The organism is Peribacillus deserti (assembly GCF_002863585.1).
Taxonomy (GTDB): domain Bacteria; phylum Bacillota; class Bacilli; order Bacillales; family DSM-1321; genus Paraperibacillus; species Paraperibacillus deserti_A.
Map to the genome: position 1 here is coordinate 1 of NZ_PGUY01000011.1, position 53,611 is coordinate 53,611.

The 53,611-nt window shown below is 41.9% G+C and carries 48 protein-coding genes and 3 other annotated features; of the genes, 40 read left to right on the plus strand and 8 right to left on the minus strand.

The annotated features are described in order from the left end of the window. Positions 1-218: 218 nt before the first annotated feature. Positions 219-1,316 carry a M24 family metallopeptidase gene (locus CUU66_RS03710; protein WP_101640333.1) on the minus strand — a complete coding sequence of 366 codons (1,098 nt, stop codon included), beginning with the start codon at positions 1,314-1,316 and terminating at the stop codon, positions 219-221. Between the two features lie 188 nt (positions 1,317-1,504). On the opposite strand from CUU66_RS03710, the gene CUU66_RS03715 reads away from it, so the two are divergent. The 3 genes from CUU66_RS03715 (at position 1,505) to CUU66_RS03730 (ending at position 4,515) form a co-directional block, all read left to right on the plus strand. Further along, the gene (locus tag CUU66_RS03715; RefSeq protein WP_101640334.1) at positions 1,505-2,185 is read left to right on the plus strand and encodes a metal-dependent hydrolase; all 681 of its coding nucleotides are present in this window, start codon (positions 1,505-1,507) and stop codon (positions 2,183-2,185) included. 705 nt (positions 2,186-2,890) lie between these two features. Beyond that, positions 2,891-3,124, plus strand: coding sequence for a hypothetical protein (locus tag CUU66_RS03725; protein WP_101640336.1), 234 nt, complete (start codon positions 2,891-2,893; stop codon positions 3,122-3,124). 71 nt (positions 3,125-3,195) lie between these two features. Further along, positions 3,196-4,515: a CBS domain-containing protein gene (locus tag CUU66_RS03730; RefSeq protein ID WP_101640337.1), complete on the plus strand. Its 1,320-nt coding sequence runs from the start codon at positions 3,196-3,198 to the stop codon at positions 4,513-4,515. Between the two features lie 90 nt (positions 4,516-4,605). Here CUU66_RS03730 and CUU66_RS03735 read toward each other — a convergent pair whose 3' ends face one another. Continuing rightward, positions 4,606-4,911: a YtpI family protein gene (locus CUU66_RS03735; RefSeq protein ID WP_101640338.1), complete on the minus strand. Its 306-nt coding sequence runs from the start codon at positions 4,909-4,911 to the stop codon at positions 4,606-4,608. A 119-nt stretch (positions 4,912-5,030) separates the two neighbouring features. On the opposite strand from CUU66_RS03735, the gene CUU66_RS03740 reads away from it, so the two are divergent. After that, on the plus strand, positions 5,031-5,975 hold the full coding sequence (locus tag CUU66_RS03740; protein WP_101640339.1) for a DHH family phosphoesterase: 945 nt from the start codon (positions 5,031-5,033) through the stop codon (positions 5,973-5,975). A gap of 95 nt (positions 5,976-6,070) precedes the next feature. On the opposite strand, the gene ytrI is transcribed toward CUU66_RS03740, so the two are convergent. Together ytrI and CUU66_RS03750 are read right to left on the minus strand one after the other, a co-directional pair. After that, entirely contained in the window at positions 6,071-6,577 is a 507-nt protein-coding gene (ytrI, locus tag CUU66_RS03745; protein WP_101640340.1) for a sporulation membrane protein YtrI, read from the minus strand. Further along, on the minus strand, positions 6,574-6,909 hold the full coding sequence (locus CUU66_RS03750) for a YtrH family sporulation protein (protein WP_101640341.1): 336 nt from the start codon (positions 6,907-6,909) through the stop codon (positions 6,574-6,576). The genes ytrI and CUU66_RS03750 overlap by 4 nt, the downstream gene beginning before the upstream one ends. Before the next feature lie 173 nt (positions 6,910-7,082). Here CUU66_RS03750 and dnaE point away from each other — a divergent pair, with 173 nt between their 5' ends. The 8 genes from dnaE (at position 7,083) to CUU66_RS03790 (ending at position 18,152) form a co-directional block, all read left to right on the plus strand. Further along, the gene (dnaE, locus tag CUU66_RS03755; RefSeq protein ID WP_101640342.1) at positions 7,083-10,445 is read left to right on the plus strand and encodes a DNA polymerase III subunit alpha; all 3,363 of its coding nucleotides are present in this window, start codon (positions 7,083-7,085) and stop codon (positions 10,443-10,445) included. A gap of 112 nt (positions 10,446-10,557) precedes the next feature. Continuing rightward, positions 10,558-11,796: an NAD(P)-dependent malic enzyme gene (locus CUU66_RS03760; RefSeq protein WP_101640343.1), complete on the plus strand. Its 1,239-nt coding sequence runs from the start codon at positions 10,558-10,560 to the stop codon at positions 11,794-11,796. Next, positions 11,789-12,433, plus strand: a complete 645-nt coding sequence (locus tag CUU66_RS03765; protein ID WP_101640344.1) for a FadR/GntR family transcriptional regulator — start codon at positions 11,789-11,791, stop codon at positions 12,431-12,433. The genes CUU66_RS03760 and CUU66_RS03765 overlap by 8 nt, the downstream gene beginning before the upstream one ends. A gap of 119 nt (positions 12,434-12,552) precedes the next feature. Then, complete coding sequence (gene accD / locus CUU66_RS03770; RefSeq protein ID WP_101640345.1) at positions 12,553-13,416, plus strand: acetyl-CoA carboxylase, carboxyltransferase subunit beta; 864 nt, start codon at positions 12,553-12,555, stop codon at positions 13,414-13,416. Then, a complete protein-coding gene (gene accA, locus CUU66_RS03775; RefSeq protein ID WP_101640346.1) occupies positions 13,417-14,394 on the plus strand; it encodes an acetyl-CoA carboxylase carboxyl transferase subunit alpha in 978 nt (325 codons plus the stop codon). A 479-nt stretch (positions 14,395-14,873) separates the two neighbouring features. Further along, entirely contained in the window at positions 14,874-15,836 is a 963-nt protein-coding gene (gene pfkA, locus CUU66_RS03780) for a 6-phosphofructokinase (RefSeq protein WP_101640347.1), read from the plus strand. 40 nt (positions 15,837-15,876) lie between these two features. Continuing rightward, the gene (pyk, locus tag CUU66_RS03785; RefSeq protein WP_101640348.1) at positions 15,877-17,637 is read left to right on the plus strand and encodes a pyruvate kinase; all 1,761 of its coding nucleotides are present in this window, start codon (positions 15,877-15,879) and stop codon (positions 17,635-17,637) included. Positions 17,638-17,765: 128 nt separating this feature from the next. After that, complete coding sequence (locus CUU66_RS03790; protein WP_101640349.1) at positions 17,766-18,152, plus strand: FxsA family protein; 387 nt, start codon at positions 17,766-17,768, stop codon at positions 18,150-18,152. A gap of 1,233 nt (positions 18,153-19,385) precedes the next feature. Here CUU66_RS03790 and ytvI read toward each other — a convergent pair. Continuing rightward, positions 19,386-20,507 carry a sporulation integral membrane protein YtvI gene (ytvI, locus tag CUU66_RS03800; protein ID WP_101640351.1) on the minus strand — a complete coding sequence of 374 codons (1,122 nt, stop codon included), beginning with the start codon at positions 20,505-20,507 and terminating at the stop codon, positions 19,386-19,388. 207 nt (positions 20,508-20,714) lie between these two features. Between ytvI and CUU66_RS03805 the strand changes: the two genes are divergently transcribed. The 25 genes from CUU66_RS03805 to CUU66_RS03930 all read left to right on the plus strand — a co-directional run bounded on the left by CUU66_RS03805 (position 20,715) and on the right by CUU66_RS03930 (position 47,607). Then, positions 20,715-21,176, plus strand: coding sequence for a DUF441 domain-containing protein (locus tag CUU66_RS03805; RefSeq protein ID WP_101640352.1), 462 nt, complete (start codon positions 20,715-20,717; stop codon positions 21,174-21,176). Positions 21,177-21,558: 382 nt separating this feature from the next. Then, positions 21,559-22,674, plus strand: coding sequence for a citrate synthase (gene citZ / locus CUU66_RS03810; RefSeq protein ID WP_101640353.1), 1,116 nt, complete (start codon positions 21,559-21,561; stop codon positions 22,672-22,674). Positions 22,675-22,801: 127 nt separating this feature from the next. Continuing rightward, entirely contained in the window at positions 22,802-24,073 is a 1,272-nt protein-coding gene (icd, locus tag CUU66_RS03815; protein ID WP_101640354.1) for an NADP-dependent isocitrate dehydrogenase, read from the plus strand. Positions 24,074-24,145: 72 nt separating this feature from the next. Continuing rightward, entirely contained in the window at positions 24,146-25,084 is a 939-nt protein-coding gene (gene mdh / locus CUU66_RS03820; RefSeq protein ID WP_101640355.1) for a malate dehydrogenase, read from the plus strand. Between the two features lie 161 nt (positions 25,085-25,245). Further along, positions 25,246-25,722, plus strand: a complete 477-nt coding sequence (locus CUU66_RS03825) for a MaoC/PaaZ C-terminal domain-containing protein (RefSeq protein WP_101640356.1) — start codon at positions 25,246-25,248, stop codon at positions 25,720-25,722. A gap of 184 nt (positions 25,723-25,906) precedes the next feature. After that, a complete protein-coding gene (locus tag CUU66_RS03830; protein WP_101640357.1) occupies positions 25,907-26,632 on the plus strand; it encodes a response regulator transcription factor in 726 nt (241 codons plus the stop codon). Then, positions 26,629-28,407 (plus strand): two-component system histidine kinase PnpS, encoded by a 1,779-nt coding sequence (pnpS, locus tag CUU66_RS03835; RefSeq protein ID WP_101640358.1) that lies wholly within the window; start codon positions 26,629-26,631, stop codon positions 28,405-28,407. Before CUU66_RS03830 ends, pnpS begins: the two co-directional genes overlap by 4 nt. 301 nt (positions 28,408-28,708) lie before the next feature. Beyond that, a complete protein-coding gene (polA, locus tag CUU66_RS03845) occupies positions 28,709-31,339 on the plus strand; it encodes a DNA polymerase I (RefSeq protein ID WP_101640360.1) in 2,631 nt (876 codons plus the stop codon). Positions 31,340-31,357: 18 nt separating this feature from the next. After that, positions 31,358-32,188 carry a DNA-formamidopyrimidine glycosylase gene (gene mutM / locus CUU66_RS03850; protein WP_101640361.1) on the plus strand — a complete coding sequence of 277 codons (831 nt, stop codon included), beginning with the start codon at positions 31,358-31,360 and terminating at the stop codon, positions 32,186-32,188. 54 nt (positions 32,189-32,242) lie between these two features. Next, on the plus strand, positions 32,243-32,866 hold the full coding sequence (gene coaE / locus CUU66_RS03855; protein ID WP_101640362.1) for a dephospho-CoA kinase: 624 nt from the start codon (positions 32,243-32,245) through the stop codon (positions 32,864-32,866). A 269-nt stretch (positions 32,867-33,135) separates the two neighbouring features. After that, entirely contained in the window at positions 33,136-34,167 is a 1,032-nt protein-coding gene (locus tag CUU66_RS03860) for a glyceraldehyde-3-phosphate dehydrogenase (RefSeq protein WP_101640363.1), read from the plus strand. Between the two features lie 458 nt (positions 34,168-34,625). After that, on the plus strand, positions 34,626-35,006 hold the full coding sequence (gene speD / locus CUU66_RS03865; protein ID WP_101640383.1) for an adenosylmethionine decarboxylase: 381 nt from the start codon (positions 34,626-34,628) through the stop codon (positions 35,004-35,006). Between the two features lie 188 nt (positions 35,007-35,194). After that, positions 35,195-35,575, plus strand: coding sequence for a hypothetical protein (locus CUU66_RS03870; RefSeq protein ID WP_101640364.1), 381 nt, complete (start codon positions 35,195-35,197; stop codon positions 35,573-35,575). Positions 35,576-35,821: 246 nt separating this feature from the next. Then, the gene (nrdR, locus tag CUU66_RS03875) at positions 35,822-36,280 is read left to right on the plus strand and encodes a transcriptional regulator NrdR (RefSeq protein WP_101640365.1); all 459 of its coding nucleotides are present in this window, start codon (positions 35,822-35,824) and stop codon (positions 36,278-36,280) included. A 290-nt stretch (positions 36,281-36,570) separates the two neighbouring features. Further along, entirely contained in the window at positions 36,571-37,974 is a 1,404-nt protein-coding gene (locus tag CUU66_RS03880) for a replication initiation and membrane attachment family protein (protein WP_101640366.1), read from the plus strand. A gap of 8 nt (positions 37,975-37,982) precedes the next feature. Next, positions 37,983-38,915 (plus strand): primosomal protein DnaI, encoded by a 933-nt coding sequence (gene dnaI, locus CUU66_RS03885; protein WP_101640367.1) that lies wholly within the window; start codon positions 37,983-37,985, stop codon positions 38,913-38,915. A 223-nt stretch (positions 38,916-39,138) separates the two neighbouring features. Beyond that, on the plus strand, positions 39,139-40,014 hold the full coding sequence (locus tag CUU66_RS03890) for a putative sporulation protein YtxC (RefSeq protein ID WP_101640368.1): 876 nt from the start codon (positions 39,139-39,141) through the stop codon (positions 40,012-40,014). Positions 40,015-40,084: 70 nt separating this feature from the next. Continuing rightward, positions 40,085-40,325: a binding site (T-box leader), on the plus strand. Between the two features lie 88 nt (positions 40,326-40,413). Beyond that, a complete protein-coding gene (gene thrS, locus CUU66_RS03895; RefSeq protein ID WP_101640369.1) occupies positions 40,414-42,345 on the plus strand; it encodes a threonine--tRNA ligase in 1,932 nt (643 codons plus the stop codon). A 398-nt stretch (positions 42,346-42,743) separates the two neighbouring features. Beyond that, on the plus strand, positions 42,744-43,949 hold the full coding sequence (gene thrS, locus CUU66_RS03900) for a threonine--tRNA ligase (RefSeq protein WP_374702963.1): 1,206 nt from the start codon (positions 42,744-42,746) through the stop codon (positions 43,947-43,949). Between the two features lie 147 nt (positions 43,950-44,096). Continuing rightward, positions 44,097-44,229, plus strand: a sequence feature (ribosomal protein L20 leader region). 112 nt (positions 44,230-44,341) lie between these two features. Continuing rightward, on the plus strand, positions 44,342-44,845 hold the full coding sequence (gene infC, locus CUU66_RS03905) for a translation initiation factor IF-3 (RefSeq protein ID WP_101640371.1): 504 nt from the start codon (positions 44,342-44,344) through the stop codon (positions 44,843-44,845). A 21-nt stretch (positions 44,846-44,866) separates the two neighbouring features. Then, positions 44,867-45,067: a 50S ribosomal protein L35 gene (rpmI, locus tag CUU66_RS03910; RefSeq protein ID WP_101640372.1), complete on the plus strand. Its 201-nt coding sequence runs from the start codon at positions 44,867-44,869 to the stop codon at positions 45,065-45,067. 33 nt (positions 45,068-45,100) lie between these two features. Continuing rightward, positions 45,101-45,460: a 50S ribosomal protein L20 gene (rplT, locus tag CUU66_RS03915; protein WP_101640373.1), complete on the plus strand. Its 360-nt coding sequence runs from the start codon at positions 45,101-45,103 to the stop codon at positions 45,458-45,460. Positions 45,461-46,125: 665 nt separating this feature from the next. Next, on the plus strand, positions 46,126-46,395 hold the full coding sequence (locus CUU66_RS03920; protein WP_101640374.1) for a DUF1294 domain-containing protein: 270 nt from the start codon (positions 46,126-46,128) through the stop codon (positions 46,393-46,395). A gap of 15 nt (positions 46,396-46,410) precedes the next feature. After that, positions 46,411-46,905 (plus strand): dUTP diphosphatase, encoded by a 495-nt coding sequence (locus CUU66_RS03925; RefSeq protein WP_101640375.1) that lies wholly within the window; start codon positions 46,411-46,413, stop codon positions 46,903-46,905. Between the two features lie 60 nt (positions 46,906-46,965). Then, complete coding sequence (locus CUU66_RS03930) at positions 46,966-47,607, plus strand: M50 family metallopeptidase (protein WP_101640376.1); 642 nt, start codon at positions 46,966-46,968, stop codon at positions 47,605-47,607. A 62-nt stretch (positions 47,608-47,669) separates the two neighbouring features. Here the strand turns inward: CUU66_RS03930 and sspI are convergent, their stop codons facing one another. After that, positions 47,670-47,879 (minus strand): small acid-soluble spore protein SspI, encoded by a 210-nt coding sequence (gene sspI / locus CUU66_RS03935; RefSeq protein ID WP_101640377.1) that lies wholly within the window; start codon positions 47,877-47,879, stop codon positions 47,670-47,672. 119 nt (positions 47,880-47,998) lie between these two features. Here sspI and CUU66_RS03940 point away from each other — a divergent pair, with 119 nt between their 5' ends. The 3 genes from CUU66_RS03940 to pheT all read left to right on the plus strand — a co-directional run bounded on the left by CUU66_RS03940 (position 47,999) and on the right by pheT (position 52,616). Then, the gene (locus CUU66_RS03940) at positions 47,999-48,754 is read left to right on the plus strand and encodes a TrmH family RNA methyltransferase (protein WP_101640378.1); all 756 of its coding nucleotides are present in this window, start codon (positions 47,999-48,001) and stop codon (positions 48,752-48,754) included. A 91-nt stretch (positions 48,755-48,845) separates the two neighbouring features. After that, positions 48,846-49,077 (plus strand) — a binding site (T-box leader). Positions 49,078-49,144: 67 nt separating this feature from the next. After that, positions 49,145-50,185 (plus strand): phenylalanine--tRNA ligase subunit alpha, encoded by a 1,041-nt coding sequence (gene pheS / locus CUU66_RS03945; protein ID WP_101640379.1) that lies wholly within the window; start codon positions 49,145-49,147, stop codon positions 50,183-50,185. Between the two features lie 16 nt (positions 50,186-50,201). Beyond that, positions 50,202-52,616 (plus strand): phenylalanine--tRNA ligase subunit beta, encoded by a 2,415-nt coding sequence (gene pheT / locus CUU66_RS03950; protein ID WP_101640380.1) that lies wholly within the window; start codon positions 50,202-50,204, stop codon positions 52,614-52,616. A gap of 17 nt (positions 52,617-52,633) precedes the next feature. Here pheT and CUU66_RS23975 read toward each other — a convergent pair whose 3' ends face one another. Further along, positions 52,634-52,807 (minus strand): hypothetical protein, encoded by a 174-nt coding sequence (locus CUU66_RS23975; protein WP_180955145.1) that lies wholly within the window; start codon positions 52,805-52,807, stop codon positions 52,634-52,636. Positions 52,808-53,073: 266 nt separating this feature from the next. After that, entirely contained in the window at positions 53,074-53,265 is a 192-nt protein-coding gene (locus CUU66_RS03955; RefSeq protein ID WP_101640381.1) for a hypothetical protein, read from the minus strand. Positions 53,266-53,611 lie beyond the last annotated feature (346 nt).

Genomic DNA, 53,611 nt, shown 5'->3' on the forward strand with positions numbered 1-53,611 from the left:
ACCGTTCTCCGCTTTTCTTGTTGTCTAGCTGCGAACTGACACCTTCGGTCATAAGCCAATCGGCATCAAAAGGCAAGAGAGGCCTTTCGCTGCCGCTTGATCTTATGCCTTTCAGGTGTCTGCTTTTCTAAAAAGTTTAGGTTTTCTTAAAGTGTAAGCTTCATCATTTTTGGTTTATATATGTTTTTTTAGAAAAGCACCGTTCTCCGCTTTTCTTGTTACTTTATATATTGCAGACTTTTCGGAAAGCTGGTTAATACTTCAAAGCCGTTTTCTGTAACCAGGATGTCATCTTCAATCCTGACGCCTGCTACACCGGGGACATAAATACCCGGTTCAATGGTGAAGACCATGCCCGGCTTTAGTACAAGGTCATTCGTTTCTGTCAAGGAAGGATATTCATGAACACTAATGCCCAGTCCGTGTCCGAGACGGTGGGGGAAGTAGTCTCCGTATCCAAGATCCCGGATTATATTTCTGGCTGTTAAGTCGAGCTCGGCGCAGGTTACGCCAGGTCTGCATGCTTCTACTGCAGCGAGCTCTGCCTTACGTACCGTTTCGTAAATTTCTATTTGTTTTTCCGTCAGATCCCCAAAGGCTACGGTCCGGGTAATGTCTGAACAATATCCTTGGTAGACAACGCCCAGGTCAAATAATACTAAATCGCCTTTTTGGATTTTAGTTTTTCCCGGAGTGCCATGCGGTGATGCCCCATTTGCACCTGTCAATACCATTGTGGAAAACGCCATTTCGTTAATGCCGGCTTTTTTGAGTTCGAATTCAATGGCCGCGAGCACATCCAGCTCGGTTTTACCTTCAGCAATTTCATTTACTCCCGTTTCAACAGCAAAGTCAGCAAGCCTTGCCGCTTCCCGGATTAAGGCCAATTCACTTTCATCCTTAACCATACGCAGTTCACGCAGGCATCCTTCAGCTGAGATAAGCTGCGGACGTGAGAAGAGAGCCTGAGTCTGTTCATAGCGTTCCACATTCATGTGTTCCTTTTCAACCGCCATTGCAGTCACTTCAACATTTCTCTTTTCAACAGCTTTCCGGATCATATCCCATGGGTTTTCAATGTCTGTATAGCCGATGATTTCAAAGTTCCAGCCAGAATTCTTTGCATCTTCCTTCTCCATCAAAGGGCAGACTAAAAAGGGTTCAGCATCTGGAAATATACCTAGTGCCAGAAGTCGTTCATGAGGGTTGCTGCGGAAACCGCTTAGATAAAATACATTATCAGAGGAAGTTATAAAACCAAAGGGGATATCCTTTGATTTGAGCCAATCCTGAAAGTTAACAATACGTTTGTTCATTTGTATGTACCTCCTTTGAAAAATTTACTTATCGCTGATATGTAAAATACTGTGGGTAAAGCCTGCTTTCCTTTATGAGATTAACAGTCTTAAATTAGAATGTAAACTGTTAGACAATGGTAGAATGAGGGTATACGTAAATGAATTACTGCGTATTCTGGTTTTTATTAGAAAGGGGTTGTAATGATATGAAAGTATCTTTTCATGGGCACTCAGTAGTTAAAGTTGAAACACAGGGGAAAACCATTTTATTTGATCCATTTATTACCGGTAATGGGCTTACCGATCTATCTGTAGAGGACATTAAGCCGGATGTTATAATCTTAACACACGGTCATGGGGATCATCTTGGTGATACAGTCCAGCTTGCAAAAGAGAATGATTCATTAGTCATTGCAAACGCTGAATTGAGTACATATTTAAGCTGGCAGGGAGTCAGGACGCATGGCATGTCAATCGGCGGGGCTTATAAATTTGACTTTGGAAAGGTAAAACTCACTCAGGCCTTTCATGGTACAGGGTTTACAACAGAAAATAAAGAAATCATTTATTTAGGGATGCCTGCAGGAGTTTTATTGATGGCGGAAGGAAAAACAGTATTCCATGCAGGTGATACTGGATTATTCGGAGATATGAAACTAATTGGAGAACGCCATCCTATCGATCTTGCATTTCTGCCGATTGGGGATAATTATACAATGGGGCCAGAAGATGCAGCACTTGCTGCGAAGTTTCTTGGGGCAAAGCAGGTGGTTCCGATGCATTATAATACCTTCCCGCAGATTAAACAAGATCCGCAAAGCTTTATCGATATGCTGGAAGGGAAAAATGGCAAAGTGCTGCAGCCGGGAGAAAGTATTGAGTTGTGATGTGACAGGAAGTCCTTATTATGGACACTCTAAGGCTGCCGAGATAATCTCGGCGGCCTTGTTTATTTCTTTAAGCGAAAATAATAGAATCCCGCTCGGCAATCAGCATATTCATTGGAAGAAAAGCATAAAGGCAGCAGGATAAGCATTGAATGAAGAGAGACAAGCATAAACGTTGAAATCATAAGCATAAAACCTAAAAACATAAGCATAAATCGTCTGAACATAAGCATATTTCCCTGAAAGTTAAGCATAAGCCATTCTGCAGCATTTTACTTCGTTTCCAAAACGTTTGCATTCAGGAGCTGGCACCTGCCGTTTATATAAAAACGAACTGAAGGTTACGGTTAAGCCACTAAAAATAGCTGTTTTCCGATAAAAAACGCTCTTGCAGCCGCAGGTGAGTATTCAAAAATGACAAAAAATCAGCGGAAATCGAATAAGTTCAACGCTGGGCAGAATCGTATAAGCAATATTACATTTACATAAACCTCGAAAATACCTGCAAAATATCAAACAGTTTATATCCTTGCGTACTATCGACCAATAAACCATTGCACAATGAAAAGACCAGCTTTCTTCAGAAGCCGGGAGTGCCTTTTTAAGCGGCACCCTTTTTGCTTGGGCTGCCTTAGTCAATTTTTATGGGTGAGCTGCATATAATATCTAAAGCTTGTCATTATTTTTTAGGGAAGAGGGCTATAGATGAAACAAAGATATCTGCTTTGTTTATTGCTGTGCGGGGTTATGCTTTATTATCAAGTACCGCGGCTTGATTTAAATGGAGATGGTTTGGCCGGGATTTACAGCGGGATGTGGCTTTTGCTGGCTTTGTTTGTTGCAGCTGGGAATTTATCAGGAATCCTTTATTCACCTAAGAAACGAATGAGAGCTTCAGGAAGTAAGAGACGCGTCATGAAAAGAGTACGTAATTATTAATAGGTTCATTGAATAGAAATACTTTTCATTCTATAATGGGTGTTAATAAGTACCTAAAAAGGGTGAAAAGGTTGGCAACAAAACACGAACAGATTTTAAAATATATCGATGATCTCCCGGTTGGGGATAAAATATCGGTTAGACAGATTGCCAAAGCACTGGGAGTAAGTGAAGGGACCGCTTACCGTGCTATAAAAGATGCAGAAAACAAGGGCTACGTAAGTACGATAGAACGTGTGGGCACAATCCGGATTGAACGAAAAAAGAAAGAAAACATAGAAAAGCTGACATTTGCGGAAGTTGTTAACATTGTAGACGGACAGGTGCTCGGAGGAAAAGACGGCCTCCATAAAACTCTTAATAAATTTGTCATTGGCGCCATGAAGATAGATGCCATGATGAAATATACCGGAGCAGGAAACCTGCTGATTGTCGGAAATCGGGTTAACGCTCAGGAACTTGCTTTAAAAGCCGGGGCGGCCGTTTTGATTACAGGCGGTTTCGATACAGAAGAGCATGTGAAAAAACTGGCAGACGAGCTGGAGCTGCCTATCATTCTAAGCAGCTATGATTCCTTTACCGTTGCGACCATGATCAACAGGGCTATTTATGATCAGCTCATTAAAAAGGAAATCCTTCTTGTCGAGGATATATTAACACCGATAAGCGAGACTGCTTTTCTATCTTTAGATGATTCGGTAAGTAAATGGCATGAATTGAATAAAAGTACGAACCATAGCCGTTTTCCAGTGGTTGATTCTGCTTTCAAGGTTCAAGGAATGGTCACTTCCAAGGATATTATCGGAGTGGAGCTGCATGTTTCGATTGAGAAGGTTATGACCAAGAATCCCATGGCGGTAGGGGGAAAGACCAGTGTGGCTTCGAGTGCCCATATGATGGTGTGGGAGGGGATCGAATTGATCCCGGTAGTGGACGAAAGCCAGGTGCTGCAAGGGATTATCAGCAGGCAGGATGTTTTAAAGGCTCTGCAAATGATCCAAAGGCAGCCGCAGGTCGGCGAAACGATTGACGATGTGATTACAAGCCAGCTGGTAAGTGCAGGGATTCGGGTAAAGGGAGAAGATATTTACCGGTGTGAAGTGACTCCTCAGATGACCAACTATCTTGGCACCATATCCTACGGAGTATTTACAGCTCTCGTTACCGATGCGGCAAACAGGACGATGCGTGCATTCAAAAGAGGAGATCTTGTCATTGAGAATATCACCATCTACTTTATTAAGCCTGTACAAATGGACAGCATGATTGAAATTCACCCGAGGGTACTCGAAATTGGAAGAAAATTTGGAAAGATTGATATTGAAGTATATAATGAAGGAAGATTGGTTGGCAAAGCGATGATGATGTGCCAATTGTTTGACCGGACATAAATGCAAAAAGGCCGCAGGTGGAGGCGGCCTTTTCTTGTATCTTATGGTTTTAACTTCTGTATCCGGTCAATATTTTCTGTAAGGCAGCGGTTATTTTTTATAGCCATCCTCTGCCTCTTGAACCACAAATGGAAGATAATGCTTATATGATTTATAGCCGGCCCAAATGTTTATTCCCCCAAGCAGAATAAACACGCCTGCAACTATGTAGGTCACAGTCCCTGAATATAAAAAGAGCTGGTTTATGCCAAAGAGAACAACGAAAAGTCCAAGAGCCATCGAAGACTTGGTAGCGGTCCATTTTTTCTCAGCAGGCTTTTGGGTGCGTACATATTTAATTTTGAAATAAAGATAGAAAGAAAACGTAATAACAATCAGAACAACTAAAACAGGCAATGTGCACTCCTCCGATGTGAAAGTAGTCCCATTCATTTTACCTGTTATAAGTGTCAAATTCTAGCGTTTATCGTGCTTGTTGCTTAAATTGACATATTTGAAAATAAAGGAGTTTCCAAATGAAAGCAGAAATATTAGAAACCATAAAAGCTTACGAAACCATTATCCTTCATAGACATGTCCGGCCTGATCCAGATGCTTATGGATCACAATGCGGGCTGGCAGAGATTTTAAGAACCTCATTTCCTGAGAAGAAGATCTATACAGTTGGCAGAGAGGAAGAATCCCTTCAGTATTTGGCGGGACTGGACCAAATTTCCGATGATACATATACAGATGCCCTTGTAATTGTGTGCGATACAGCCAATCAGGCAAGAATCTGTGATACTCGTTACACTCTAGGAGCGAAGCTGATTAAAATTGATCATCATCCCAATGAAGACCGTTACGGTGACATGCTGTGGGTGGATACAAATGCAAGCTCCTGCAGTGAAATGATCTATGAATTCTATTTATTCGGCAAAGACAAGGGCTTAAAGCTCTCGGACAAAGCGGCACGGCTCCTCTTTGCTGGGATAGTCGGAGATACGGGGAGATTCCTATATCCAAGCACATCGAATAAAACTTTCAGCTACGTGGGTGAACTGATCACGTATAACTTTAACAGGACCGAATTATTTAACGATATGTATGATGTGCCAGAAAGTGTAGTACGCCTGCAAGGATATGTACTCCAGCATTTTGAATTGAAGCCGGAAGGTGTAGGCAAGCTGGTCATCAAGAAGGACATTCTGGAAAAATTCCAGGTGAAAGTATCCGAAGCATCACAGCTGGTAAGCTCTCTGGGCAGCGTCCAGAACCTGAAGGCATGGGCTTTCTTCATCGAGGAAGAGGACAACATCCGAGTAAGACTGCGTTCAAAAGGACCGGTCATCAACGGAATTGCGAGAAAGTACAATGGCGGCGGCCATCCGCTGGCCTCGGGTGCATCCATCCATTCGTGGGATGAAGTGGATTCCGTTGTTAATGATTTAATTGAAGTCTGTAAAGAATACACGAAATAAAAATCCAGGCACCTGAAGAACGGGTGCCTGATTTTTGTGAAATAATTAAGCCGGCAACGGGGACAAGCCTTCCCTTGTACCCTCTTAGATCGCACTCACCTTACCTGCTTCAATTTAACCTCTAGTTTCAGAGTCGTGTAATAGAGGACTTCTGAGACTTCCAGCATGTATTTCTTTTTGTTTATTTCAAGAACCTTATTTTCTATTGATTTTTTCAATAGAGATCTTGCTTCGTAGACGGTTTCTAAGTCCTTTGATAATAGGGTAGAGTTTAGATCATCCTGGATTTTTTCTACCGCTTCGGCGACACTGAGGCGGTCGATTTTGTAGAGATGAAAATTGGTAACGGTGACTTTGACTTCTTGGATGGTGAGCCTCTCCAGGTTTTTATCATTGAGTTTGTTATAGTCTTCTTCCCACAGGGCATTTTCTTCTTCTAGATCTTTGATGTATTCACCCTGTTTGTGCAGTTTCTGGATGAGCTTTTCCTGCATGATGCTATGCATATAAAAGAACATAAGCCAGCTGATGATACCGCCTGCGGCTGCTCCGGCAAAAAAACGCTGCCAGAGAGGGGATTTGAAATAGAGGGGGATTCTCATTGTGATATATTCTGCTGTGTCAGCCAGTTTATGACAGTTGCTCCTGTCTGTGCACCGGCAAGAGCTGAAAGGATCAGCAGGATTTGTTTGACAATATCTTTTGTTTCTCCATGAAAAATACCCCGCTCAAAGGAATAGACGGTATCAAAGGTTCCCCCGATTGCAGCTATAATGGCCCAAATCCTTAGAGAGTCAGCCAGCCTGTAGACCACAGTAAGGGGGGGCTGTTCCGTAAAAAAGGCTCCAAGCGCACCGATTAATGCTCCACCAAGCAAAACACCAAGGGATATAAAGTAACTGTTAACAAACGCCGGAAAAAATGCTTCTTTCATCAGTGATCAGCCCTTAAAATTGAATTATGGTTACTACTTATATATGGACAATCCCGTAAAGATATGTTCAAAAGAGTTAAACAGCTTGGCGGTAATATGAGAACATATTTTCTTTTTTTTCGTTAAACCTCTATAATTAAAGGGTCAAAGCCTTATTAAGGGTGGGAAAATAGATGGCTTTTATTCATCTTCATGTACAAAGCGCATACAGCCTGTTATCAGGCACTGCAAGCGTCAAGGATCTGGTTGCAGGCGCGAAGGCTAAGAACTATGAGGCGCTTGCCCTTACAGATAGAAACGCTATGTATGGAGTAATAGATTTTTATAAAGAATGCCTAAAGCAGAAAATTAAACCGATTATTGGACTGACTGCTGATATATTGCATGATGACACGGGTGCTTTCCCTCTTGTACTGCTCGCAAAGAACAATAAGGGGTACCAAAATCTCCTTAAAATCAGCAGTGCCATCAAAACAAAATCTCCTGAAGGACTTCCTCTAAAATGGCTGAAGGCTTATTCAGAAGGATTAACTGCAATCACTCCAGGCAGAGAAGGCATAATCGAAACCTTGCTGCTCAGGGACGAAAAAGAAAATGCCCTGAGTCACTTATTCAAGTTTAAATCGATCTTTGAGGAGCAGTCGTTTTATATGGCTGTTCACCGGACTGGGCGGAATGAAGAAGAGAGACTGAACAAAATGCTTGTGGCCCTGTCACACGAAACAGACACCGATCTTGCAGCCGGGAACCCCGTATATTACCTCGAAAGGTCAGATTCTCTTGCTTTAGAGGTGCTCCTGGCTATTAGAAATGGCGAAAAGCTCAGCGATGAAAATCGGCATAAATTAGATACAGATGAAAACTATTTAAAAGGCAAAGCTGAAATGGCTGAATTATTCCATGACCTGCCTGAAGCCTTGGAAAATACAATCCGGATTGGTGAGAGCTGCAATGTCCTCATAGAATTTAACCGAAAGCTGCTTCCTAAATATACGGTGGACAGAGACAGAACCGCAGATGAGATGCTTGAGGCCTGTTGTGAGGAAGGATTCAGGGAAAGATACCCCGACTCAGCCCCTGGACACCGGCAAAGGCTGAGATATGAACTTGAAATCATCAAGAAAATGAATTTCAGTGATTATTTCCTGATTGTTTGGGATTTTATGAGATTTGCAAGAACACAGAACATCTTAACGGGTCCTGGCCGTGGGTCTGCGGCAGGGAGCATGGTGGCTTATGTATTAAGGATTACAGATGTTGACCCGTTGGAACATGGGCTGTTATTTGAGAGGTTTTTAAATCCAGAGCGTATCTCCATGCCGGATATTGACATTGATTTCCCGGACACAAGAAGGGATGAAGTGATCTCCTATGTGGCTAAAAAGTACGGAGAACTTCATGTTGCACAGATTATAACTTTTGGGACGATGGCTGCTAAAGCTGCTCTCAGGGATGTAGGACGAGTTTTCGGATTGAACCAGAAAGAGCTGGAGGGATTGTCCCGCATGATTCCTAGCCGCCTCGGCATCACTTTGGAAGCAGCGTTGAAGGAATCCAAACATTTACAAAATTTTGTAAACGAAAATGAGTTTAACCGGAATCTATTCCAGACTGCATTGAAGCTGGAAGGGCTGCCGAGACATACGTCTACACATGCAGCCGGCATTGTTATCTCAGATAAGCCCCTGACTGAGCTCATACCTATTCAGGAAGGGCAGGAAGCGATCCATCTTACTCAGTTCCCGATGGAAAATCTGGAAGAACTGGGAATGCTGAAAATGGACTTTCTTGGGTTGAGAAATTTAACACTTATAGAAAATACTCTCGAGATGATTCAAAAGGGGACGGGGAAGCGGCCGCGGCTTGATGAAATTCCATTACAGGATTCTGATACATTTGCACTCCTTGGAAAAGGGGAAACTACAGGGGTGTTCCAGCTGGAATCGGAGGGAATGCGAAATGTGCTTACAAAGCTTAAGCCGACCCGATTCGAGGACATTGTTGCGGTGAATGCTTTATACCGTCCGGGACCGATGGAGAATATCCCCCTGTTCATTGATCGAAAACATGGAATTCAACCTCTTGAATATCCTCATATCGATTTAGAGCCCATTCTCAAGCCCACATACGGGGTAATCGTGTATCAGGAACAAATTATGCAGATTGCTGCAAAGATGGCAGGTTTTTCGCTGGGGGAAGCGGATTTATTAAGAAGGGCTGTATCCAAGAAGAAAAAAGATGTATTAGACAGGGAGCGGGCCCACTTCGTTGAAGGGGCAGGAAGGCAAGGATATGAAGAAAACGCAGCAAATGAGATCTATGATCTAATTGTCCGGTTTGCCAATTATGGATTTAATAGAAGCCATGCGGTTGCGTATAGTATCATTGCTTACCAGCTCGCGTATTTAAAGGCACATCATTTCCATTATTTTATGGCTGCTCTTTTGACTTCTGTGGTTGGGAACGAAGACAAAATTGCCCAGTATATAAGAGAAATGAAATCGAAAGGAATTGAAGTGCTGCCTCCCTCAATTAATAGGAGCCATTTCGCTTTTAAGCCTGAAGCACAGGGGATCCGGTACAGTATAGCAGCCATTAAGGGAATAGGAGCTGCTGCTATACGGGAAATTTTTCAAGCTCGAAGGAAAAAGCCCTTTGAAGATCTTTTTGACTTTTGTCTGCGTGTCTCTTCCAAGGCAGTTAACCGGAAATCATTAGAAGCACTGGTCCATTCAGGTGCCTTTGATGAGTTTGGTGAAGACAGAGCTACTCTTCTTGCGAGCCTCGATGTTGCATTGGAGCATAACGAGCTGGTGAATCCAGATGACGATCAGTTCGACCTCTTTGCTAACAGTGAATTTACATTAAAGCCAAAATATCTTCGAGTGGAACCGATCCGCACTCTGGATAAGCTTGAGCTCGAAAAGCAGGCTCTAGGCCTCTACTTATCGGATCATCCCGTTACTCCATTTAAAAAGCTATTTCACTATTTCGGTTCCATTTCCATACATGAGGCAGTGGAGAGGGAAGTGAAAAAAGGGTATGTCCCCGCATATATAACAGAGGTGAAAACAATCCGCACAAAGAAAGGTGAAACGATGGCATTCCTATCGGTAAGCGATGAAACAGGAGACCTGGAATGTGTTGTATTCCCGAACGTTTACCGGAAGAAATCGCTTCAGTACAAAAAGGGAAATGTGTTCATGCTGCATGGTTCGGTTGAAACTAAGGACGGAAAAAAACAGCTTATTGTTGAAGATTCTTATTCAATTGAAGATTTAGAGAGACATACAAATGAAGAGGCGTACCGCTTGTTTATCAAAGTAGAAAAAGATAAGCATACGAAACAACTGTTGACTAGGATTAAAAAGCTTCTGCAGAATCACAAAGGCCTGACCAAGGTTGTTCTTTATTATGAGAAAGAAGACCGTTATGTTCAGCTGCCAATGGATCAATGGATTAGCGCGGGCGAAGGATGTCTAAGACAGCTTGGACAATTAGTAGGTCCTGATAATGTAGTTTTAAAAAAACGCTAAACCTTTACAAGCATTTAAGATATGTTATAGTAAACAAGAGAAAATGTGGTCAGACCACTTTACTGCAGAAGATCAGTTACGACTTCTTTATTATCTGAGGAGTGAATCCAAGTTGACATTGAGAGAAGAAGCATTGCACATGCACCGAATAAATCAGGGCAAGTTAGAGACAGTTTCCAAAGTCCCTGTAAGAAACGCTGATGACCTGAGCCTGGCATATTCACCAGGTGTAGCAGAGCCCTGCAAAGCTATATATGATAAGCCTGAAACAGTATATGAATATACCATGAAGGGAAATACTGTAGCTGTTGTTACAGACGGGACTGCTGTACTTGGTCTCGGGAACATTGGCCCTGAGGCTGCAATGCCAGTTATGGAGGGAAAAGCGGTTCTTTTTAAAAGCTTTGCCGGAGTGGATGCATTTCCTATTTGTTTAAATACAAATGATGTCGATAAAATCGTTGAAACAGTTAAGCTGCTAGAGCCGACCTTTGGCGGAGTTAATTTAGAAGATATTGCAGCACCTAATTGCTTTGTGATTGAAGAGCGCCTAAAAAAAGAAACGAATATTCCCATCTTTCATGATGACCAGCACGGGACCGCAATTGTTACCGCAGCAGGCCTGGTAAATGCCCTAAAGATTACTGGCAGGACCATGTCTGAAATCAAGGTGGTTGCCAACGGCGCTGGTGCTGCGGGGATTGCCATAATCAAGCTTTTGTATTCATATGGAGTGAGGGATATCATTATGTGCGACTCCAGAGGCGCCATTTATGAAGGCCGGCCATTCGGTATGAATGCTGTCAAGGAATCCGTAGCCAAATTTACGAACCGGGAAAAGCAGGGCGGTACCCTAAAAGAGGTTATTAGCGGTTCTGATGTATTTGTAGGTGTTTCTGTCGCAGGTGCATTGACGAAAGAAATGGTTGAGAGCATGAATCCGGATCCCATTATCTTTGCCATGGCCAATCCTGTACCTGAGATTATGCCCGAAGAAGCGAAACTCGCCGGGGCGAAAATTGTGGGAACGGGCCGTTCTGATTTTCCAAACCAGGTCAACAATGTTTTAGCATTTCCAGGTATATTCAGAGGAGCCCTGGATGTACGGGCTACACATATCAATGAAAAAATGAAAGTGGCGGCAGTAGAGGCGATTGCAGGTCTGATCAGCGACGATGAGCTGCAGGCTGATTATGTGATTCCGGCTCCTTTTGATCCAAGAGTGGCTCCAGAAGTAGCCGCTGCTGTAGCAAGGGCAGCAATGGAAACAGGAGTGGCGCGTATAAAAGTGGATCCTGAAGAAATCAAAGAAAAAACACGCCAGCTTTCATCTATTGACAAAGATGAATGATAACCGTGCGGATTCAGTTAAAAATAAACAGTCAAAGATCTACCTGGATATTGTAGAAGAATTGAGGCTGATGATCCAGGCCGACGGATTGCTGCCAGGTGATAAAATACCTTCTGAAAGGGAACTTTCTGAGCGCCTTCAAGTAGGGCGCTCTTCCGTAAGGGAAGCTCTACGCTCTCTGGAGCTCCTTGGCCTGATCGAGACAAGGCGCGGAGAAGGAACCTTCATTAAAGTCTTTCAGGAACATCGATTGGTGGAATTACTTGGAGCCTTTTTTCTGCTCGATGAAAATTCCAGGAACAATTTAAGCGAAACTAAAATATTATTAGAACAGGCATGTCTTCAAGGTGTTGTGAATAAAGCAGCGCAGGCTGACATAGAGGATATGATTCAGTGGGCGAAAACCCAAGACTTTGATGATGAAGCTTTCTTTCAAAGGGTTTTTCAGATAAACCCTAATCATTTATTGGAAAGAATATGGATTGTTGTCAATAGCTATGAAAAATCAGCCGGCGGGCCAAACCGGAAGGCTCCAAAACAGCTTTATGTGGAGTTGCTGCACGCTCTTATGCACAAGGACTCGGATGAGATAGACAGAATTTATTCAAAAGGGATAAGATTGTCGGACAAAAGTTGACAGTTCAAGTAGTTGATATCTTCGCCAAATAATCCGCGGACGAGCACTATAATATCTTGTTGTAGTAATAATAAGGAGACGCTTTTAATGCGGCTGAAAGTTTAGGGGAGGTTACATCATTGATAAAGGATTTATTTTCAAAATCTAAAAAGAAAAAGTATGCTACCATCCCTTCAGAGCAAAGCAGACATGAAGTACCAGAAGGGATTATGACAAAGTGTCCTAAATGTAAGAAAATCATGTACACCAAGGAGCTGCTTAAAAATCTTAAGGTTTGTATGCATTGCGGATTCCATCATCCTATGAAATCATCAGAACGAATAGAGATCCTGTTTGATCCGGAAAGCTTTACAGAGCTTGATAAAGATATGGTTACTGTCAATCCTCTGGACTTTCCCGGATATGAGGAAAAAATTAAGTCAGATGCCGAGAAATCCGGTATTAATGAGGCAGTTGTTACAGGGACCGGTAAAATAAACGGACATGCTGTTACAGCGGCGATCATGGATGCAAGCTTTCGTATGGGAAGTATGGGTTCTGTAGTCGGTGAAAAAATTACGAGAGCCGTCGAAAAAGCTGATGAACTTGGTGTGCCTTTTGTTATTTTTACCGCTTCAGGCGGCGCCCGTATGCAGGAAGGTGTACTAAGCCTTATGCAGATGGCCAAAACCAGCGTTGCACTTAAGAGATTCGGCGAAAATGGCGGTCTTTATATCGTGGTCATGACCCACCCTACAACTGGAGGGGTATCGGCAAGTTTCGCCTCTATGGGGGATTATAATCTGGCAGAGCCAGGGGCACTAATTGGATTTGCAGGCAGGCGTATTATAGAGCAGACCATCCGGGAAGAGCTGCCGGAAGATTTTCAAACCAGTGAATTCTTATTAAAACATGGACAGCTGGATGGGGTAGTTCACAGGCATGAGCTTAAGGGTACGCTTGAAAATATATTGGATATTCATTCGCCGGGCGGTGAGCTATAGATGGTAGGAGAATTAGAGTTCGAAAAACCGATAGTAGAGCTTAAAAGTAAGATAGAGGATTTAAGAAAATTGACACAAGAGGCAGATGTGGACTTATCCTCTGAAATTGAAAAGCTTGAGGGCAGGCTGGCCAAGCTTCAAACGGAGGTTTATAACAATATGCAGCCGTGGGACAGGGTCCAGGTGGCAAGGCACCCAGCCAGACCGACTACTCTTGATTATATATCACACATTTTTACTGATTTCTTTGAATGCCATGGTGACAGATACTTTGGTGATGATGCAGCAATCGTCGGTGGAATCGCTAAATTTCAGGGAATTCCAGTCACGGTTATCGGTCATCAGAGAGGCAAGGATACAAAAGATAACATCAAACGGAATTTTGGTATGCCTCATCCAGAGGGGAATCGAAAGGCTTTAAGGCTTATGAAACAGGCTGAGAAGTTTAACCGTCCTATTGTCTGCTTTATAGATACGAAAGGCGCTTATCCAGGAAAAGCAGCAGAAGAACGCGGACAGAGCGAGGCAATTGCCAGGAATATTTATGAAATGAGCGGTCTTAAAGTGCCGATCGTATGCATCGTCATTGGTGAAGGCGGAAGCGGCGGAGCCTTGGCGCTTGGAGTTGGAGACCACATTCTAATGCTTGAGAATTCCACTTACTCTGTCATCTCTCCTGAAGGGGCAGCTGCCTTACTTTGGAAAGACGCTTCATTGGCAAAGAGGGCTGCTGAAACAATGAAGATAACGGCACCTGATTTGAAAGAGCTTGGGGTCATAGATGGGATTATCCGGGAAGTGAGCGGAGGAGCCCATAAAGATGTTACAGAGCAGGCAGGATTTATTGAAGAGGAGCTTCGGAAAGCATTTGAAGGGCTTCAGGATCTTTCCAGTGATGAACTGGTTGAGCGAAGATACCAAAAATTCAAAAAGATCGGTGAATATTCGTTTTCGCATCAATATACAGGGGTAAAATAAAACGTGCATCTTTTTATGCACGTTCTCTTTTATTTTTATGAAAACTTTGCTAAACTGATATTTTGTAAATCAGGTATTTATATTTTATAATATGTACGTTATTTCACAAATTAAGGTTTACGAATTATGGCTGTTAATTAGAAACGGCTGCTCAGCCAAGTGTTTTTTATGCTTATTAAATGGTTTAAGGGTCCTATACCCGTTTTTATGCATAGAAAAACTGCAGGCCGCTTTTGTCCCGAGGTATTGTGCAGCCCGGTTTTTCAAATTTATAAGTTAGGTTTAGCACAAAATGTCTATACTATTTTTATATGAGAATTTTAGCTGCCTCAGCAGGGAGTTTATTGGAATAAATCTATCTTAGGTATAGCTGGCCAGGGCTGATCCTTATGTACATAAATAGGATGTCGGGACTAACAGGTAATATTGGTACCTGGCAGCATTGCCACAGCTGCTATTTTTTAATCGGGGTGATCTTTTTGAAGAGAATAGGTGTATTAACCAGTGGTGGAGATTCCCCTGGGATGAACGCCGCTGTACGTGCGGTTGTAAGAAAAGCAATTTTTCATGAAGTTGAAGTATATGGTATCTACCACGGCTACGAAGGGCTTATTAAAGGAGATATTAAGAAGCTTGAAATCGGTTCTGTAGGGGATATCATCCATCGCGGCGGTACCATGCTGTTCTCAGCCCGCTGCCCGGAAATGAAAACGGAAGAAGGACAGCTGAAGGCAATTGAACAGCTTAACAAGCACGGAATAGAAGGTCTTGTGGTTATTGGAGGCGATGGGTCTTACATGGGAGCCAAAGCGTTAACTGAACGAGGCTTTCCATGTGTAGGAGTGCCCGGTACGATCGATAACGACATCCCTGGAACTGAATTTACAATTGGCTTTGACACCGCTATTAATACGGTAATAGATGCAATTGATAAAATCAGGGATACTGCGACATCCCACAAAAGAACGTATGTTATTGAAGTAATGGGCCGTGATGCAGGTGATATCGCTCTTTGGGCGGGCCTGGCGGGCGGTGCTGAATCTATTTTAATCCCTGAATCTGCTGACGATATAAATGATGTTATTGCGCGTCTGAAACGAGGCCAGGACCGTGGTAAAAAACATAGTATCATCATTGTTGCTGAAGGTGTAGGAAGTGCCGTAGAAGTAGCTAAGAAGCTTGAAGAGCTTACGGATTTTGAAACACGGGTTTCTGTATTGGGTTACATTCAGCGGGGAGGCTCTCCGACTGTAGCTGATCGTGTTCTTGCGAGCAGACTGGGAGCCCAGGCTGTTTCACTGCTATTAGAAGGAAAAGGCGGCCGTGCTGTTGGAATCGAACAGAACAGGCTCGTGGATTATGATATTATCGAAGCATTGACTCAAAAGAAACACACGCTGGATCATCAGATGTTTGACTTATCTAAAGAGTTATCTATATAAAACTGAATTTGAGCAATATAATTGGGAGGTATAAAGAAACATGCGTAAAACGAAAATCGTATGTACGATCGGCCCGGCAAGCGAAAGCGCAGAAAAGCTGACTGCTCTCGCAGAAGCAGGAATGAATGTGTGCAGACTGAACTTTTCTCATGGTGATTTTGAAGAGCATGGCGGCAGAATCAAGACGATTCGCCAAGTTTCTGAGACTACTGGAAAACAGCTGGCTATTTTATTAGATACAAAGGGACCTGAAATCAGGACTCATAATATGGAAAATGGTGCTATTGAGCTGAACTCAGGTGCTGTTACTGAAATTTCAATGACAGAAGTGCTGGGCACAGCCGAAAGGTTCTCCATTACATATGAAGGATTATTGGATGATGTCCACATAGGATCGAAAATCCTTCTTGACGACGGACTGATTGGCTTAGAAGTAACAGACGTCAGGAAAGAAGAAGGAATCATTCAGACTAAAATCTTGAACAGCGGTGTATTAAAAAATAAAAAAGGTGTAAACGTACCGGGAGTTTCCGTTAAGCTTCCAGGAATCACCGAAAAAGACAAGCAGGATATTATCTTCGGTATCGAGCAGGGGATCGATTTCATAGCAGCATCTTTCGTAAGACGCGCTTCAGATGTGCTGCAGATCCGTGAACTTTTAGAACAGCATAATGCTTCTCACATCCACATTATCCCTAAGATTGAAAACCATGAAGGTGTCGAGAATATTGATGAAATCCTGGAGGTTTCAGATGGATTGATGGTAGCCCGCGGTGACTTGGGAGTTGAAATTCCGGCAGAAGAGGTTCCTCTTGTTCAAAAGGAATTGATCAGAAAATGTAATACCCTAGGCAAGCCGGTTATTACTGCCACTCAAATGCTTGATTCTATGCAGAGAAATCCCCGCCCTACCCGTGCTGAGGCGAGCGATGTTGCGAATGCAATCTTTGATGGTACCGATGCAATCATGCTATCTGGTGAAACAGCTGCAGGTTCCTATCCTGTTGAAGCAGTGGAAACGATGCATAATATTGCTTCCCATACAGAAACAGCTTTGAACTATAAAGAAATTGTTGCTGCAAGAAGCAAGACTAACGAACATAATGTAACAGATGCGATTGGACAGTCTACAGCATATACTGCGCTTAATTTAGAAGCTGGGGCTATTATCACGCCAACAGAGAGCGGACATACAGCGCGTATGATCTCTAAATACCGTCCTAAGGCACCAATCGTTGCCGTAACTTCCAGCGACAGCGTATCAAGGAAGCTGGCGCTTGTATGGGGTGTATATCCTCAAATCGGACAAAAAGCTGAGTCTACCGATGAAATGCTTGATATTTCAATCGAAAAGAGCCTGGAATCCGGAATTGTAAGCCACGGTGATCTGGTTGTCATTACAGCGGGTGTTCCGGTTGGAGAAACAGGAACGACTAACTTGATGAAAATTCACGTTCTAGGCGATGCAACAATTAAAGCACAGGGAATCGGAAGAAAATCAGCTAAAGGCAAAGTAGTCATAGCCAGAAATGCTGAAGAAGCCAACAGCAAAGTGACAGACGGCTGTATCCTTGTGACATACGGATCTGACCGGGATATGATGCCTGCAATTGAAAGATGTGCAGCCCTTATTACGGAAGAGGGAGGCCTTACAAGCCATGCAGCTGTTGTAGGGGTAAACTTGGGAATCCCGGTAATCGTGGGTGCTGAGCAGGCTACAACGATCTTAAAAGACGGCCAGACTGTAACCGTAGATGCCCGTCGTGGAACGATCTACGAAGGAAATACAAAAGTACTTTAATCTATAACATATATAGGGTGGAAGCAAAGACTCGGGGAGAGCTTTTGCTTCCGCCCTTTTTATTTTGCATGTATATGAGCGGAACATGTTAAACTTATAAAAAGAAGCTTTTTAACAGGAGGATATGGATGAAAATTCTTTTAGGTATTTTTATAGTGGTGCCTGCATTGGAGATCGGAGCTTTTCTACTTGCAAGTAAAGCAGCCGGGGTGATACCGACTATCCTTCTGATCATCATAACTGGAATAGCCGGTTCATATTTAGCTAAAAAACAGGGACTGGAAACGATTAGACGAGTACAGCAGGAATTGAGCTATGGGAGAATACCGGGTGAATCGATCATAGATGGCGCGTGTATCTTGATTGGAGGCTGCCTGCTTGTATCACCAGGTTTTATCACCGATATCTTGGGATTATTTTTGCTGCTTCCGCCCCTCAGATCGTTAATAAAGCCAATCATTAAAAAATCACTGCGAAATGCAATTAATAAAGGACGAATCAATATTATCCGCTGAATGCTTTGGCCCGACTAAAGACGGATTTCCTTTTTGCAGCTGGTATTGTTATTTTAGTATGATTTTCTGCGTCAGGTGATTTCATCGGATCCCACAAAGTTCGGTTCATATCTTGTAAAGAATTTGTTAAAAAAAGACCCTCTGTCTCACCAGCCAGGTGAAACCGAGGGCCTTTTTTAAGAGTGTGGATTTACTCGTGATTTTGATCAAAAATAACCTCTTTTTTTATAAAATAACGAATTTTTAAATCATTCACAATGATAGGGAGACTAAAATGTGCTGATTTTTGTGATATTGCATAAACCGAATAATTTTTGTATCTTCTTTAGGGGCTTATGCTTAAGTTTCTGGACTTTATGCTTATGTTTTTAACATATATGCTTAAGTTTTCAAGCTTTATGCTTATGTTTTTACCATTTATGCTGATTCTGCAGCTTTGTATGCTTATCGTTGTGGTCTTATGCGTATTCTACGGGCCTTATGCTTATTCAGAAGGGTTTATGCGTATTCTACGGGCCTTATGCTTATTCAGAAGGGTTTATGCGTATTCTACGGGCCTTATGCTTATTCAGAAGGGTTTATGCGTATTCTACGGACCTTAGCTTATTCAGAAGGCTTTATGCTTATTCCGAAGAATAAAATGCGTAACCCGCGGATCCTATGCTTACTCCGGAAGCTCATGTTTAACCTAAGGTCCTTACTCGTTCCAAAAGGTCTATCTATATTTTGGCCGGGCCCTACGCACTTTCCCGTTTATTTATCCTTACCCTGTGAGTTTAATTTATCCGCCCCGGAACCTTTTGACAGCAGTACATCGTTTTAGTCTTAAAATGGTCATACAACATTGTTATATAAGTAAGACTTGCGAAAACAAATCCCGTTGGCACCTTGAAACACTGGTAATCCCAAACGCACTCATGTTAAATGTAACACTAGTAATCCCAAACGCACTCATGTTAAATGTAACACAGGTAATCCCAAACGCACCTCATGTTAAAAGTAACACAGGTAATCCCGAACGCACCTCATGTTAAAAGTAACACAGGTACTCCCGAACGCACCTCATGTTAAAAGTAACACAGGTAATCCCGAACGCACCTCATGTTAAAAGTAACATAAGTAATCCCGAACGCACCTCGTGTTAAAAGTAACACAGGTAATCCCGAACGCACCTCAGCTTAAATGTAAAATAGACCAATCAAAGCTGCCATCTCTTCCTTATTGTTAAACAGGTTATCCTGCTGGTTCATCTCCTTTAATAAAAGCCCAAAGATCATAAAAGACATTTGCCCTGTGAAGAGTAGAAAGAACCACCAATATGACCGGACCGACGATTAATCCAAGGAATCCGATGGTTTTAAAACCGATAAACAAGGCTATAAGTGTTGCGAGCGGGTCGAGCCCTATGCTGGAGGACAGTACTTTAGGCTCCATGATCTGCCTCTGGATGAGGACAACCAGATAAAGAATACCGAGACCCAGGGCGAGTCCCACATCGCCTGAGATTGCCTCGAACAGAATCCACGGGACAAACACGGCTCCTGTTCCAAGATACGGCAGTATATCCACAATTCCGCAGACCAGTGCAATCGTAATTGCATAATCTACGCGTAAAACAAGCAGGCCGATTAATACAATAACAGTGGTGATCGAGATGAGTGTGAACTGCGCTTTGATAAAGCCGAATAAGGCCTTTTTTAGGTCAAGGAATACTCGTTTGCTGCTTGTGCTGACTTTAACGGGCAAAATCTGGTTTCCGAGCCGGGCTAATTTGTTCCAATCTTTACTGATAAAGAATGTGGCGAGCAGGGAAAAGACAAGAACTGTTGCTGCGTTCGGGAACCAGCCCAAAATGGCCGGGATGTTATGGAAAAATTCCTGGATGAAGTCCCCTGCAGCGGTGGCAATCTTTTTGCCGGCAATCTGGATATTCTCCATTACGGTGTCCTGCTGGCCTGAATCCAGGCTTTTAAAGTAAGCGGTGAATTTATTGTACTGTGGCAGGATTTCTGTAGCGATAAGCGTTTCAATATAATCGATAAGGGTTTCTATATGCTGAGGTACTACTTCTGCGAGGTAATTGGCTCCAGAGACGATTTCGGTAATTAATAAAGTAATAAGCCCGGCAAGCAAGCTGATGATGGTGAGTAAGGCAAGCAGTACGGATATGCCTCTCGGCAGCTTCCCTTTTTGCTGAAAAAAGCCTACTAAAGGGTTGATTAAAAACGCAATGAAAAAAGCGATGACGAAAGGATATGTATATCTCCATAAATAAAGCAAGGCCATGGTTCCAGCTATAACAGCTGCTGCTGTTATGCAGAAACGTACAAATCGGTAAATGTATGCAGGGTTCAAACACTTTCCTCCCTTTTCGCGCAGGCGAGCGGAATGTCCTATATATTTTATATGCATGTAATTTTATTTTATCTATGGATTTTAAAAAAAGAAAGGGTTCAGAGCTGATAGTTTTCCATTATAAGCTAAAATGTATAAATATAGGATAGGCTGCAGACTCTACTGGTAAAATTATTTTATTAAAATATTTATGAAGGGAAGATCACGATGTCATGGAGTCCGGTCTTATTTTTATTTCTCCTTCTCGGTATTGGCTTAATAGCGAGGAACTACTCGCTTGTATTTTCAGCAGGTGTGTTATTGCTTGTAAAGGCTGTTGGATTAGATACTAAAATCTTTCCTCATCTTCAGGCAAAAGGGATCAATTGGGGAGTGACCGTCATCACTATTTCGGTATTGGTGCCTGTAGCAAGTGGATCTATCGGATTTAAAGAACTGGGAGAATCCTTAAGGTCCCCTTATGCATGGATTGCTTTAGGATCAGGAATCGCAGTAGCGCTCATTGCTAAAAATGGCCTTGTCCTTCTTGCTGATGATCCCCATCTTACGGCAGCGCTTGTTTTTGGAACCATTATAGCAGTATCACTTTTTAAAGGAGTTGCTGTCGGCCCTTTAATTGGTGCAGGAATCGCTTACATGTGTATGAGGTTCATAGAGCTGTTCAAATAGAGCGGCTCTTCTCTCATGGAGCGGCAGGTTAATAACCATATATTGTAATCTTCCTTATTCTAATAAAATAATTAATTAATTATTTGAGGCGTTTTCATTCACAAATATCTGATAATTGTTTATAATACATTATGTAAGCGCCTACTTGGTAGTCTTCTAAAATAGAAACTCTCGGAAGCGGATTGAACAAGCGCTCGGTGAAGAGTTTCGGGGTGGTGCTGAAGGGGTAAAATATAAAATATTTACTATGTCTTTAGGCATTGAGACACTTTTGCCAACTGCGGGGTTATTGCATAAAAGTACATAGGAGAGATATTTTGCCAAATATAGTCTTTATATATTTTTATATATTGGGGAAATTTTTCTAAAAGGAGAGGTTTTTATGACAGCAACTAAAGGTCTTGAAGGAATAGTAGCAACCACTTCCTCTATCAGTTCCATCATTGACGATACATTAACATATGTTGGGTATGATATTGATGACCTAGCAGAGAATGCTAGTTTTGAAGAAGTTTTATACTTGCTTTTGCACCGACGCCTTCCCAATCAAAGCGAGCTAGAGGAATTGACACAGCAGCTGGCACAAAATGCTGAACTTCCGAAAGAAGTGCTCGACCATTTCAAGATGTATCCTATAAAAGAAGTACATCCAATGGCCGCTCTTCGTTCTGCCATTTCACTGCTGGCTCTATATGATGAAGAAGCCGACGTAATGGATGCAGAAGCGAACTACCGTAAAGCTATTCGAATCCAGGCTCAAATCCCCTCAATCGTGACAGCGTTTTCCCGTGTGAGAAAAGGGCTTGAACCGGTAGCACCGCGGACAGATTTAAGCTTCGCTGCAAATTTCCTATATATGCTCAGCGGCAAAGAGCCATCTTCAATTGAAGTGGAAGCGTTCAATAAAGCGCTTGTACTCCATGCTGACCATGAATTAAATGCTTCTACATTTACTGCACGTGTGTGTGTAGCTACTCTATCAGACATCTATTCCGGTATTACTGCTGCTATTGGTGCACTAAAGGGACCTCTTCATGGAGGAGCAAATGAAGCTGTTATGAAAATGCTTTCTGAGATTGGTTCTGTTGAAAACGTAACCTCTTATATCAGTGAAAAACTGCAGAACAAGGAAAAAATTATGGGCTTTGGCCACCGGGTGTACCGAAAAGGAGATCCGCGTGCGAAGCACTTGAGAGAAATGTCTGAAAAATTAACTAAGCTGACAGGACAGTCTAAATACTACGAAATGTCTGTTAGAATTGAAGAACTGGTGACTTCACAAAAACCTCTTCCGCCAAACGTAGACTTTTATTCTGCATCTGTCTACCACAGCCTTGGCATTGATCATGATCTATTTACGCCTATCTTTGCAGTAAGCAGAACTTCCGGTTGGCTTGCGCATATTCTTGAACAGTATGATAACAACCGCCTCATCCGACCTCGTGCTGAATATACAGGTCCGGATATGCAGAAATATGTTCCGATTGAATTAAGATAGTCTCGTAAAATGCGAATAGTTTACTATGTATCTAAATTTATAGTAAATTAAAAATAGAAAGAGAATATGTAAGGTTAGATGGCTATGAATCATCTAACCTTCGACTTTGAAAATGGAGGAAACAAAAATGACACAAGGCCAAAAAATCACTGTAGAAAACGGTACATTAAATGTGCCTAACAACCCGGTTATCCCTTTTATCGAGGGCGATGGAATCGGACCGGATATCTGGGCAGCTGCTTCCCGTGTATTAGAAGCTGCCGTTGAAAAAGCATATAATGGCGAAAAACAAATCGTCTGGAAAGAAGTACTTGCCGGAGAGAAAGCATTTAATCAAACTGGAGAATGGCTTCCAGCTGAAACTCTTGATGTGATCCGCGAATACATAATCGCAATCAAAGGTCCTCTGACTACTCCTGTCGGCGGAGGAATCCGTTCCCTGAACGTTGCGCTTCGCCAGGAACTGGATCTATTTACCTGCCTTCGTCCTGTTCGCTATTTTGATGGTGTACCTTCACCTATCAAGCGTCCTGAAGATACCGATATGGTCATCTTCCGTGAGAATACTGAAGATATCTATGCTGGTATTGAGTACCAAGAGGGTTCTGAAGAAGTTAAAAAGGTAATCCAATTCTTAAAAGAGCAAATGGGCGTTAACAAAATCCGCTTCCCTGAGACTTCAGGAATCGGCATTAAGCCAGTTTCTAAAGAAGGAACAGAGCGTTTAGTACGCGCTGCGATCAACTATGCTATTAAAGAAGGCCGAAAATCTGTAACTTTAGTTCATAAAGGCAACATTATGAAATTCACTGAAGGTGCATTCAAGAACTGGGGATATGAATTAGCTGAAGCGGAATTCGGAGATAAAGTGTTCACATGGGCACAATATGACCGTATTAAGGATGCTGATGGAAGCGAAGCTGCCAACAAAGCACAGGCTGATGCTGAAGCTGAAGGCAAAATTATTGTCAAAGACTCCATTGCAGACATTTTCCTTCAGCAGATTCTTACTCGTCCAAAAGAATTTGATGTAGTTGCTACAATGAACTTAAACGGTGACTATATTTCTGATGCACTTGCAGCTCAGGTAGGCGGAATTGGAATTGCTCCTGGAGCAAACATCAACTATGAATCAGGACATGCCATTTTTGAGGCAACTCATGGTACTGCCCCTAAGTATGCAGGCCAGGATAAGGTAAATCCTTCTTCTGTTCTTTTATCTGGTGTGTTAATGCTTGAACACCTTGGATGGACAGAAGCAGCGAAAATGATCATCAGCTCAGTTGAAAAAACCATTTCTAATAAGGTTGTAACATATGATTTTGCACGTTTAATGGATGGAGCAACAGAAGTAAAATGTTCGGAGTTCGCTGACGAGCTAATCAAAAACCTAGTTTAATATCTTAAAAAGGGAGGCAGGCAGAAATTCTGCCTGCCAATCCTGTATACATATAAATGAGGAGGAATTCACATGACTCTAAGACGCAAAAAGATCTCAGTAATCGGCGGAGGCTTTACAGGGGCTACTACTGCATTCTTGCTGGCACAAAAAGAATTAGGAGATGTGGTATTAGTAGACATCCCTCAGGCTGAAAATCCTACAAAAGGTAAAGCTCTAGATATGCTGGAAGCAAGCCCTGTACAAGGCTTTGATGCTAACGTAACCGGAACGTCGAGCTATGAGGATACAAAGGATTCCAATATTGTGATCATCACTGCAGGAATTGCCCGTAAGCCGGGCATGAGCCGTGACGATCTTGTGCAGACTAACCAAAAGGTCATGAAATCTGTTACACAGGAAATCGTAAAATATTCCCCTGAAAGTACAATTATCGTGCTGACTAATCCAGTAGATGCTATGACTTATACTGTATTTAAGGAATCAGGATTTCCTAAAAACCGTGTAATCGGCCAGTCAGGTGTGCTTGATACAGCACGCTTCCGAACTTTCATTGCCCAGGAGCTTAACCTTTCGGTCAAAGATATCACCGGGTTCGTATTAGGCGGGCACGGGGATGACATGGTTCCGCTGGTAAGATATTCCTATGCGGGTGGAATCCCATTAGAAACGTTAATTCCTAAGGATCGTCTGGACGCAATCGTGGACCGTACTCGTAAAGGCGGAGCTGAGATCGTTAATCTTTTAGGAAACGGCAGCGCTTATTATGCACCAGCTGCCTCATTGGTTGAAATGACAGAAGCCATCCTTAAAGATCAACGCAGAGTGCTTCCAAGCATCGCTTATCTCGAAGGTGAATACGGATATGAAGGGATTTACCTTGGAGTTCCAACTGTGCTTGGAGCAAACGGCATTGAGCAGATCTTTGAACTTGAGCTTACAGAGGATGAAAAGGCTGCTCTCCAGAAATCCGCTGATTCCGTACGCAATGTAATGAATGTCTTAGCATAAAATAGTGACCAAGAGACCGGCTGTTGATTAAGTATAACGCCGGTCTTCTTTATACCCTTCTATTTGGTTCATACAGCCTTAGCGGAGATCAAAGCAGATGAACGGCAGAATTTCCGGGGCAAGGCTGGCTATATCAATAAAAAGTTGGAGGTCGTGTTTACATGCTCCTTGGCAAGAAAAGAAAACTTGGCAGAGTCATTGATGAAATTAAAGTCGGAGAAAAACTTACACTTACTGAAAAAATAGAAGACAAAGATCTATTATTATATTTAGGGCTTACAAACGATGCGAACCCGCTGTACATACAACATGATTATGCTTCCCAGACGAAGTATCAGAAGCCGGTGGTTCCATCTTTAATGCTCACGGGGATAATGACATCTGCAGTTTCAAAATATTTACCCGGCCCTGGAAGTTATATATTGAAGCAGGAGTTGAACTTCCGGAAGCCTGTTTATCATTATGGAACTGTAAAGTTTCTTCTTGAGGTAGCTGATATTGATTATGCAAATAAGGTGGTTACCATATCCGTACAAGGCGAGAATGAGGACAATGAAACCGTCATTGATGGACATTTTGCTGTCTGCCCGCCAGCCTTCATTGATGGAACAGATGGAAATGCCTTAGACAACTTCTAATGGATCTGCATCCTCACAAGAAAGCTTGCAAAACCAGCAAGCTTCTTTTTTATGCAAATCAATCTGTTTCGACCGTTTTGTCCTTTGTAGTTTGTAGTTTGTATGTAATTGTTTATAATAGGAATGTATAAATGGCTCAGGTTTGATTGGTACAAGGGGAATTTATTTTCTTTGGGAGGAATGTATGAGCAGAAAAGTACTTGTAGTAGATGATGAAGAATCTATCGTAACACTCCTTCAATACAACCTGGAACAGTCAGGCTATGAGGTTATAACGGCTATGGATGGGCAGGAAGGACTGAATAAAGTATTAACGGAAGCGCCAGATTTCGTCATTTTAGATTTGATGCTGCCAGAACTTGATGGAATTGAAGTTTGCAAGCAGATTAGGCAGAGAAAAGTGAATGTACCTATTCTTATGCTGACTGCAAAAGATGATGAATTTGATAAAGTATTGGGTTTGGAATTGGGCGCAGATGATTATATGACAAAACCGTTTAGTCCAAGAGAAGTAATTGCGAGGATTAAAGCAATCTTCAGGAGATCACAAATCCATGCGGAGAATTCGGAGCTGAATGAAACAGAACACGAAGATGGGGAGCTGCTTAAATTAGGTGCATTAAAAATCTTTCCAGAGCGCTATGAAGCCTATTTCCAAGAAAATCAACTTGAATTAACGCCGAAAGAATTTGAATTGCTATTATACTTAGCTAAACATAAGGGAAGAGTCTTAACACGCGACCAGTTGTTAAGCGCAGTGTGGAACTATGACTTTGCCGGCGATACCAGAATTGTTGATGTTCATATCAGCCATCTTCGCGATAAAATCGAAGTGAATACAAAAAAGCCTGTCTATATTAAAACAATCAGGGGATTAGGATATAAGCTAGAGGAGCCAAAAGGAGAATGAGCAGATATCGCTCAAGGCTCTTTTTGGCCTTAGTTATGTTATCACTGGCTGTTTTTCTGGGGCTTGGTATCGTCCTTGGACAGCTATTTAAAAATTATTACATAGAAACCCATAATGATCGTCTTCAAAGGGAGATTAAGTTTGTTTCCAATTACATACAGGAAAACGACGGAGTAGACACTGCAATAAGCAGCGGCAAAATGGAAAGCTTAAAAGAAATACTGGATTCAAATATTATAATAGCCGGCAGTGATGGCACCCTATTATATAGTACATCGGATCAAGATGAAGACCATTCTGAAGCCATAGACGTCATTATTAAAGATAGTTCGAGTTCAGAAAAACCTGAAGGCTACTCAGTAGTTGAAGGAAGGTATGACCAGCATTACTATTGGAAGAAAATGAAGCTGGATGGCGGAGAAACTGTGTTTGTGATTCTCAGCGATCAAATTGATGAACTAAAGGATGCAAACCAGAAAATGTGGCTTATTCTTGCATTCAGTCTTGGTACAGCCTTTATCGCCATCCTGATTTTGGCTGCTGGAATCACTTCCAGATTTACAAAACCGATCGAAGCTGCAACACGTACAGCAATAGAGCTCGCGAAAGGCAATTACCGGGTCAGAACATACGAAGAGCATTCATCGGAGACCGGTATGCTGAGCAACTCCATAAATAAATTGGCCAGGAACCTGCAGGAGATGGAAAAACTCAGGGAAATGCAGCAGGACCGTTTAGGGACACTTGTGGAGAATATGGGAAGCGGAGTACTTCTTATTGACAGCAGAGGATATATTACCTTAATCAATAGAACGTATCGGAATTTTTTTAAGGTGGATCCGTTTTATTTTTTATACCGTCTCTATTATGAGGTTGTTGAGCATAAAGAAGTCATTTTAATGATTGAGCAAATTTTTATGACTGAACAAAGCATAAAAAAACATCTTGTGCTTCCTGTCTCCCTCGAAAGGAAGTATTTTGAGGTTTATGGCGCACCAATCATCGGCAGCCATGACGAATGGAAAGGCATTCTTCTTGTTTTCCATGATATTACCGAACTGAAAAGGCTTGAACAGATCAGGAAGGACTTCGTGGCAAATGTATCTCATGAGTTGAAAACGCCGATTACCTCCATAAAGGGATTTACCGAAACACTTTTGGATGGTGCACTACATGATGAAAAATCATTAAAGCATTTCCTGTCTATTGTTTTAAAAGAAAGTGACCGAATGCAGACACTTATCCAGGAACTCCTGGATTTATCGAAGATCGAGCAGCAGGGATTTTCTCTGTCTATTCAAAAACTGGATGCTCATAAATTGGTACAGGAGACTGTCCCTATGTATGAGCATCGTGCCGCACTAAAAGGGATTACGCTTTCGTACAGCAGCCCTGGCAGTATGGTTAAAATAGAGGGGGATTATAACCGAATTAAGCAGATATTGATTAATCTTATTAGTAATGCCATCGCGTATACCCCTTCTGGCGGGTCTGTTGAAGTGAATCTTGAGGAAACGGACCAATACGCTAAAATACGTGTAAAAGATACAGGCATAGGAATAGCGCAGGAAGAGCTCCCGCGTATTTTTGAACGTTTTTACCGTATAGATAAAGCCAGAAGCAGAAATTATGGCGGGACCGGACTAGGCCTTGCGATTGTGAAGCATTTGGTAGAGGCTCATAAAGGACAGATCCAGGTAAATAGTGAGCCGGGAAAAGGCACAGAGTTTACAGTGCTGCTTAACAAACGTTTCCATACTGAAGAGAGTCTCTAAAGTGGGGGGCTTTTACAATACTTTTACATTTATCCGGACATTTCTTTACATAGGACAAGTAGAATATATTGTGAAAGACCCCTTCATCCAAGGAGCCAAAGGAAAGGCGAAAACTACCCCGTTTTCGCCTTTTCGCTTTTTATTGCTATTTAAAAGAACGCCGGTATTTTTCTTTCAGATTATTCTCATGGTAGAATAGAGAGAAATATAACGGCTTTTTTCATGCCTCTCTATACATAGCAACAGGAGTTAAAACGAGGTTACACATTATGTCCGCTTTGATTAAAAGGAGGAACATTCATTGGAGAAAAAATTAGTATTAATAGACGGCAATAGTATTGCATACCGGGCTTTTTTTGCATTGCCGCTGTTGAATAACAATAAAGGTATCCATACAAATGCGATTTATGGCTTTACAATGATGCTTTCAAGAATCTTGGAAGAAGAAAAGCCCTCACATATGCTTGTGGCATTTGATGCAGGAAAGACGACCTTCCGTCATGCCGAGTATACGGAATATAAGGGCGGAAGACAGAAGACACCGCCGGAGCTGTCTGAACAATTCCCTTTTATCAGGGAGCTGCTTAAGGCTTTTCAAATTTCACAATATGAACTGGAAAATTATGAAGCAGATGATATTATCGGTACGCTTGCTGTCCAGGCAGAAAAAGAAGGGTTCGATGTAAAGGTTATATCGGGTGACAAAGATCTTACCCAGCTTTCTTCTGAGAAAACTACAGTTGCTATTACAAAAAAAGGGATTTCTGAAATTGAAGAATACACACCAGAACATATTCAGGAGAAGTATGGCATTTCTGCAGCGCAGATTATCGATTTGAAGGGGCTGATGGGAGACGCCTCGGATAATATACCCGGTATACCTGGAGTTGGTGAAAAGACTGCCCTTAAACTATTGCAGCAGTTTGGGACCGTAGAAAATGTCATTGATTCGGTATCTGAGATCAGTGGAAAGAAACTGCAGGAAAAAGTAGAAACTAATAAGGATATGGCTGTTCTGTCAAAGAAACTTGCTACGATTACGCGGGAAGCACCGATTGGGGTAAGTCTATCGGATATCCAGTATTCTGGGCCGGATAACGAAAAAGTGGTGGATATCTATAAAGAACTTGGCTTTAACTCCCTCCTGGAAAAGATGGATGTACCTGATACATCTCAAACAGATGAGCTTCAGGATATAGATGTAACGGTGCTAAGCGAAGTCACTTCCGATATTTTTGACGATGAAAATACGCTTTATGTTGAAATTCTAGGAGATAATTACAGCCGCACGGAGCCGCTTGGACTTTCTCTTGTAAATAAAAAGGGAATGTATTTTATTCCAGCCGATACAGCTTTTACTTCTGAAGAGTTTAAACGATGGGCAGCGGATGAAACAAAAAAGAAAGCGGTCTATGATGCCAAACGTTCTATAGTCAGCCTTGGCAGAAAAGGAATCGATTTAAATGGAATCACGTTTGATCTGCTGATTGCTTCGTATATCTTAAATCCCGCAGAAAGCTCACTTGATATTGCGGAAATTGCGATGCGGCATAAATATTCGCAAATACAATCTGATGATGCTTTTTACGGTAAGGGTGCAAAACGGCGAGTGCCTGACCCAGAACTGCTTGCTAAGCACCTTGGACGTAAAGCGATGGCTATCGAAGCACTTGCCGAACCAATCTTGGATGCATTGAAAGAGAACAGCCAGTACGAGCTTTTCAAAGACCTGGAATTACCGCTGTCACTGATCCTTGCTGACATGGAACTGCAAGGTGTCAAAATAGATTTACATCGTTTACATGAGATGGGGACCGAAATCTCAGACAGGCTTAAGGCCATTGAAGAAAAAATCTTTGGACTGGCCGGAGAAGCATTTAATATCAATTCACCAAAACAGCTCGGAGTCATACTTTTTGAAAAACTCCAGCTGCCAGCAGCAAAGAAAACAAAAACCGGCTACAGCACTTCTGCAGATGTACTGGAAAAATTAGAGCAGGAGCATGAAATTGTAAGAGAAATCCTCCATTACAGGCAGCTCGGGAAGATCCAATCGACCTATATTGAAGGACTGCTGAAGGTAGTGGATTCTGAAACACATAAAGTTCATACCCGCTTCAATCAGGCCCTCACTCAGACTGGCCGCTTAAGCTCAACCGATCCCAATCTGCAGAATATTCCTATCCGGCTTGAAGAAGGAAGGAAACTTAGACAGGCTTTTGTCCCTTCAGAAAAGGACTGGATCATCTTTGCTGCCGATTATTCACAGATTGAGCTAAGGGTCCTTGCCCATATTGCGGACGACGAACGCTTGAGTGATGCCTTCCATCAAGGAATGGACGTTCATACTAAAACGGCCATGGATGTCTTTCATGTATCCAAAGAGGAAGTCACTTCAAATATGCGCCGTCATGCAAAGGCCGTAAACTTTGGGATTGTGTACGGAATCAGCGATTATGGACTTTCACAAAGCCTCGGTATAACCAGGAAAGAAGCCGGTCAGTTTATTGACCGCTATCTGGAGAGTTATCCCAAGGTAAGAGAGTATATGACCGAGAGCATTCAAGAAGCTAAGCAAAAGGGATATGTGACCACACTGTTACAGCGGAGAAGATATATTCCTGAAATCACGAGCCGAAACTTCAATATTAGAAGCTTTGCGGAGAGAACGGCAATGAATACGCCAATCCAGGGAAGTGCAGCGGACATTATAAAAAAGGCCATGATCAATATGAGTGAAAGATTGAAGGATGAGAAATTACAGGCTAAGCTTCTCCTGCAGGTTCATGATGAATTAATTTTTGAAGCTCCTAAAGAGGAACTAGAGATATTAATGAAGATAGTACCTGAAGAGATGGAAAATGCAGTTGAATTGAATGTGCCGTTAAAAGTAGATTATGCGTATGGACCAACATGGTTTGATGCTAAATAAATCAAAAGGGGGATGAATATGCCCGAACTCCCGGAAGTAGAAACAGTCAGAAGAACATTAATTGAATTAGTGACGGGAAAAACAATCGAGGATATTCAAATACATTGGCCAAAGATCATTAAGGCACCCGAAGAACAGGAACAATTTATTGATGCACTCAGGGGGCAGACGATCCGGGACGTTGGAAGGCGGGGGAAGTTTCTAATATTCTTCCTGGATGATTATTCCCTTGTTTCCCATCTGCGGATGGAAGGTAAATATGGCGTGTTTCCAGGGGAGGAACCGTATGATAAACATACCCACGTCATTTTCAAATTTTCCGATGGCTCAGAGCTTAGATACAGAGATGTTCGTAAATTCGGAACGATGCACCTGTTCAGACGGGGAGAAGAGCTTTTGCATCCGCCGCTCCTCCATTTGGGACCAGAGCCGATATCGGACGACTTCACTATAGATTATTTAAGCAGCCGCCTGGCCAAAACAAACAGAAAAATTAAACCCGTCCTCCTGGATCAAAATATCGTGGTCGGCATAGGCAATATATATGTAGATGAGGCTTTATTCAGGGCTGGAATCCACCCTGAAAGGATAGCTTCCGGTTTAAGACAGGAAGAAATTAAAAGGCTCCATAAGGAAATAGTTCTTACGCTTAGCGAAGCAATAGAAAAAGGCGGGAGTACCATCAGGTCTTACGTGAATTCACAGGGTAAGATCGGCAGCTTCCAGCTGGAGTTAAATGTATATGGCCGTAAAGGGGAAAATTGCAAGGTATGCGGTACTCCATTGATGAAGCTGACTGTAGGCGGAAGAGGAACACATATTTGTCCTTCCTGCCAGCTGCTAGAGTAATCAGCATCACATGGCAGGCAGCTCCCTATAGACAGATGAATGGGATGGATGATCATGAAAAAGGTTATTGGAATAACAGGAGGTATTGCAACTGGGAAGAGCACGGTCAGCAGCTATCTTAAAGAGCTTGGTTTTACAGTAATTGATGCAGATATAGCAGCAAGGGAAGTCGTAGAACCAGAACAAGAAGCCTATAACCAAATTGTTTCGGCTTTTGGCAAAAATGTATTACTGCCAGACGGGACCATAGACCGACCGAAATTGGGAGCGATTATCTTTAATGACCTGGAGAAGAGAACCATATTGAACCGTATTGTCCATCCTGCCGTCAGAGCCTGGATGAATAGCAGGAAAGATGCCGCTTTTGCTTCAGGTCAGCAGACTGTCTTTATGGATATACCTTTATTGTTTGAAAGTAATCTCACACATATGGTGGATGAAGTTGTTCTTGTGTATGTTCCTTCAGATATACAGCTCGAAAGGCTTATGGCTAGAAATCATTTTACTGAAGAAGAAGCACAGTCTAGAATTAACTCACAGATGTCTATAGAAGATAAAATAGCTCAATCTGATGCAGTGATCAATAATGAAGGAACGGTAGAACAAACAAAGAAACAGGTAAAAGAAATGCTGATTAGGTGGGCAATAATAAGCGATGAAAAAGGACTCCAGCCATAATGGAGTTCTTTTTTGTTTCTTGCCTGCTTTTTGATTGTAGCGAATTGAAACTGCTTCCTGCGGAGTCTCGCACCTTACGTTCCAATCAACTTGTTTAACAATAGGGTAAGTTCACAGAACGTATTAAAAAACAAGCATCTTTTAGGATATAGTTTTAAAAAAATCCAGAGAATCTCCACTATTTTATTATCACATTTAAAGTTAATTATGTTATACTAATAATATTAAACAGTATAATAAGTATAACTTAATTCGGGAGGGGCCGAAATATGAAGGCTAGAGTAGCAATTAACGGATTTGGGAGAATTGGAAGAATGGTCTTTAGAAAGGCCATTTTAGAGAATGAACTTGATATTATTGCGATTAATGCCAGCTATCCTGCTGAAACATTAGCTCATTTAATAAAGTATGACACAACTCACGGAAAATTCGAAGGAGAGGTCATACCTGATGGGGATAGCATTCTGATAAATGGAAAAAAGGTCTTCCTTTTAAATAATCGTGATCCTAAACTGCTTCCCTGGAAAGAACTGCAAATTGATATTGTTATCGAAGCAACGGGTAAATTCAACTCTAGAGACAAAGCATCCGCACACCTGGATGCTGGCGCATTAAAGGTTATATTGACGGCGCCTGGCAAGAATGAGGACATTACAGTTGTTATGGGTGTAAATGAAGAAAAACTAGATATTGATAAGCATCAGATTATTTCTAATGCGTCTTGTACAACCAACTGCCTGGCACCCCTTGTAAAAGTTTTAGATGAGCAGTTTGGAATTGTAAACGGTTTAATGACGACGGTCCACGCCTATACTAATGACCAAAAAAATATAGATAATCCTCATAAAGACCTGAGGAGGGCCAGAGCATGCGCCCAAAGCATTATCCCGACAACAACGGGTGCAGCCAAGGCTCTTTCACTTGTACTGCCCCACTTGAAGGGGAAACTGCATGGCATGGCATTACGAGTCCCCACACCAAATGTCTCATTGGTAGACCTTGTAGTGGATCTTAAGAGGGATGTCACCGTAAGTGAAGTGAATGATGCCTTGTATACGGCAGCACATGGCTCCTTAAAAGGGATTTTAGGATTTACATTAGAACCGTTAGTCTCCGTAGATTTTAATTCCGATCCTCATTCCGCCATCATTGATGGACTGTCTACGATGGTTATCGGGGAAAATAAAGTCAAAGTGTTAGCCTGGTATGATAATGAATGGGGCTACTCCTGCAGAGTCGTGGATTTAGCTATGCATGTTGCGGAACAATTGAAATCTAAGCTCAAAGTAAAAGCAGGCTGAAATGCAGCTGGCAGGCACCCTTATTCCCCGTAGGGAGTCTCGATATCCGTGCCATCAGTATCAACAATGAACGTTAACATATTTAAAGAAAGATTCCTGCCCCTCCATGGCAGGAATCTTTTCATTTTTAGGTCCATTTCATAAACGGATGAATTTTGGACGCCAGCTATCGGGGTAAGCTTCAGCTTTTACGTTAGCCTTGTATTTTTATAGGGAATAAATGAAAAGAGGCAGGGAGGTTTTGACTATAAGTTCCTAAATATATATTTTTTTTAAAAAGATATATTGCAAAACAAATATAAAATTAGTATACTAACTTTCGTGAACTTCTTGTGAAGGAAACGGATAGCTACTTAAAGGGTTAGGACCTCTTCGGACTAACTTTCCCCCGTGGTGGTTATTCTTTTATGTTGCAGAATTTTGGAAATTTTAATCATGTTAAAGGGGGAAACTTGAACATGGAAACAATGGGTCGACATGTCATTTCTGAACTTTGGGGTTGTGACTTTGAAAAATTAAACAATATGGAACAGATTGAACAAATCTTCGTTGATGCAGCACTTAAGTCAGGTGCTGAAGTACGTGAGGTGGCATTCCACAAATTTGCTCCCCAGGGAGTAAGTGGTGTGGTTATCATATCTGAATCACATTTAACTATTCATAGCTTTCCTGAACACGGATATGCCAGCATAGATGTTTACACATGCGGAGAATTAGATCCTAATATTGCTGCTGATTACATTGCAGAAGCATTAGGTGCTCAGACTCGTGAGAATATTGAACTGCCTCGCGGTATGGGCCCGGTACAGGTTAAGCAATCAACAGCTAAGGCATTATAATACTTAATAATTAATAAACAGACAAGAGATGTACATGCTGCATCTCTTTTTTTAATTGCTAAAAAACTGGAGTATAGTGCATACGCCGTTATTATATAAAATAGATCCGCTCCCCGCAGCATTCTCCCGATTTGAACACTTGCTGAAAATTAGGTAAACTAAAAGAAAATGAGCTCGGGGGATTTTCAATGGGATTACTCACAAGATTCAATAGAATTTGCGAAACAAGTGACAAAAACAAACTGCCTGAACTACGGACGCATTATTATAAAGCGAATTCTGCAAAAGCATTTGCAGCTGTTGAAGAGGTTCTCCGCTCTATTCCTAATTGCCGTATTGTAAACATTTCTAAAGAACATGGAGAAGTCTCTGCCGAGCTGCCGTCTCCACACTCTTTTTTAGTAGTTACAATCGTAGCTGTACAGCCCAATGAAACAGCGGTGGATTTCATTATTTCCTCTGAAAGAACATCACTAACAGGTATGTTTCCGTCCCTGAAAAAACAGGCTGTCGCCCTTTATCAGGAGCTTGACCAAAAGCTTCCTTATCTTTCTAAAGGGAAACCTTAAATATGTTCCACATCTAGTTACACCAATCTGACATTTTAAAGCCTAATCTGTTGTGGGAAATTCTTGATGTCTTTTTCCATTCGCTTTTTCTTGTACAACAAAGGGCTTTTTTATAAGATGAAAGTATTAGAATAGACAATCTTATTGGCTGACACTGGTACCTCCTCATTGCAGCCCTCTTCGGGACCGAACGGATTGATGGGGTAATCCAGGTTAATATGAGATATATGATACGGAGCTGATAGTATGAAATGCCCCAATTGCCAATATAATGGAACGCGTGTCCTGGATTCACGTCCCGTCGATGAAAGCCGGTCAATCAGGAGAAGAAGAGAGTGTGAGCAGTGCAGCTACCGCTTTACCACTTTTGAGAAAGTCGAAGAAATTCCTCTGATTGTTGTGAAGAAGGACGGTACAAGAGAGGAATTCAGTGCGGATAAAATTCTACGCGGCCTTATAAAAGCCTGTGAAAAGCGGCCGGTTTCATTGAAACAGCTTGAAGACATTACTCACTATGTAGAAAAGGAGCTACGAAACCAGGGGGTTTCCGAGATTCAAAGTGAAGATGTCGGAGAGATGGTCATGGACCAGCTTGCAGAGGTAGACGAGGTGGCCTATGTGAGGTTTGCCTCTGTTTACCGTCAGTTTAAAGATATAAATGTATTTATTGAAGAACTTAGAGAGCTCATAAATAAGGAAAAGTGAGCTTCTGTGTTTAAGCGGTAACTATAGTACAGTGGGGAGCTAACCTGTTTAGCTCTTTTTCTGTGAATGCGAATGACTTTAAAAGGAACACTTATGTTCAATTTCTTTGTTTATTTTGGCGCTTATGTCAATATTCGCTGCAAGCAGGACATCTGCGGGAGCAGGAAGTCATCCGCAGGCGGAGGCGTGGGAAGAGGCATACTGCCCTCGGAAAGCACCTTTCTTCCGAGCGGAATTGTATGAAATGTTAACAGAGCTCTTTTTAAATACACAGTAAAGGTTTGAGTTATATGCAGAAGCACTGGCAGCAAATTCTGCCTATAGATAGATATGAGGTATGCACAAATGGGCTTATTCATTCTTATGATCGTAAAGTGCTGGCTTTACTCTATCAGCCTTTAATTGGGCCACTCTGCTTTAGTCTATATTTAACACTGTTGAGTGAAGTGGAAGACAATAGATTATGGTCTGTATCCTCCTCGCATCATGCATTAATGTCTACTATGGCAGTGAACCTGCGGGAAATATTTGAAGCGAGAACTAAATTAGAAGGAATAGGACTATTAAAGTCGTGGAAAAGAAAAGAGGGAGAAGAAAGTTCATTTATCTATGAATTAGTGCCGCCTCTGTCTCCTGAAGCGTTTTTTACGGATGGAATGCTTAATATCTATCTTTATAAAAAAGTCGGAAAGATTCAGTATGCAAAACTGAAGAAAACATTCAGTGACCATTACATTCCTCATGACCAGTATCAGGATGTAACCAAATCCTTTCATGAGGTCTTTGTTTCAGACCACACGGAATCGCTTTATCTGCCTGATGATGCTGCAGAAGATTTGTCACTTGAAGAAGAGAAGCAGTTCATCACCCGCAGTTCAGCAGAAGATATCAGCGGGTTTGAGGGGTATTTTGATTTTGATCTTCTGTACTCAGGATTAAAGGATTCATTTATACCGAAAAAAGCCTTTACTCCTAAAGTTCGTGATACCATTGCAAAGCTTTCGTTTTTATATGGCATTGATTCGTTGAATATGAAAAATCTTCTGCTCGATGTGATTGACAGCAGCGATGAAATTGATGTAGAAGAATTAAGGAAAAGAGCCAGAGACTGGTATCAGCTGGAATACAATGTACAGCTCCCCTCGCTGTCTAGCCATATTCAGCCTCCGCAATTACACACACAATCTGCCGAGGCGAGAACACCAGAAGAAAAGCATATAAAATACCTAGAAAATGTGTCACCCCGGCAGCGGCTTATTGATTTGTCCGGGGGTGCTGAGCCATCACGGTCAGATCTCCAGATTATCGAGGATATTTTATTGAATCAGCAGCTTACACCTGGAGTTGCCAATGTATTAATCGAATATGTAATGATGAGATCAGATATGAAATTAACAAAAGCGTATGTCGAGAAAATTGCGGGGCATTGGGCGCGAAAGGGAATTAAAACAGTGAAAGAGGCAATGGAGCTCGCAAAAAGTGAGCATAGGCAATATCAATCCTGGGCCAATGAGAAGAAAACCAAGAAAATTGGCGCGAAAAAAGCGATTAGGACAGAAATTGTTCCTGATTGGCTGAAAGAGGAAGAGGCAGCACCGGTTAATAGTGAAACAACAAGCAATGATATAAATGATATCGAGGAAAGAAAACGGAAGCTTGAAGAGAAGCTCAAGAAGTATCAGAACCGGGGGTGAGATTAAAAATGGAACGCATAAATGATACGCTGAATAAATGGGCTAATGGAGGCCAATTTCAGGAGAGGTATAATCGGCTGTCTGAACAAGTTCTTCATGACCCGCATATTGCTCACTTTCTTAAAGAAAACAGTTCAAAAATTTCTGAAGAGATGCTTAACAAAAGCATGGGTAAACTTTATGAATATAGTACGCAAAGTAAAGAATGCGCGAATTGCCCGTCTCTTGATGGCTGCATAAATATGATGCAGGGGTATCACCCGCACCTGGTTCTCAGGGGGAATTATATTGATATTAATTATGACCGATGCCCGCGCAAAGAACATGCCGATGAGAAAAAGAAACATGAAAAATTAATTCAAAGTTTGTATGTCCCGAAAGAAATTCTCTCAGCCTCAATTGCAGATTTTGATTTTAGTTCAGATGACAGGGTAGCAGCGCTTGAAAAAGCTACGGAATTTGTTGAGAAGTACACTCCAGGCAGCAAAATGAAGGGGCTGTATCTATACGGGAAATTTGGGGTGGGAAAAACCTATTTGCTTGGAGCCATTGCCAATGGGCTAGCAAGAAAAAGGATTTCCTCCTTATTGGTCTATGTGCCTGATTTTCTAAGAGAGATTAAAAACTCTATTTCAGACCATACACTGGGTGAAAAGCTGGAAATGGTTAAGAAGGCACCCGTTCTCATGCTTGATGATCTGGGGGCAGAGACCATGAGCAGCTGGGGCAGGGATGAAGTATTTGGGCCTATTCTACAATTTAGAATGCTCGAAGACCTGCCGACCTTCTTCTCATCAAACTTTGACTTCAACCAGATGAAGAATCACTTGACTGTATCCCAACGGGGAGAAATTGAAGAGGTAAAGGCAGCGAGGATCATGGAACGTATCAGATATCTAGCTGAACCCGTCCTCCTTGATGGATTAAATAGAAGAAGATAATAGATCATTAGAAGGCCATCCTATCTTAGGGTGGCTTTTTCTGATGCGTTAAGAAAACATCGTTACTTATTATGTCTATAACGCATTAAAAAGCTAACAGATCCAGACAATGCTTAAGGGCCGGTGAAGCAGAGTTTTTCTAAGATGTAACAAGTTATTGGCTTCTAAACCAGGGGCTTATCCCATATACATATTTAGGAAAGTTGTATTAGGGGGGGTATCATTGGTTTCGATTTATTTTGAAGATGATGCGGATGCACTTAAAATCTTTGGTTTCATTACAAAATGCCGGAAAGGCACTGAAGTAAATGGACTTATTGAATATATACCTGAGACAGGGCTTGTGATACACGTAAGTGACGAACGAATGGGGCAAATGGTTGAGGTGCTAAGTTATGCCCTTCACACCTTTATTATGACATCAAAAATTTATAACTGGGTTGAACAGATGATTAGGTCGAAATTTTTTTATGATGAGCAAGAGGAGATCGATCAGATCATCGAGATAACAAGAGCGATCATAGAAAGCAGCCAAACAGACCAGAACGGCGGATTAGGGCTAGATCAACAAGTTATTGCAGAAAGCCTCCTCACCATGCTGCTAAGCAATGTCTCATTTTCTTTTGATTCTTTTGCTAAATTCCGGCTGAAAGGAATTGCGGGCTCTCTTATGCCGTTTATTGAACAGGCCATTGATGAATATAAAATGGAGCAGGATTACCAAAACTTTATCCAGTCGCTTAGAGAATTTATGGTCTCTCAGCCCAGTAAATTAAAAGCTCTTCATCTGCTGCATGATGAAGTACTTTATTTTTACAATGATTCTTTCAAGAAAATGGACAGCGGCGAACTTTTCAGGCAGATAGACCGCAGATTATTAGCCGAGAATCCTTTATATATTGATTCGAACACCATTGCTCCGCTCATTTCTATGGCTCCCCAACAGCTTTTTGTGTATACAGACGAAGTGGAAAATGGGCTCATCCAAACCATCTCACGGATCTTTGAAGAAAGATCAGTTTTAAAATCCAAAAAATGTTTTGCGCTAGACAAGGCAGATTTTCTTGAACAGCTTAGCCAGAGGAATCAGGTTCTATAAAAAAAATCCCATGTGCCCTTGCATTTCCTTACATAACAAACTATAATATCCTACATAATAACCTCTATATTTAAAAGTAATGATAAGGACATGGGTATTCTAAATCGGTTTCCAGAGAGGGAAGGCTTGCGCTGAAAACTTCCTAATACGGATAGGATGCTTACCCCCTTTGAACTTCAGCTGTGAATGAAGTAATGGCTGACGGGAAGAACCGCCGTTAAAAGGTCGCAAGTGTCATCTGTCTCATGAAACGGATGGAACTAGGGTGGAACCGCGGGTTTATACTTATGTATATCAAGCTCGTCCCTGTATATATATACAGGGACGGGCTTTTTTGTTTGTTTTGAGATGGTGAGCTAAGAATTTCTAGCGGCCGTAGAATATGAAGGAGTGACTGATATGTCTGAAATGATACAACTAACATTTCCGGATGGGGCAGTAAAGGAGTTCCCAAAAGGTACATCAACTGAAGATATTGCATTCTCTATCAGCCCAGGTTTAAAGAAAAAAGCTCTGGCAGGGAAAGTGGACGGAATTCTATTTGATTTGAGAAGACCGATTGAAATCGATGGTTCTATTGAAATTGTAACTCAAGACAGCAAAGATGCGCTTGAAATTTTGCGCCATAGTACAGCGCACTTGATGGCACAGGCAGTAAAACGTTTATATAAAAATGTAAAGCTTGGCGTAGGACCGGTCATTGAGGGTGGATTTTATTACGATATCGATGCTGAAGATTCACTATCTCCTGAGGATCTCACATTAATTGAAAAAGAAATGAAGAAAATTGTTAATGAAAATCTTGAAGTAGTCCGCGAAGAAGTCAGCCGTGACGAAGCTATACAAATGTTTAAAGAAATTGCCGACGAATATAAACTTGAATTGATTGAAGCCATTCCGGCTGAAGAAACAGTGACTGTATACCGCCAGGGAGAATTCTTCGACCTATGCCGGGGAGTCCATGTTCCATCAACAGGAAAAATTAAAGAATTCAAGCTGCTGAGCATTGCCGGTGCATACTGGAGAGGCAACAGTGATAATAAAATGCTTCAGAGGATTTACGGTACAGCTTTCTTTAAAAAGGAAGATCTAGCAGAGCATTTAAGGCTTCTTGAAGAAGCAAAAGAGCGCGACCACCGAAAACTGGGCAAGGAATTGAGTCTTTTTACAAATTCACAAAAGGTTGGCCAAGGGCTGCCGCTTTGGCTTCCAAAAGGGGCTACGATCCGCCGCATCGTTGAGCGGTACATTGTAGATAAAGAAGTAAGACTTGGCTATGATCACGTATATACACCAATCATGGGAAGCGTGGATCTGTATAAAACTTCAGGGCACTGGGATCACTATCGTGATGATATGTTCCCTGTGATGGATATGGATAACGAACAGCTTGTGCTTCGTCCGATGAACTGTCCGCACCATATGATGGTTTATAAAAATGCAATCCACAGCTACCGTGAACTGCCTATCCGTATCGCTGAGCTTGGAACGATGCACCGCTATGAAATGTCCGGAGCATTATCTGGGCTGCAGAGAGTTAGAGGGATGACGCTGAATGATGCCCATATTTTTGTACGGCCTGATCAAATCAAAGAAGAATTCAAACGTGTAGTAAATTTAGTCTTGGCGGTATATAAGGATTTTGATATTAACGATTATTCATTCCGTCTTTCTTACAGAGATCCGCAGGATACTGAGAAATACTTTGACGACGATGAAATGTGGGAAAAAGCTCAGGGCATGCTGAAGGATGCAATGGATGAACTCGGCCTTGATTACTTTGAAGCCGAAGGAGAAGCTGCATTCTACGGTCCTAAGCTCGACGTGCAGGTTCGTACAGCGCTTGGAAAAGATGAAACTCTTTCTACAGTTCAGCTGGACTTCCTTCTTCCAGAACGATTTGATTTATCTTACGTAGGTGAAGATGGAAAGCCGCATCGACCGGTCGTTATTCACCGCGGTGTAGTTTCCACAATGGAGCGTTTCGTAGCCTTCTTGATCGAAGAATACAAAGGAGCTTTCCCGACGTGGCTTGCGCCCGTACAGGTTCAAGTAATACCTGTATCACCAGAAGCGCATCTTGATTATGCTAAGCAGATCCAGGAGAAACTGCAGGAGGCTGGCCTTCGAGTTGAACTGGATCACCGCGATGAAAAAATAGGTTATAAAATCCGTGAGGCTCAAATGCAAAAAATCCCGTATATGCTTGTTGTAGGGGATAATGAAATCCAAGAAAATGCTGTGAATGTACGTAAATACGGTGAACAAAAATCAGAAACAATGAGTTTTGCCGATTTCCAAGAAATGATTTCAAAAGAAGTAAGACGATAAGTCTCATTTAAGCGGGGACATGATCACAGCCGCATAATTGGCAGATACAATCTGGAAACACGTAAATTCAAATGAATTATGATATGAAAAGCGATGACGAGGACAACAATCACTCCACAGTTTTCTTTACCAGAGAACGGGGCCGCAGGCTGGAAGCCCCTGAAGAAAGCAGAGTGATTTACCGCCTCCTGAGCTATTATGGGGAAAGATAGTATCCATAATCGGTACCGGACCGTTACTTCGACTTTGAGCACAAAGAATCTATTTTCTTTATGAAACAAGGGTGGAACCACGACGCACTCGTCCCTTTTTTGGGGATGGGTGCGTTTTTTTATATTCAAAAATCTCTAAGCCGGCTGCGGAACACAAAAAATAAATTATTGCAGGAGGTAAATATGATGAAATTAAATCAAGCGGAAGTACAGAATCATCGTAAATTAGGGCAGGATTTAGAATTATTCACATCGATGGAAGAGGCTCCGGGAATGCCTTTTTTCCTTCCGAAGGGTATGGCGCTCAGAAATGAACTGGAAGGCTTTTGGAAGAAAAAGCATCAATCAGCCGGTTATCAGGAGATAAAAACGCCCATTATGATGAAGCAATCTCTCTGGGAGCAATCTGGACACTGGGATCATTATCATGAAAATATGTATTTTTCAAATGTGGATGAACAAAATTATGCCATTAAACCTATGAGCTGTCCGGGAGCTGTTCTTATTTTTAACAGTAAACGCCGAAGCTACCGGGAACTTCCGGTGCGATATGCGGAGCTTGGCCTTGTGCACAGACATGAGCTGTCTGGTTCTCTTAATGGATTGCTCCGGGTCCGCTCCTTTACACAGGATGATGCCCACCTTTTTGTCCGTGAAGACCAAATTAAAACTGAAATCGGCGGCATTCTCGATTTAATCCATGACATTTATTCCAAATTCGGATTCAGCTACAAGGTGGAGCTTTCAACTAGGCCGGAAGACTTTATGGGATCCCCTGAAATGTGGGATAAGGCGGAAGCTTCCCTGGAATCTGTACTGGAAGCGAAGGGCTTAGATTATCAGATTAATCATGGAGACGGTGCTTTCTACGGCCCGAAAATAGATTTTCATATTTTAGATTCTTTAGGACGGAGCTGGCAGTGCGGCACAGTCCAGCTTGATTTTCAAATGCCTCAAAAATTTGGCTGTGCTTATATTGGAGAGGACAATAAGCCCCATATGCCAGTTATGATTCATCGGGCCATTTATGGGTCGATTGAGCGGTTTATGGCTATCTTGATTGAACACTATGCCGGTGAATTTCCGTTATGGGTTGCTCCGGTCCAGGCGAAAATCATACCGATTTCTGACATTCATGCAGACTATGCGGCTGAAGTTAAACAACAGTTAGCAGCAGCTGGATTACGGGTAGAATCAGACCAGCGAATGGAGAAAATGGGACTAAAGGTCAGAGAAGCGGAAATGCAGAAGATTCCATACTTGATTGTCATAGGTGATCAGGAAGTGCAGAATCAGACTGTTTCCATTAGAAAGCGAAAAGAGAAAAAGTCAAACGTACAAAAACTTGACGAGGTGTTAAAGCAACTTAAACTCGAGATTGAGAGCATCTAGTTTGTACAGTCTGAAATAATTTTCTGAAATGCTATTGCAACAAAACGGAATATCTGATAATATATGTTTTGTTGTGAAAATAATTTAATGGTTGACAGTTAGTCGTTTTCCATGTTATATTTTCTAAGGTGAATTGAATACGTGTTTGAGAAAAAGAAGAGGCACCCGCTTCTCACCTGATCGACGCATTCTTGCAGTTAACAGGTTCATGATGATTATCTGACTTTGTCTATTAATTAATCAGTGTGGGTGTATCTAGCATCCACACTTTTTTATTTGCTTTTTTGATAAACAAACAGCAATCATGGTGAATGAGGACAGCTTTTAAATAACCTTAAACGTTGTATTCGCCAAAATTACCTTGGAGGTGGCTAATTATTAGCAAACAAGACATGATGGTAAACGAGGGTATTCGTGCCCGCGAACTTCGTCTCATAGACCAAAACGGAGAGCAATTAGGAATCAAAACTAAATTTGAAGCCTTAGAAATTGCTGCGCGTGTCAATCTTGACGTCGTATTGGTTGCTCCAAATGCAAAGCCTCCAGTAGCCCGTATAATGGACTATGGAAAACATCGTTTTGAGCAGCAAAAGAAAGATAAAGAAGCACGCAAAAACCAAAAGATCATTAACTTAAAAGAGGTTCGCCTCAGCCCGACAATTGAAGAACATGACTTCAATACAAAGTTGAAAAATGCCCGAAAGTTCCTTGAAAAAGGTGACAAAGTAAAAGCATCTATCCGCTTTAAAGGCCGTGCGATCACTCATAAAGAGATTGGACAACGTGTTCTTGACCGTTTTTCAGCAGCATGCAAGGATATTTCCACAATTGAAACACATCCAAAAATGGATGGCCGAAGCATGTTTATACTATTAGCACCTAAAAACGAAAAGTAATGTTATGAGGAGGAATCCCTTATGCCAAAAATGAAAACTCACCGTGGAACTGCAAAACGTTTCAAAAAGACAGGTTCCGGTAAACTTAAGCGGTCACACGCTTATACAAGCCACTTATTTGCTAACAAATCTACTAAAGCTAAGCGTAAGCTTCGCAAAGCAGCCCTTGTAAGCAAAGGTGACTTCAAACGCATTCGCCACATGTTAGACAACATTAAGTAATTTAACGAGATTTATATATAGGAGGGAAATAACATGCCACGTGTAAAAGGCGGTACTGTTACTCGCAAACGTCGTAAAAAAGTCATTAAATTAGCAAAAGGTTACTATGGTGCAAAACATATTTTGTTCAAAGTAGCTAACCAACAAGTAATGAAATCTCTACAATATGCTTTCCGTGATCGTCGTCAGAAAAAACGCGATTTCCGTAAGCTTTGGATCACTCGTATCAACGCAGCAGCTCGTATGAACGGTCTTTCTTACAGCCGTTTAATGCACGGACTAAAGCTTGCTGAGGTTGACGTGAACCGTAAAATGCTAGCTGAGCTTGCAATCTCTGATGCAAACGCATTTGCTGAATTTGCAAATATTGCTAAAAAACACCTTGAACAATAAGAAATCCTCTTACAGGATTTTATAAAAGGATGCTCCTCTCCGAGCATCCTTTTTTATTTAGGCTGTTCTCGCAACCTTTAGTGTTATTGAACAAGGGGGTGATTTCCCCTACAGGATGCTCGCTTTCCGCGGGGCGGGTGGTGAGCCTCCTCGGCTTCGCCTGTGGGGTCTCACCTGTCCCGCTGCTCCCGCACAGAAAAGCGGAAAGCGGTGCCTGCCCAACCTATAAATATTAAAAGCTCAGTTTTAATCCAAATAGATATAAAATGGTAAACAAAATGGCAGGCAGAGACCCGACAAGCATAAGCCAATCCGTCTGTGGGGAGTGCTTTTCTCCCCATAGACGGATTGGCTTATGACTCAAGGGTCTCAGCTTGCAGCTGGATCAAGGAGTCTCGCACCTTACGTTCCAATCAACCTGCTTAGCAATAGGGTAGATTCACAGAACTATTAAAAAACAACAATCTTTTAAAAAAGAGCCTTTATTTATAATGGTTGTGAGAAAAGCGGTTTGCGGGTTATTATTAAAATTCCCGGGAAACTGACAGTAAAGCTAAAGAAGCGAAGCAATGAGTTTAGGAAATGGAAGCTAATTCTGGGAGGCTATTTATTAGTCCAATTCAAGCTCAACCAGTAAAACATTATAGAAGAAAGAAGCGGTATGTATGAAATGGTTTTACATATTAACGATATATGGATTTATAATAAATGTAATTTCGCTTATTACAATGAAAGTTGATAAGGAAAGAGCTAGAAAGCATCAGTACAGAATCGCAGAAAGTACTTTATGGCTGATGGCTGCAGCCGGGGGATCGATCGGGGCCACTCTAGGAATGAATTTATTCCGGCATAAAACTAAGCATTTGTCCTTTAGATTTGGTTTTCCGATGCTTGTTGTTATACATCTATTTCTACTGTTTACTCTAGTAAAATAAGACGGGGTGAAATGAATGAATTATGATCAATTGTTTGCGTTGCAAAAATCACTGGATCTGCACATAGAGACCATGCATGGGCTTAGGAAAGAGGAGCTCTTTGATAAAAAGGTATTGGCGCTTCTCGTAGAAGTTGGGGAACTGGCAAATGAAACAAGATGTTTCAAATTCTGGAGCTTAAAAAAGTCCTCTCCTAGAGAAGTGATTTTAGAGGAATATGCAGACGGCATACATTTTATTCTTTCGCTCGGTATCACAAAATCCTATGAGCATATTGGGCCTGATATGGATGAAGCTGAGAACAGGGACTGCGATATGACCAGTCAGTTCCTAACTGTATATAAGAGTATAAATACCTTCAAAGAGGATCCAAGCGAACAGGTATACAAGGAGATGTTCACCCAGTATGCAAAGCTTGGACATTTGTTAGGTTTTTCTTTTGCAGATATAGAGACATTTTATATGGATAAAAATAAAGTGAATTATGAGCGGCAGCAGCAGGGGTATTAATAGGGTTCCAAACGGTTAGGCTGGTAGTATTAGTATGGGTAAATCGAGGTGTTATGGTTTATGGTTTTTGCCGCATATATTTTAGGAGCGCTGATACTTTGCCGTATTCCTGTAATCGGCAGATATTTGTGTATCATTCATACAATGATTCATGAGGTGGGCCATGCACTTTGCTCCCTCCTTTTTGATGGGAAAGTGAGAAGCATCTCTCTGTTCGCGAATACAGAAGGACTTATCATGACCGGTTCAAAAAGCTGGATTGGCAGAGTTATGACGAGTTTTGCGGGTTATCCGTTTTCATCAGCCTTTGCCCTGCTTTGTTTTACACTTATTTCAAAAGGGCATGCATCCTGGGTATTTTATGGATTGGGGATCACAATTTCTGCGGCACTCCTGCTGTGGGTGAGGAATATGTATGGCGTGTTTTGGTGCATATCCTTCCTTGTGCTCTTGGTGCTGATCATGATAAGAGGGAATGATCTATGGATTATACACGGTGGTATGCTCATGTCGGCTATCTTGCTCACAGAGTCAATTAGCTCTGCCTTTATGGTTTTATATCTGAGCTTTAAAACACCAGGAGAAGCTGGTGATGCAGCCAGCCTTGCTGCATATACACAAATTCCTGCACAAATATGGGGAATTCTTTTTTTTGCCTTCGCGTTATTCTCATTTACTAAAGTGTGTATTTCATTATTATAAAAGATACCTGCTTTTAACAAAAAACCGTGAAGCTTCTCTGCACGGTTTTTCGTATAAGCATTTTACTTTTTTAATCCGCTTTCTAGCAGCTGAACCAGTTCCTTTTTTTCATTCTCAGGAGAACTCTGCCAGATTATTTCAAAAAGAACTCCAAGACCCGGGAGCATTTTCTCTTCTTTTCTTGTGATTGCATCGACAATGGTTTCTTCCAGTTGTTCCTGGGTTTTCCCTGTAACGTTGTGGATAACTGCATGTCGCAGGTTTATATTCATTAAAATCCCTCCAAATCATAAAGATTACTTTTATAACATAACCATCCCTTCATTTATTATGTAATGAGTTTAGGATATAATAGGAAAATCAGTTCTTAAGTAGAAGGAGAGAGACAGGCTTGAAGTATATCGAATCCTCCAAAAATCCCCAGGTTAAACAATGGAAAAAGCTCTTAACCAAGAAAGACCGGGACAAGACAGGGAAATTTTTAATAGAGGGTTTTCATCTCGTGGAAGAAGCTCTTAAAGAGACTAATTTAGTAACAGAAGTTATTGTGCAGGAAAACGTTGAATTGCCTATAGGGTTCCAGCTAAATGATATAGAAGTAATCTACGTGTCCAAAGACGTCATGAAATCCATTTCTGATACAGAGGCTCCGCAGGGGATTGCAGCTGTATGCGAACAGCCCTCTTATCAGGTAGAAGACTTTTCCGGGAAGCAATTTCTGCTGGCAGATGCGGTACAGGACCCGGGGAACCTCGGTACAATGATCCGCACAGCAGATGCAGCTGGAATGGATGCAGTTGTGTTAGGGGAGGGATCTGCTGATCTATTTAACCCGAAGGTAATTCGTTCTACACAGGGAAGCCTCTTTCATATACCTGTATTAAAGGCAGACTTAACACATTTTATTGCTCAGCTAAAGGAACAGGGCATACCGGTATATGGGACCTCTCTTGAACATGCCGATCCTTTTGAAGAGGCAGAAAAACAAGATAAATTTGCCCTTCTGGTTGGAAATGAAGGAAAAGGGGTCGACAAACAATTGCTGGCAGCAACCGATAAAAACTTATTCATCCCCATATTCGGGCGAAGTGAGTCGTTAAATGTGGCGGTTGCCGCAGGAATTCTCCTTTACCACTTAAAAAAATAAAGTAGCCATTAATACCGGGAAAGCATAAAGTATTAAAATTCAGTTTGAAACTCATACTTATTTATACTATAATAGGGTGTAAATTTTATAAGAAAAGACATAGACAGAGAAAAGTAGCTGTGCGAAGACCCTTTATTAGGGAGAAAATGCCTTAGACTGAAAGCATTTTAAATGGGCCGCCTGTGAAGTTCACCTCTCGAGTCGGCACCGGGACCTCTGCTAAGCAGAGTAAAGGTGCATCGGCATAAGCCGTTATCCTAATGAAGTGAGTGCATAGATTGCGCTAACAAGGGTGGTACCGCGAATAATACCTCGTCCCTTTTTTGGGGACGGGGTTTTTTTATTTTCTTTTAAAATTGCCGGTCTACATAACAAAAAGGAGGATTTAGTATGAAGGAACGTTTGCAGGAGCTTCAGGCTGAAGCTCTTCAAAAAGTTGAAGAGGCATCAAGCTTGAAAGGATTGAATGATATCCGGGTTTCTTACCTGGGGAAAAAAGGCCCGATTACAGAAGTGCTGCGTGGAATGGGCAAGCTTTCCGCAGAGGAACGTCCGGTAATCGGCGCGCTCGCCAATGAAGTGCGGGAAGCGATTGCTGAGCAGATTGAAGCAAAACAGGTACAGCTTGAGGAAGCTGCGATTGCTGAGAAGCTTGCAGCAGAAACCATTGATGTGACTCTTCCAGGAAGTCCAGTTCGTACAGGAAGCAAGCATCCTTTAACAAAAGTGGTTGAAGAAATTGAGGATTTGTTTATCAGCATGGGTTACGCAGTTGCGGAAGGCCCTGAAGTGGAGAAAGATTACTATAATTTCGAAGCCCTAAACCTTCCAAAGGGACATCCAGCTCGAGACATGCAGGATTCTTTCTATATTACTGAAGACATTCTGCTGCGTACCCATACGTCCCCGGTTCAGGCTAGAACGATGGAAAAACATCAGGGGAAAGGACCGGTTAAGATTATCTGTCCTGGAAAGGTGTATCGCCGGGATAATGACGACGCCACTCACTCACATCAATTCATGCAGATTGAAGGGCTTGTCGTAGATGAAAATATTCGTATGAGTGACTTAAAAGGAACACTGGATGTTTTTGCGAAAAAAATGTTTGGTGAGGATCGCGAAATCCGCTTAAGACCAAGCTTCTTCCCATTCACCGAGCCTTCTGTAGAAATGGACATTTCCTGTAAAGTATGCGGAGGAAAAGGCTGCAGTGTATGCAAAGGCACAGGCTGGATTGAGATTCTTGGAGCAGGCATGGTGCATCCGAATGTACTGGAAATGGCAGGATTCGATTCTAAAAAATATTCAGGATTCGCATTTGGAATGGGGCCGGAGCGTATTGCCATGCTTAAATATGGCGTAGATGATATCCGCCATTTCTATACCAATGATATTCGATTCTTAAAACAATTTTCCAAGCACGAAGAATAAGTAAGGAGGATGAGCCATGTTTGTATCATATAAATGGTTACAAGAATATGTGGATCTTTCAGGCATAAGCCCGGTAGAGCTTGCTGAAAAAATAACAAAAAGCGGTATTGAAGTAGAAGGTGTAGAAAAGAAGAGTGAAGGAATTAAAGGTGTTGTCATCGGTCATGTCCTTGAAAAGGTAAAACATCCAGAAGCAGATAAGCTGAATATCTGCCAGGTAGATCTCGGACAGGAAACCCCGGTACAAATCATTTGCGGGGCACCAAACGTTGATAAAGGCCAGAAAGTCGCTGTAGCAACTGTAGGTGCAGTGCTTCCAGGAAACTTCAAGATTAAAAAAGCGAAACTTCGCGGCGAGGAATCAAATGGGATGATCTGCTCTTTACAGGAGCTTGGAATTGAGCCGAAGGTAGTGGCAAAGGATTATTCGTCTGGTATCTTTGTTTTCCCAAGTGAAGCAGAGGCAGGGCAGGATGCTCTTTCATTACTTGGATTAGATGATGCTATTTTAGAGCTTGGGCTTACCCCGAACAGAGCAGATGCCATGAGCATGCTTGGAGTTGCGTATGAAGTGGGCGCCATCCTTGGCAGAGAAGTGAAGTGGCCGGAAATTTCGGAACACTCTTCCTCGGAAGAAGCTTCCGGCTATATTTCTGTAAAAGTTGATGCGAAGGAGGATAACCCGTTATACGTTGCTAAAGTAATTAAGGATGTAAAGATCGGCCCATCGCCTTTATGGATGCAGACGCTCCTAATGAATAGCGGTATACGTCCTCATAATAATATAGTAGATATCACGAATTATGTACTCCTTGAGTACGGCCAGCCGCTGCATGCATTTGATTATAATAAAATCGGCTCAAAAGAAATCCTTGTGAGAAGAGCATCAGAGGGCGAAAAAATTGTTACGTTAGATGAAGCGGAACGTACTTTGAAAGCCGATCATTTGGTTATTACAAATGGTACAGATCCGATTGCTCTTGCAGGAGTTATGGGCGGTGCTAATTCAGAAGTTGATACAGATACCACGACTGTCTTACTGGAATCTGCTTATTTTACAGGCGGGGTCATCCGTAAAGCCTCAAAAGATCATGGGCTTAGAAGTGAAGCGAGTTCACGATATGAAAAAGGAGTAGATCCAAACCGCGTACGCCAAGCCGCAGAGCGGGCTGCAGACTTAATGGCTCAATATGCCGGCGGAACAGTTCTAAATGGATCCGTTACAGCAGACGCTCTCCAAATTGAACCGGCAGTGGTCTCAATCACGCTTGAAAAGATCAACAGAGTTCTAGGAACTCATTTACAAATGGATCAAGTTCAAAGCATCTTCAAACGCCTGCAGTTCACAGTGGATGTTTCAGGGGATGAAATTACTGTAACTGTTCCTACTAGACGTGGAGATATCACGATTGAAGAGGATTTAATTGAGGAAGTGGCACGTTTGTTCGGTTATGATAATCTTCCGCTGACACTCCCTGTAGCTGAAACGGGTCCCGGGGGATTAACTTCTTATCAATTGAAGAGAAGGAAAGTAAGAAGCTTTCTTGAAGGAGCAGGCCTTTACCAGGCTGTGACTTATTCTTTGACAACAAATGAAAAAGCAAACCAATATGCATTGGAAACAGCTGATACTATCCGCCTTGCTATGCCAATGAGTGAAGAGCGCAGCACCCTAAGGCTAAGCATCACTCCGCAGCTGCTTGAAATCTTAAAATACAACATCGCAAGACAAAATGACTCGATTGCTATATATGAAACAGGGTCCGTATTCCTGAAAAATGGAGAACATGAACTGCCGGTGGAGAAGGAACATTTAGCTGGTGCATTAACAGGTTTATGGCATTCTCAATTATGGCAGGGTGAGAAAAAGCCTGTAGATTTTTATGTGGCAAAAGGAGTGCTTGAAGGTCTGTTTTCAGTCCTTGGTATATCCGAGGCTGTTTCCTATCATCCTGCGGCAATACCGGGAATGCATCCAGGGCGTACTGCAGAAATCAAGCTGAACGGTGAAGCGGTTGGTTTTGTTGGCCAGATTCATCCGAAAGTTCAAAAAGACATGGATCTTAAGGAAACCTTTGTGTTTGAATTATCTTTACAAAGCGTTTTAAAGGTACATGTTGAGCCGATTTCTTATACTTCGATTCCTCGATTCCCTTCCATCACAAGAGATATTGCTTTAGTTGTGGACCGGGAAACTGCAGCTGGCCAAATCTACAGTGTTATAACAGAAGCAGGCGGCAAATTGTTAAAAGAAGTTTCTGTATTTGACCTATATGAGGGAGAGCGTATGGAGCAGGGGAAGAAGTCGATTGCGTTCTCACTGAAATATCTCGATCCAGAGCGTACTTTAACGGATGAAGAAGTAACAAAAGCCCATAATAAAGTACTAAAGACTGTCGAAGAAAAAACAGGGGCAGCATTAAGAGCATAATGAAAAAGCATCTCGCTTTAGTGAGATGCTTTCTTTTTATTCAGGACTGTTGTATACGTAAGGCTGTAATGTGTAATGAACTCTTCATAACCCTGATCAATAGACTTGGTGCCGTCCGCTGTTATTGCAGTTACCTTAAGTGCTGCAACACCCGCAGTAATTCTTTCAGCAAATTTGACGTCTCTCTTCATCGAATTTGAGTTTCTGCACATTCGTATTGGTTTACCTGAAAATCAGATGAAGGGACCATCCATATAGCCAGGTTTGGTTTGAAAGCAGGGGCAACCAATTCAGGCAGTAATCCTGCCCCTTCCTCCAGGATGTTTGTTGTGCTGAGGAGGCTCAGTAAATCCTCCAATATAAACCTGGAATTGTTCTCGGTACACAGTTATAACTTCGTTAACTTGCTGTCAACTGTAAGAGAACAAAATTGGCTTGACCATACTTGATTCCGTGTTTAATCTTTTATTTTATAATGGCAGGCTGTTTTTCCCCTCTGAGCTCCTGGACATTTGATCTTCATAATAGACATCACATTTGTAATAAATAAACGTAAATTCACCTGTAAGATTTCGTGCCGGGGTGTTTTTGCCTGCGCAGGGAGAGCTGCCAATCCAATAACATGAAAAAGACGTTTTTTTAAATCCATTATTGAAACTCCACCTTTCTAAACAGGCGGGGGAAAGGAATGCCGAATAGTATTAACAATATATTAGGTAAGACTAATATGTATAGGAAGAAGAATGAGAAATGTCTCATGTGCATCACAGACTGTCTGAAGGTAAAGAAAATGGATTTCATCTATTCAAATGAAGTTTTTCGAGCTGCTGGTATTTCGGCTGTTGAAAAAAGTGTTGACGAGATTCTTTAGCCGTGTTAAGATATTAAAGTTGCTTTAAGCGACTGAGTAACTCTGGTTCATAACTTCTTCAAAAAAAGATGTTGACCAGATGATTGATATGTGTTATGATTATTAAGTTGCTTACGAGCGACTG

Coding starts and splice junctions, on each gene's coding strand:
- CUU66_RS03710 (WP_101640333.1), bottom strand. CDS start 1,316: ATGAACAAACGTATTGTTAACTTTCAGGATTGGCTCAAATCAAAGGAT.
- CUU66_RS03715 (WP_101640334.1), top strand. CDS start 1,505: ATGAAAGTATCTTTTCATGGGCACTCAGTAGTTAAAGTTGAAACACAG.
- CUU66_RS03725 (WP_101640336.1), top strand. CDS start 2,891: ATGAAACAAAGATATCTGCTTTGTTTATTGCTGTGCGGGGTTATGCTT.
- CUU66_RS03740 (WP_101640339.1), top strand. CDS start 5,031: ATGAAAGCAGAAATATTAGAAACCATAAAAGCTTACGAAACCATTATC.
- ytrI (WP_101640340.1), bottom strand. CDS start 6,577: ATGAGAATCCCCCTCTATTTCAAATCCCCTCTCTGGCAGCGTTTTTTT.
- CUU66_RS03750 (WP_101640341.1), bottom strand. CDS start 6,909: ATGAAAGAAGCATTTTTTCCGGCGTTTGTTAACAGTTACTTTATATCC.
- dnaE (WP_101640342.1), top strand. CDS start 7,083: ATGGCTTTTATTCATCTTCATGTACAAAGCGCATACAGCCTGTTATCA.
- CUU66_RS03765 (WP_101640344.1), top strand. CDS start 11,789: ATGAATGATAACCGTGCGGATTCAGTTAAAAATAAACAGTCAAAGATC.
- accA (WP_101640346.1), top strand. CDS start 13,417: ATGGTAGGAGAATTAGAGTTCGAAAAACCGATAGTAGAGCTTAAAAGT.
- pyk (WP_101640348.1), top strand. CDS start 15,877: ATGCGTAAAACGAAAATCGTATGTACGATCGGCCCGGCAAGCGAAAGC.
- CUU66_RS03790 (WP_101640349.1), top strand. CDS start 17,766: ATGAAAATTCTTTTAGGTATTTTTATAGTGGTGCCTGCATTGGAGATC.
- CUU66_RS03805 (WP_101640352.1), top strand. CDS start 20,715: ATGTCATGGAGTCCGGTCTTATTTTTATTTCTCCTTCTCGGTATTGGC.
- citZ (WP_101640353.1), top strand. CDS start 21,559: ATGACAGCAACTAAAGGTCTTGAAGGAATAGTAGCAACCACTTCCTCT.
- icd (WP_101640354.1), top strand. CDS start 22,802: ATGACACAAGGCCAAAAAATCACTGTAGAAAACGGTACATTAAATGTG.
- mdh (WP_101640355.1), top strand. CDS start 24,146: ATGACTCTAAGACGCAAAAAGATCTCAGTAATCGGCGGAGGCTTTACA.
- CUU66_RS03825 (WP_101640356.1), top strand. CDS start 25,246: ATGCTCCTTGGCAAGAAAAGAAAACTTGGCAGAGTCATTGATGAAATT.
- CUU66_RS03830 (WP_101640357.1), top strand. CDS start 25,907: ATGAGCAGAAAAGTACTTGTAGTAGATGATGAAGAATCTATCGTAACA.
- pnpS (WP_101640358.1), top strand. CDS start 26,629: ATGAGCAGATATCGCTCAAGGCTCTTTTTGGCCTTAGTTATGTTATCA.
- mutM (WP_101640361.1), top strand. CDS start 31,358: ATGCCCGAACTCCCGGAAGTAGAAACAGTCAGAAGAACATTAATTGAA.
- coaE (WP_101640362.1), top strand. CDS start 32,243: ATGAAAAAGGTTATTGGAATAACAGGAGGTATTGCAACTGGGAAGAGC.
- CUU66_RS03860 (WP_101640363.1), top strand. CDS start 33,136: ATGAAGGCTAGAGTAGCAATTAACGGATTTGGGAGAATTGGAAGAATG.
- speD (WP_101640383.1), top strand. CDS start 34,626: ATGGAAACAATGGGTCGACATGTCATTTCTGAACTTTGGGGTTGTGAC.
- CUU66_RS03870 (WP_101640364.1), top strand. CDS start 35,195: ATGGGATTACTCACAAGATTCAATAGAATTTGCGAAACAAGTGACAAA.
- nrdR (WP_101640365.1), top strand. CDS start 35,822: ATGAAATGCCCCAATTGCCAATATAATGGAACGCGTGTCCTGGATTCA.
- CUU66_RS03880 (WP_101640366.1), top strand. CDS start 36,571: ATGCAGAAGCACTGGCAGCAAATTCTGCCTATAGATAGATATGAGGTA.
- dnaI (WP_101640367.1), top strand. CDS start 37,983: ATGGAACGCATAAATGATACGCTGAATAAATGGGCTAATGGAGGCCAA.
- thrS (WP_101640369.1), top strand. CDS start 40,414: ATGTCTGAAATGATACAACTAACATTTCCGGATGGGGCAGTAAAGGAG.
- thrS (WP_374702963.1), top strand. CDS start 42,744: ATGAAATTAAATCAAGCGGAAGTACAGAATCATCGTAAATTAGGGCAG.
- infC (WP_101640371.1), top strand. CDS start 44,342: ATGATGGTAAACGAGGGTATTCGTGCCCGCGAACTTCGTCTCATAGAC.
- rpmI (WP_101640372.1), top strand. CDS start 44,867: ATGCCAAAAATGAAAACTCACCGTGGAACTGCAAAACGTTTCAAAAAG.
- rplT (WP_101640373.1), top strand. CDS start 45,101: ATGCCACGTGTAAAAGGCGGTACTGTTACTCGCAAACGTCGTAAAAAA.
- CUU66_RS03920 (WP_101640374.1), top strand. CDS start 46,126: ATGAAATGGTTTTACATATTAACGATATATGGATTTATAATAAATGTA.
- CUU66_RS03925 (WP_101640375.1), top strand. CDS start 46,411: ATGAATTATGATCAATTGTTTGCGTTGCAAAAATCACTGGATCTGCAC.
- CUU66_RS03930 (WP_101640376.1), top strand. CDS start 46,966: ATGGTTTTTGCCGCATATATTTTAGGAGCGCTGATACTTTGCCGTATT.
- sspI (WP_101640377.1), bottom strand. CDS start 47,879: ATGAATATAAACCTGCGACATGCAGTTATCCACAACGTTACAGGGAAA.
- pheS (WP_101640379.1), top strand. CDS start 49,145: ATGAAGGAACGTTTGCAGGAGCTTCAGGCTGAAGCTCTTCAAAAAGTT.
- pheT (WP_101640380.1), top strand. CDS start 50,202: ATGTTTGTATCATATAAATGGTTACAAGAATATGTGGATCTTTCAGGC.
- CUU66_RS23975 (WP_180955145.1), bottom strand. CDS start 52,807: ATGAAGAGAGACGTCAAATTTGCTGAAAGAATTACTGCGGGTGTTGCA.
- CUU66_RS03955 (WP_101640381.1), bottom strand. CDS start 53,265: ATGGATTTAAAAAAACGTCTTTTTCATGTTATTGGATTGGCAGCTCTC.